The sequence below is a fragment of the Escherichia sp. TW14182 genome (genome assembly GCF_000208525.1).
GTDB lineage: Bacteria > Pseudomonadota > Gammaproteobacteria > Enterobacterales > Enterobacteriaceae > Escherichia > Escherichia ruysiae.
Genome location: NZ_AEJZ01000155.1, coordinates 1 through 50,669, shown reverse-complemented (window position 1 = coordinate 50,669; position 50,669 = coordinate 1). Strand labels below are relative to the sequence as shown.

General features: G+C 52.2%; 48 protein-coding genes and 1 pseudogene. 18 read left to right on the top strand and 31 right to left on the bottom strand.

Features of this window, described 5'->3' with window-relative positions; all coding sequences use genetic code 11:
- Positions 1-41: 41 nt before the first annotated feature.
- Genes hemG through pepQ form a run of 4 tightly spaced genes read right to left on the bottom strand, consistent with a single transcriptional unit; the run spans position 42 to position 4,034 of the window.
- Positions 42-587 carry a menaquinone-dependent protoporphyrinogen IX dehydrogenase gene (gene hemG, locus EQY_RS0113755; RefSeq protein ID WP_000853956.1) on the bottom strand — a complete coding sequence of 182 codons (546 nt, stop codon included), beginning with the start codon at positions 585-587 and terminating at the stop codon, positions 42-44.
- 11 nt (positions 588-598) lie between these two features.
- Positions 599-2,050 (bottom strand): Trk system potassium transporter TrkH, encoded by a 1,452-nt coding sequence (trkH, locus tag EQY_RS0113750; protein ID WP_000545680.1) that lies wholly within the window; start codon positions 2,048-2,050, stop codon positions 599-601.
- A 38-nt stretch (positions 2,051-2,088) separates the two neighbouring features.
- On the bottom strand, positions 2,089-2,703 hold the full coding sequence (locus tag EQY_RS0113745; protein ID WP_001353706.1) for an IMPACT family protein: 615 nt from the start codon (positions 2,701-2,703) through the stop codon (positions 2,089-2,091).
- On the bottom strand, positions 2,703-4,034 hold the full coding sequence (gene pepQ / locus EQY_RS0113740; RefSeq protein ID WP_000444561.1) for a Xaa-Pro dipeptidase: 1,332 nt from the start codon (positions 4,032-4,034) through the stop codon (positions 2,703-2,705). Before pepQ ends, EQY_RS0113745 begins: the two co-directional genes overlap by 1 nt.
- A gap of 189 nt (positions 4,035-4,223) precedes the next feature.
- On the opposite strand from pepQ, the gene fadB reads away from it, so the two are divergent.
- Positions 4,224-6,413, top strand: coding sequence for a fatty acid oxidation complex subunit alpha FadB (gene fadB / locus EQY_RS0113735; RefSeq protein ID WP_000965922.1), 2,190 nt, complete (start codon positions 4,224-4,226; stop codon positions 6,411-6,413).
- Positions 6,414-6,422: 9 nt separating this feature from the next.
- Positions 6,423-7,586, top strand: coding sequence for an acetyl-CoA C-acyltransferase FadA (gene fadA, locus EQY_RS0113730; RefSeq protein WP_000438749.1), 1,164 nt, complete (start codon positions 6,423-6,425; stop codon positions 7,584-7,586).
- Between the two features lie 182 nt (positions 7,587-7,768).
- Here the strand turns inward: fadA and fre are convergent, their stop codons facing one another.
- Both fre and ubiD read right to left on the bottom strand, forming a co-directional pair.
- On the bottom strand, positions 7,769-8,470 hold the full coding sequence (fre, locus tag EQY_RS0113725; protein ID WP_000209826.1) for an NAD(P)H-flavin reductase: 702 nt from the start codon (positions 8,468-8,470) through the stop codon (positions 7,769-7,771).
- Positions 8,471-8,515: 45 nt separating this feature from the next.
- Positions 8,516-10,009, bottom strand: a complete 1,494-nt coding sequence (gene ubiD / locus EQY_RS0113720) for a 4-hydroxy-3-polyprenylbenzoate decarboxylase (protein ID WP_000339815.1) — start codon at positions 10,007-10,009, stop codon at positions 8,516-8,518.
- A gap of 166 nt (positions 10,010-10,175) precedes the next feature.
- Here ubiD and rfaH point away from each other — a divergent pair, with 166 nt between their 5' ends.
- Positions 10,176-10,664, top strand: coding sequence for a transcription/translation regulatory transformer protein RfaH (rfaH, locus tag EQY_RS0113715; protein WP_001192393.1), 489 nt, complete (start codon positions 10,176-10,178; stop codon positions 10,662-10,664).
- Here rfaH and tatD read toward each other — a convergent pair.
- The 9 genes from tatD to udp form a co-directional block, all read right to left on the bottom strand.
- Positions 10,661-11,443, bottom strand: coding sequence for a 3'-5' ssDNA/RNA exonuclease TatD (gene tatD / locus EQY_RS0113710; RefSeq protein WP_024212574.1), 783 nt, complete (start codon positions 11,441-11,443; stop codon positions 10,661-10,663). The two genes, rfaH and tatD, sit on opposite strands and share 4 nt — an antisense overlap.
- A 41-nt stretch (positions 11,444-11,484) precedes the next feature.
- Positions 11,485-12,255, bottom strand: coding sequence for a Sec-independent protein translocase subunit TatC (gene tatC / locus EQY_RS0113705; RefSeq protein WP_000109945.1), 771 nt, complete (start codon positions 12,253-12,255; stop codon positions 11,485-11,487).
- 2 nt (positions 12,256-12,257) lie between these two features.
- On the bottom strand, positions 12,258-12,773 hold the full coding sequence (gene tatB / locus EQY_RS0113700; protein ID WP_000459598.1) for a Sec-independent protein translocase protein TatB: 516 nt from the start codon (positions 12,771-12,773) through the stop codon (positions 12,258-12,260).
- A gap of 3 nt (positions 12,774-12,776) precedes the next feature.
- Entirely contained in the window at positions 12,777-13,046 is a 270-nt protein-coding gene (gene tatA, locus EQY_RS0113695) for a Sec-independent protein translocase subunit TatA (RefSeq protein ID WP_001295260.1), read from the bottom strand.
- A 78-nt stretch (positions 13,047-13,124) separates the two neighbouring features.
- On the bottom strand, positions 13,125-14,765 hold the full coding sequence (gene ubiB / locus EQY_RS0113690; protein ID WP_000187537.1) for a ubiquinone biosynthesis regulatory protein kinase UbiB: 1,641 nt from the start codon (positions 14,763-14,765) through the stop codon (positions 13,125-13,127).
- Positions 14,765-15,370, bottom strand: a complete 606-nt coding sequence (gene ubiJ / locus EQY_RS0113685) for a ubiquinone biosynthesis protein UbiJ (RefSeq protein WP_001116106.1) — start codon at positions 15,368-15,370, stop codon at positions 14,765-14,767. The genes ubiB and ubiJ overlap by 1 nt, the downstream gene beginning before the upstream one ends.
- 13 nt (positions 15,371-15,383) lie before the next feature.
- The gene (gene ubiE, locus EQY_RS0113680) at positions 15,384-16,139 is read right to left on the bottom strand and encodes a bifunctional demethylmenaquinone methyltransferase/2-methoxy-6-polyprenyl-1,4-benzoquinol methylase UbiE (protein ID WP_000227958.1); all 756 of its coding nucleotides are present in this window, start codon (positions 16,137-16,139) and stop codon (positions 15,384-15,386) included.
- Positions 16,140-16,233: 94 nt separating this feature from the next.
- Positions 16,234-17,661, bottom strand: coding sequence for a DNA recombination protein RmuC (gene rmuC / locus EQY_RS0113675; protein WP_000347689.1), 1,428 nt, complete (start codon positions 17,659-17,661; stop codon positions 16,234-16,236).
- Positions 17,662-17,801: 140 nt separating this feature from the next.
- Positions 17,802-18,563 carry a uridine phosphorylase gene (udp, locus tag EQY_RS0113670; protein WP_000045177.1) on the bottom strand — a complete coding sequence of 254 codons (762 nt, stop codon included), beginning with the start codon at positions 18,561-18,563 and terminating at the stop codon, positions 17,802-17,804.
- Positions 18,564-18,824: 261 nt separating this feature from the next.
- Here udp and EQY_RS0113665 point away from each other — a divergent pair, with 261 nt between their 5' ends.
- Complete coding sequence (locus tag EQY_RS0113665; RefSeq protein WP_010353608.1) at positions 18,825-19,640, top strand: dienelactone hydrolase family protein; 816 nt, start codon at positions 18,825-18,827, stop codon at positions 19,638-19,640.
- Between the two features lie 39 nt (positions 19,641-19,679).
- Here EQY_RS0113665 and metE read toward each other — a convergent pair whose 3' ends face one another.
- Positions 19,680-21,941 (bottom strand): 5-methyltetrahydropteroyltriglutamate--homocysteine S-methyltransferase, encoded by a 2,262-nt coding sequence (gene metE, locus EQY_RS0113660; protein WP_000153913.1) that lies wholly within the window; start codon positions 21,939-21,941, stop codon positions 19,680-19,682.
- A gap of 117 nt (positions 21,942-22,058) precedes the next feature.
- Between metE and metR the strand changes: the two genes are divergently transcribed.
- The gene (gene metR, locus EQY_RS0113655; protein WP_000573632.1) at positions 22,059-23,012 is read left to right on the top strand and encodes an HTH-type transcriptional regulator MetR; all 954 of its coding nucleotides are present in this window, start codon (positions 22,059-22,061) and stop codon (positions 23,010-23,012) included.
- Here the strand turns inward: metR and bioP are convergent.
- From bioP to pldB, 3 genes are all read right to left on the bottom strand, one after another.
- The gene (gene bioP / locus EQY_RS0113650) at positions 22,900-23,799 is read right to left on the bottom strand and encodes a biotin transporter (RefSeq protein WP_001196253.1); all 900 of its coding nucleotides are present in this window, start codon (positions 23,797-23,799) and stop codon (positions 22,900-22,902) included. The genes metR and bioP overlap by 113 nt on opposite strands.
- A 75-nt stretch (positions 23,800-23,874) precedes the next feature.
- Positions 23,875-24,675: a sugar/pyridoxal phosphate phosphatase YigL gene (yigL, locus tag EQY_RS0113645; RefSeq protein ID WP_000285344.1), complete on the bottom strand. Its 801-nt coding sequence runs from the start codon at positions 24,673-24,675 to the stop codon at positions 23,875-23,877.
- Positions 24,676-24,682: 7 nt separating this feature from the next.
- Positions 24,683-25,705, bottom strand: a complete 1,023-nt coding sequence (gene pldB, locus EQY_RS0113640) for a lysophospholipase L2 (RefSeq protein ID WP_000487635.1) — start codon at positions 25,703-25,705, stop codon at positions 24,683-24,685.
- A 110-nt stretch (positions 25,706-25,815) separates the two neighbouring features.
- Here pldB and rhtB point away from each other — a divergent pair, with 110 nt between their 5' ends.
- Positions 25,816-26,436: a homoserine/homoserine lactone efflux protein gene (rhtB, locus tag EQY_RS0113635; RefSeq protein WP_000142514.1), complete on the top strand. Its 621-nt coding sequence runs from the start codon at positions 25,816-25,818 to the stop codon at positions 26,434-26,436.
- Between the two features lie 60 nt (positions 26,437-26,496).
- On the opposite strand, the gene rhtC is transcribed toward rhtB, so the two are convergent.
- From rhtC to pldA, 3 genes are all read right to left on the bottom strand, one after another.
- Complete coding sequence (rhtC, locus tag EQY_RS0113630; protein WP_000928829.1) at positions 26,497-27,117, bottom strand: threonine export protein RhtC; 621 nt, start codon at positions 27,115-27,117, stop codon at positions 26,497-26,499.
- 63 nt (positions 27,118-27,180) lie between these two features.
- Entirely contained in the window at positions 27,181-29,010 is a 1,830-nt protein-coding gene (gene recQ / locus EQY_RS0113625; RefSeq protein ID WP_024212573.1) for an ATP-dependent DNA helicase RecQ, read from the bottom strand.
- A gap of 132 nt (positions 29,011-29,142) precedes the next feature.
- The gene (gene pldA, locus EQY_RS0113620) at positions 29,143-30,012 is read right to left on the bottom strand and encodes a phospholipase A (protein WP_001259600.1); all 870 of its coding nucleotides are present in this window, start codon (positions 30,010-30,012) and stop codon (positions 29,143-29,145) included.
- Positions 30,013-30,174: 162 nt separating this feature from the next.
- On the opposite strand from pldA, the gene yigI reads away from it, so the two are divergent.
- The 4 genes from yigI to EQY_RS0113600 all read left to right on the top strand — a co-directional run bounded on the left by yigI (position 30,175) and on the right by EQY_RS0113600 (position 32,600).
- The gene (gene yigI, locus EQY_RS0113615; RefSeq protein ID WP_001277144.1) at positions 30,175-30,642 is read left to right on the top strand and encodes an acyl-CoA thioesterase YigI; all 468 of its coding nucleotides are present in this window, start codon (positions 30,175-30,177) and stop codon (positions 30,640-30,642) included.
- A 198-nt stretch (positions 30,643-30,840) separates the two neighbouring features.
- Positions 30,841-31,731, top strand: coding sequence for an EamA family transporter RarD (rarD, locus tag EQY_RS0113610; protein WP_000379998.1), 891 nt, complete (start codon positions 30,841-30,843; stop codon positions 31,729-31,731).
- Between the two features lie 94 nt (positions 31,732-31,825).
- Positions 31,826-32,206: a protein YigG gene (yigG, locus tag EQY_RS0113605; RefSeq protein WP_021521448.1), complete on the top strand. Its 381-nt coding sequence runs from the start codon at positions 31,826-31,828 to the stop codon at positions 32,204-32,206.
- 13 nt (positions 32,207-32,219) lie between these two features.
- Positions 32,220-32,600, top strand: coding sequence for a DUF2628 domain-containing protein (locus tag EQY_RS0113600; protein ID WP_000032587.1), 381 nt, complete (start codon positions 32,220-32,222; stop codon positions 32,598-32,600).
- A 40-nt stretch (positions 32,601-32,640) separates the two neighbouring features.
- Here the strand turns inward: EQY_RS0113600 and corA are convergent, their stop codons facing one another.
- Both corA and ysgD read right to left on the bottom strand, forming a co-directional pair.
- Positions 32,641-33,591 carry a magnesium/cobalt transporter CorA gene (corA, locus tag EQY_RS0113595; RefSeq protein WP_000947145.1) on the bottom strand — a complete coding sequence of 317 codons (951 nt, stop codon included), beginning with the start codon at positions 33,589-33,591 and terminating at the stop codon, positions 32,641-32,643.
- 151 nt (positions 33,592-33,742) lie between these two features.
- Positions 33,743-33,799, bottom strand: a complete 57-nt coding sequence (gene ysgD / locus EQY_RS26810) for a YsgD/CorL family protein (protein ID WP_212723238.1) — start codon at positions 33,797-33,799, stop codon at positions 33,743-33,745.
- 161 nt (positions 33,800-33,960) lie between these two features.
- Between ysgD and EQY_RS0113585 the strand changes: the two genes are divergently transcribed.
- Positions 33,961-34,725, top strand: coding sequence for a phosphodiester glycosidase family protein (locus EQY_RS0113585; RefSeq protein WP_000951202.1), 765 nt, complete (start codon positions 33,961-33,963; stop codon positions 34,723-34,725).
- Between the two features lie 136 nt (positions 34,726-34,861).
- On the opposite strand, the gene uvrD is transcribed toward EQY_RS0113585, so the two are convergent.
- The 6 genes from uvrD to lptM all read right to left on the bottom strand — a co-directional run bounded on the left by uvrD (position 34,862) and on the right by lptM (position 40,485).
- The gene (uvrD, locus tag EQY_RS0113580; RefSeq protein ID WP_000383446.1) at positions 34,862-37,024 is read right to left on the bottom strand and encodes a DNA helicase II; all 2,163 of its coding nucleotides are present in this window, start codon (positions 37,022-37,024) and stop codon (positions 34,862-34,864) included.
- A gap of 83 nt (positions 37,025-37,107) precedes the next feature.
- A complete protein-coding gene (yigB, locus tag EQY_RS0113575) occupies positions 37,108-37,824 on the bottom strand; it encodes a 5-amino-6-(5-phospho-D-ribitylamino)uracil phosphatase YigB (protein ID WP_001213580.1) in 717 nt (238 codons plus the stop codon).
- Complete coding sequence (xerC, locus tag EQY_RS0113570; RefSeq protein WP_000130674.1) at positions 37,824-38,720, bottom strand: tyrosine recombinase XerC; 897 nt, start codon at positions 38,718-38,720, stop codon at positions 37,824-37,826. The genes yigB and xerC overlap by 1 nt, the downstream gene beginning before the upstream one ends.
- The gene (locus EQY_RS0113565) at positions 38,717-39,424 is read right to left on the bottom strand and encodes a DUF484 domain-containing protein (protein ID WP_000812783.1); all 708 of its coding nucleotides are present in this window, start codon (positions 39,422-39,424) and stop codon (positions 38,717-38,719) included. Before EQY_RS0113565 ends, xerC begins: the two co-directional genes overlap by 4 nt.
- Positions 39,421-40,245: a diaminopimelate epimerase gene (gene dapF, locus EQY_RS0113560; RefSeq protein WP_001160645.1), complete on the bottom strand. Its 825-nt coding sequence runs from the start codon at positions 40,243-40,245 to the stop codon at positions 39,421-39,423. The genes EQY_RS0113565 and dapF overlap by 4 nt, the downstream gene beginning before the upstream one ends.
- Before the next feature lie 36 nt (positions 40,246-40,281).
- Positions 40,282-40,485 (bottom strand): LPS translocon maturation chaperone LptM, encoded by a 204-nt coding sequence (lptM, locus tag EQY_RS0113555; protein WP_000799886.1) that lies wholly within the window; start codon positions 40,483-40,485, stop codon positions 40,282-40,284.
- A gap of 197 nt (positions 40,486-40,682) precedes the next feature.
- Between lptM and EQY_RS26605 the strand changes: the two are divergent.
- Positions 40,683-40,859: pseudogene (locus EQY_RS26605) on the top strand (DKNYY family protein); the annotation flags it as partial.
- A 47-nt stretch (positions 40,860-40,906) separates the two neighbouring features.
- Positions 40,907-41,227, top strand: coding sequence for an iron donor protein CyaY (gene cyaY, locus EQY_RS0113545; RefSeq protein ID WP_000999935.1), 321 nt, complete (start codon positions 40,907-40,909; stop codon positions 41,225-41,227).
- Positions 41,228-41,266: 39 nt separating this feature from the next.
- Here the strand turns inward: cyaY and cyaA are convergent, their stop codons facing one another.
- Positions 41,267-43,813, bottom strand: coding sequence for a class I adenylate cyclase (gene cyaA, locus EQY_RS0113540; protein WP_000281706.1), 2,547 nt, complete (start codon positions 43,811-43,813; stop codon positions 41,267-41,269).
- 385 nt (positions 43,814-44,198) lie between these two features.
- Here cyaA and hemC point away from each other — a divergent pair, with 385 nt between their 5' ends.
- The 5 genes from hemC to aslA all read left to right on the top strand — a co-directional run bounded on the left by hemC (position 44,199) and on the right by aslA (position 50,606).
- The gene (hemC, locus tag EQY_RS0113535) at positions 44,199-45,140 is read left to right on the top strand and encodes a hydroxymethylbilane synthase (protein WP_038809005.1); all 942 of its coding nucleotides are present in this window, start codon (positions 44,199-44,201) and stop codon (positions 45,138-45,140) included.
- The gene (hemD, locus tag EQY_RS0113530; protein WP_000026036.1) at positions 45,137-45,877 is read left to right on the top strand and encodes a uroporphyrinogen-III synthase; all 741 of its coding nucleotides are present in this window, start codon (positions 45,137-45,139) and stop codon (positions 45,875-45,877) included. The genes hemC and hemD overlap by 4 nt, the downstream gene beginning before the upstream one ends.
- 21 nt (positions 45,878-45,898) lie before the next feature.
- Positions 45,899-47,074: a uroporphyrinogen-III C-methyltransferase gene (gene hemX / locus EQY_RS0113525; protein ID WP_000139132.1), complete on the top strand. Its 1,176-nt coding sequence runs from the start codon at positions 45,899-45,901 to the stop codon at positions 47,072-47,074.
- A 2-nt stretch (positions 47,075-47,076) separates the two neighbouring features.
- Positions 47,077-48,273: a protoheme IX biogenesis protein HemY gene (gene hemY / locus EQY_RS0113520; RefSeq protein WP_000921807.1), complete on the top strand. Its 1,197-nt coding sequence runs from the start codon at positions 47,077-47,079 to the stop codon at positions 48,271-48,273.
- A gap of 677 nt (positions 48,274-48,950) precedes the next feature.
- Entirely contained in the window at positions 48,951-50,606 is a 1,656-nt protein-coding gene (gene aslA, locus EQY_RS0113515; RefSeq protein WP_000406040.1) for an arylsulfatase AslA, read from the top strand.
- The last annotated feature ends 63 nt before the right edge of the window (positions 50,607-50,669 follow it).

Sequence of the window (50,669 nt, the reverse complement as noted above, 5' to 3'; positions counted from 1 at the left end):
TTAAAATAATTTTCCGAATGCGCGTTTTTTATTCTTTATGCTTATTTCAGCATCGGTTTGTCGGTTAAATGGGCGATTTCTCGGGCGAAATTCGCCACTTGCTCCCAATCGGTGTAGACAACTTCTTTGCGCGTATCCGTTTCTCCGCCTGACATCTTCATAATCATCTTGATCATAAAGCGGTCATACCAACGATAACGAGGATAACGCAGCGCCCCGGCAATGACTGCACAGCGATCGGGACGCCATTGCGAGTTCATCAGAAACTTCCGCGCGTAGCTATTGGTCTGCACAGTACGCTTCTCCGGTTTGCGCGCCACCAGATTCACGGAGTAAAAGGCGCTCGGCATCGAGTTCAGCTGCGTCGCATGTTTTTTGACAAATTCCTGGAACGCAGAATGGTAGTGACCGTAGCGAATAGAAGCGCCAATAACCACGCGATCGTAGTTTTCCCACTGTGGCTCTTCAATGCGGTGCACATTAGCGACATCCGCCTGTATCCCCAGTTCTTTCAATTCCGAAGCCAGGTAGGAGGCAATCTCGCGCGTTTGTCCGTCCCTTGTTGAGAAAAGAATTAATGTTTTCACGTATTACTCCATCATTCACGCCAGAAAGTCGGGGTAAAGAGCACCAGCAATGTAAAGACCTCCAGACGACCAAACAGCATGTTGGCAATCAGGATCCATTTAGCCACCGGGTTCATACTGGTAAAGTTATCAGCAACCACGCCAAGCCCTGGCCCCAGGTTATTCAATGTCGCAACAACCGAGGCAAAGGCAGAAAAGTCATCCACGCCCGTGGCGATAATCGCCAGCATACTGACAATAAACACCAATGCATAGGCGGAGAAAAATCCCCAAACGGCTTCGAGGATACGTTCCGGCAGTGCGCGATTCCCCAGCTTAATGCTGTAGACGGCGTTCGGATGCACCAGTCGTTTCAGCTCACGGTTCCCCTGCTTGAACAGCAGCAGGATGCGGATCACTTTCAGGCCACCGCCCGTTGACCCGGCGCAACCACCGATAAAAGCAGAGCATAACAGCAGTACTGGCAAGAAGAGCGGCCAACGGGCAATGCTGTCTGTCGTAAATCCGGCAGTCGTCGCCATCGACACCACCTGGAAAAATGCCTGGTTAATCGTCATCAGCGCCGAACTGTAGACATTATGAAACCACAGAACGAGTGTACAAATAACCACCAGCGTAAACTGTACGCCGATAAACATGCGAAATTCCGGATCGCGCCAATAAACCTTCAGACTGCGCCCACTTAACAGCGAAAAGTGCAGACCGTAGTTACAGCCGGAGATTAGCAGGAAGATAGCAATGATGGTGTTAATCGTCGGGCTGTCGAAATAACCGACGCTGGCATCATGTGTCGAGAAGCCACCAATGGCGATTGTCGCGAAGCTATGTCCGATGGCATCAAAAGCATCCATTCCGGCAAACCATAACGCCAGCGCACAGGCGACGGTCAGCAAGACATAAATCAGCCACAAGGTTTTCGCCGTTTCCGCAATACGCGGGCGCATTTTATTATCTTTCAGCGGGCCGGGCATTTCTGCACGATAGAGCTGCATCCCACCAACGCCGAGGATAGGCAGTATCGCTACCGCCAGCACGATGATCCCCATCCCGCCAAACCATTGCAGCATCTGGCGATAAAAGAGGATAGCGTGAGGGAGTGAATCCAGCCCCACCAGCGTAGTGGCCCCGGTGGTGGTCAGGCCGGAGAAAGATTCAAAAAACGCATCGGTAATCGTAAGGTTCGGGCTTTCCGAGAAGATAAAAGGGAGCGCACCGACGCTACCCAGCACCGTCCAGAACAGCACCACAATCAGAAACCCTTCGCGGGATTTCAGTTCGCCCTTCTCTTTACGGTTCGGCCACCACAGCATAGAGCCAATGGCGAGGGCGACAAAAAAGGTCTGGGTAAAAGCGCGGCCTGCCCCATCCCGGTAGATGAGTGCTACCAGCCCAGGGATAATCATGGTCCCTGAAAATAAGATGACCAGTAGTCCAACGATTCGGGTAATGGCGCGAAAATGCATCTCTGCCGCTTCCTTAGTTCTGCAAAACGAAGTGGGGATTATTCTTCAATCGCTAACAATTGCAATGAACCACGGCTAAAATCCGCCAGCTTTGCGGAAAATTCAGCCACTTTCGCCGCCGGAAGCGCCACCCGCAGCAGAACGAATGCCTGATAATCACTGTTGATAATTTTGCCGCCACACTGCCCCAGCAACGCTTCAATGCCGGTTAACTGACTATATTCACATTGCAAAGTATATTCGGTTAATGGCGTCTTGCGTTGGGTCGTTAGCTGGCGCAGCGCCTGATTCACGCCACCGCCATACGCTTTCACTAACCCACCAGTGCCCAGCAAGATGCCGCCGTAGTAGCGCACCACCACAGCGGTAATTTCCCCGACGCCGCTGCCCATTAGTTGGGCGAGCATCGGTTTACCTGCCGTTCCTGCCGGTTCTCCATCATCAGAGAAACCCAGCTGTTGAGAATCATCCGGTGCGCCAGCTACCCACGCCACGCAATGGTGGCGGGCATCGGGGTGCTCTGCCCGCACCGATTCAACAAACGCTTTCGCCGCCTCAACGCCATCGGTATGCGCCAACAGCGTAATGAAGCGGCTCTTTTTGATCTCTTCAACGACCGTGACCGGTGCCGCAGGAATTAACCAGCTTTCCATCACGCCAGTTTCAGATCCCGGGTCATGTTTTCCACGTTGTTTTCGTGGATCACCACGTTGTCTTCGATACGAATGCCGCCGAACGGTTTCAGTGCTTCAATTTTCTGCCAGTTGAAATGTTTGCTGAACTGCCCTTCACGCCACGGCGCCAGCAACGATTCGATGAAGTAGATACCCGGTTCGATGGTTAAAACCATGCCTGGCTGGAGAATACGGGTGCAGCGCAGGTACGGATATTTTGCCGGTGCCGCGAGGTGCGTACCGCTATCATCCTGCATAAAACCGGCTACGTCATGCACCTGCAGACCAAGCGGATGGCCAATACCGTGCGGCATAAACGGTCCGGTGAGATCGTTTTCGACCATCGCTTCTTCACTCATATCGGTGATGATTTGATGTTTACGCAGCAGTTTGGCGATGCGTTGATGGAACTGGATGTGGTAATCCACATAGCTGACGCCCGCTTTCATGGTGGCGATCAGCGCCAGTTGTTCATCATTAACGTCTTTCACCAACTGTGCGTAGTCGTTGTCGCTTTTTGCCGACCAGGTACGGGTCAGGTCAGCCGCATAGCCGTTATATTCTGCCCCGGCATCCAGCAGGAAGCTGCGCATCTCTTCCGGCGCCTGATGATCCAGTTTGGTGTAATGCAGCACCGCAGCATGTTCGTTAAGCGCCACAATGTTGCTGTAAGGCACGTCGGTATCACGATGACCAGTCGCAGTCAGATAGGCAATATTGATATCGAACTCGCTCATGCCAGAACGGAAGGCTTCTTCCGCCGCGCGATGACCGTTGACCGCCATTTTCTGCGCTTCACGCATACAGGCCAGTTCGTACTCGGTTTTAAAGGAGCGGTAATAATGCAGGTAGTCGATAACCCCTTTCGGGTTAATGTTACTGGCCTCAATGCCCAGTTGCAGCGCACGTTCCGGCACAGGGCCGATATAACCGATATTGCCGCGCGCAGCGGGCAGCAGGCTACCAATGCCATCGGCTTTCGGCAGCGCGATCACTTCCACATCCTCTGTCCAGAAAGAGGTCGGCAGCGGTTCGACGTTGTGCCAGTAATCAACCGGCAGATAAAACCACAGTTTCGGCTTGTTCACGCCATCCACCAGCAACCAGCAGTTTGGCACCTGAGTTACCGGCACCCACGCCTTGAATTGCGGGTTCACTTTAAACGGATAGGGATGATCGTCGAGAAAAACGTTGAATAGCTCGCCGGAGTGAATAAGTAATGCATCCAGCTTGAAACGCGCCAGCGCATCGCGAGTCCGTTCCTGTAAGGTAGCTATATGATTTTTATAGAGCGAGGCCAGTGATTCCATTTTTTACCCTTCTGTTTTTTTGACCTTAAGTCTCCGCATCTTAGCACAACGTTAATACAGAGCGTGATTTCTGCCGAGCGTGATCGAATCGGCATTTCTTTAATCTTTTGTTTGCATATTTTTAACACAAAATACACACTTCGTTTCATCTGGTACGACCAGATCACCTTGCGGATTCAGGAGACTGACATGCTTTACAAAGGCGACACCCTGTACCTTGACTGGCTGGAAGATGGCATTGCCGAACTGGTATTTGATGCCCCAGGCTCAGTTAATAAACTCGACACTGCGACCGTCGCCAGCCTTGGCGAGGCCATCGGTGTGCTGGAACAGCAATCAGATTTAAAAGGGCTGCTGCTGCGTTCGAACAAAGCAGCCTTTATCGTCGGTGCTGATATCACCGAATTTTTGTCCCTGTTCCTCGTTCCCGAAGAACAGTTAAGCCAGTGGCTGCACTTTGCCAATAGCGTGTTTAATCGCCTGGAAGATCTGCCGGTGCCGACCATTGCTGCCGTCAACGGCTATGCGCTGGGCGGTGGCTGCGAATGCGTGCTGGCGACCGATTATCGTCTGGCGACGCCGGATCTGCGTATCGGTCTGCCGGAAACCAAACTGGGCATCATGCCGGGCTTTGGCGGCTCCGTGCGTATGCCACGTATGCTGGGCGCTGACAGTGCGCTGGAAATCATTGCCGCCGGTAAAGATGTCGGCGCGGATCAGGCGCTGAAAATCGGTCTGGTGGATGGCGTAGTCAAAGCAGAAAAACTACTTGAAGGCGCAATGGCGATTTTACGCCAGGCCATTAACGGCGACCTCGACTGGAAAGCGAAACGTCAACCGAAGCTGGAACCGCTAAAACTGAGCAAGATTGAAGCCACCATGAGCTTCACCATCGCTAAAGGGATGGTCGCACAAACGGCAGGGAAACATTACCCCGCGCCCATCACCGCAGTAAAAACTATTGAAGCGGCGGCCCGTTTTGGTCGTGAAGAAGCCTTAAACATGGAAAACAAAAGCTTTGTCCCGCTGGCGCACACCAACGAAGCTCGCGCACTGGTCGGCATTTTCCTTAACGATCAATATGTAAAAGGCAAAGCGAAGAAACTCACCAAAGACGTTGAAACCCCGAAACAGGCCGCCGTGCTGGGCGCAGGCATTATGGGCGGCGGTATCGCTTACCAGTCCGCGTGGAAGGGCGTGCCGGTTGTCATGAAAGATATCAACGACAAGTCGTTAACCCTCGGCATGACCGAAGCCGCGAAACTGCTGAACAAGCAGCTTGAGCGCGGCAAGATCGATGGTCTGAAACTGGCTGGCGTGATCTCCACAATTCACCCAACGCTCGACTACGCCGGGTTTGACCGTGTGGATGTTGTGGTAGAAGCGGTTGTTGAAAACCCAAAAGTGAAAAAAGCCGTGCTGGCAGAAACCGAGCAGAAAGTTCGCCCGGATACCGTGCTGGCTTCTAATACTTCAACCATTCCTATCAGCGAACTGGCCAATGCGCTGGAACGCCCGGAAAACTTCTGCGGGATGCACTTCTTTAACCCGGTGCACCGGATGCCGTTGGTGGAAATTATTCGTGGTGAGAAAAGCTCCGACGAAACCATCGCGAAAGTCGTCGCCTGGGCGAGCAAGATGGGCAAGACGCCGATTGTGGTGAACGACTGCCCCGGCTTCTTCGTTAACCGCGTACTGTTCCCCTACTTCGCCGGATTCAGCCAGTTGCTACGCGACGGCGCGGACTTCCGCAAAATCGACAAAGTGATGGAAAAACAGTTCGGCTGGCCAATGGGTCCGGCATACCTGCTGGATGTCGTGGGGGTTGATACCGCGTACCACGCTCAGGCCGTGATGGCAGCAGGCTTCCCGCAGCGGATGCAGAAAGATTATCGCGATGCCATCGACGCGCTGTTTGATGCCAACCGCTTTGGTCAGAAGAACGGCCTCGGTTTCTGGCGTTATAAAGAAGACAGCAAAGGTAAGCCGAAGAAAGAAGAAGACGCCGCCGTTGACGACCTGCTGGCAGAAGTCAGCCAGCCGAAGCGCGATTTCAGTGAGGAAGAGATTATCGCCCGCATGATGATCCCGATGGTCAACGAAGTGGTGCGCTGTCTGGAAGAGGGCATTATCGCCACTCCGGCAGAAGCGGATATGGCGCTGGTCTACGGCCTGGGCTTCCCTCCGTTCCACGGCGGCGCGTTCCGCTGGCTGGACACCCTCGGCAGCGCGAAATACCTCGATATGGCACAGCAATATCAGCACCTCGGCCCGCTGTATGAAGTGCCGGAAGGTCTGCGTAATAAAGCACGTCATAACGAACCGTACTATCCCCCGGTTGAGCCAGCCCGTCCGGTTGGCGACCTGAAAACGGCTTAAGGAGTCACAATGGAACAGGTTGTCATTGTCGATGCAATTCGCACCCCGATGGGCCGTTCGAAGGGCGGTGCTTTTCGTAACGTGCGTGCGGAAGATCTCTCCGCTCATTTAATGCGTAGCCTGCTGGCGCGTAATCCGGCGCTGGAAGCGGCTGCTCTCGATGATATTTACTGGGGCTGTGTGCAGCAAACGCTGGAGCAGGGTTTTAATATCGCCCGTAACGCGGCGCTGTTGGCAGAAGTGCCGCACTCTGTCCCGGCAGTTACCGTCAATCGCTTGTGTGGTTCATCCATGCAGGCACTGCATGACGCAGCACGAATGATCATGACCGGCGATGCGCAGGCATGTCTGGTTGGCGGCGTGGAGCATATGGGCCATGTGCCGATGAGTCACGGCGTCGATTTTCACCCCGGCCTGAGCCGCAATGTCGCCAAAGCGGCGGGCATGATGGGCTTAACGGCAGAAATGCTGGCGCGTATGCACGGTATCAGCCGTGAAATGCAGGATGCCTTTGCCGCGCGATCACACGCTCGCGCCTGGGCCGCCACGCAGTCGGGGGCATTTAAAAATGAAATCATCCCGACCGGTGGTCACGATGCCGACGGCGTCCTGAAGCAGTTTAATTATGACGAAGTGATTCGACCGGAAACTACCGTGGAAGCCCTCGCCACGCTGCGTCCGGCGTTTGATCCAGTCAGCGGTACGGTAACGGCGGGTACATCTTCTGCGCTCTCCGATGGCGCAGCTGCCATGCTGGTAATGAGTGAAAGCCGCGCCCGTGAATTAGGTCTTAAGCCGCGCGCCCGTGTGCGTTCGATGGCGGTTGTTGGTTGTGATCCGTCGATTATGGGTTACGGCCCGGTTCCGGCCTCTAAGCTGGCGTTGAAAAAAGCGGGGCTTTCTGCCAGCGACATCGGCGTGTTTGAAATGAACGAAGCCTTTGCCGCGCAGATCCTGCCGTGTATTAAAGATCTGGGACTGATGGAACAGATTGACGAGAAGATCAACCTCAACGGTGGCGCGATCGCGCTGGGTCATCCGCTGGGTTGTTCCGGTGCGCGTATCAGTACCACGCTGCTGAATCTGATGGAACGCAAAGACGTCCAGTTTGGTCTGGCGACGATGTGTATCGGTCTGGGTCAGGGTATTGCGACGGTGTTTGAGCGGGTTTAAACACTTGCCGGATGCGGCGTGACGCCTTATCCGGTCTACCGTTCCAGCACCAATTGTAGGTCTGATAAGACGCGACAGCGTCGCATCAGGCACTGTTTGCCGGATGCGACATAGATCTAAATGCCACTGATAAAGTTTTAGTTGCCGTTCTTCCCGCCTGTCAGGGGCGGGTTTTTTATGGCTTAGATAAACGCAAACGCATCGCCAAACAGGCGATCTTCCCGCGCATTACGCTCACTGCAAAACAGGTCACGGGCTATTTTCGCCATCTCAAAACGTCCGGCAATGTAGATATCATGCTCTGCCAGCGTACCGTGATCCTGCAATACCGCCGTTAACACTGTGCCAGTACGCCCACGCCAGCCCGCTTCCGGTTGTTCAACCACCGGCACCACTTGCAAACCTGGATGCTTAAGCGAAAGCGCCTCAAGCTCGCAGAGATCATAAAGATGCTGCTCTTCACGCCCGCCCCAGTAAATGGTGATATCACGATTGGGATTACGCGCCAGCGCCGTCAGCAAAATCGAGCGCGCATAAGAGAAACCGGTGCCGCCCGCAATCAGAATCATTGGTCGTTCTTCATCATCGCGCAGCCATGCCTCACCGTGCGGAATATCGACCACGATTTGATGATCTTTAAGAATGCGATCCATGACTGCTTTCGCGTAAAGGTTGATTTCAGAAGCGCCAATATGCAGCTCAATGAAACCTTTTTCATCCGGCGTCGAGGCCATTGAGAACGGACGTTTGTCGCGCTCATCCATCACTACCATCAAATACTGACCAGCACGAAAAGAAAAGGCCGCGTCTGGCACGATTCGGACACGATATACAGTATCCGTGATAGCTTCTACCGAGGTCACTTTACAGCTTAAGGTTGTCATGCGCTTTCTCTGTCGGATCGATAAATAGGGCAATACAAACGCGCCTCAGGCGCTTTTACCGTTGTTAAAAATAGCCAGCTCATCCCAGATTGCGTCAATACGCGCGACAACGTCCGGATCTTTTTTGATAGGACGCCCCCACTCGCGCTGGGTTTCCCCTGGCCATTTATTCGTGGCATCCAGCCCCATTTTTGAACCCAGCCCGGAAACAGGCGAGGCAAAATCCAGATAATCAATGGGCGTGTTTTCAACCAGCACCGTATCCCGCGCTGGGTCCATACGGGTAGTAATCGCCCAAATCACATCGTTCCAGTCGCGTGCGTTGACATCATCATCGCAAACGATCACAAATTTGGTGTACATAAACTGGCGTAAAAACGACCAGACGCCCATCATGACGCGCTTCGCGTGCCCGGCGTATTGCTTTTTGATCGTCACGACCGCCAGACGATAAGAGCAACCTTCCGGCGGAAGGTAGAAATCGACAATTTCCGGGAATTGTTTTTGCAGAATCGGCACGAACACTTCGTTCAACGCCACGCCCAGTACCGCAGGTTCATCCGGCGGGCGACCAGTATAGGTGGAGTGGTAAATCGCATCTTCACGCTGAGTAATATGCGTCACGGTAAATACCGGGAAACTATCGACTTCGTTATAGTAACCGGTGTGGTCGCCATACGGCCCTTCTGGCGCCGTTTCGCCTTGTTCGATATACCCTTCCAGCACAATTTCCGCACTGGCGGGCACTTCAAGGTCATTGGAGATACACTTCACCACTTCGGTCTTGGTGCCGCGCAGCAATCCGGCAAACGCATACTCTGAAAGTGTATCCGGAACGGGGGTGACTGCACCGAGAATAGTAGCGGGATCAGCACCCAGCGCCACAGAAACCGGGAAACGTTCACCCGGATGCGCCGCACACCACTCCTGGAAATCCAGCGCACCGCCGCGATGCGACAACCAGCGCATAATCAGTTTATTTTTACCAATCAACTGTTGACGATAAATACCCAGATTCTGCCGCTCTTTGTGCGGGCCACGCGTTACGGTCAACCCCCAGGTAATCAGCGGAGCGGCATCTTCCGGCCAGCAGGTCATAATGGGAATACGGTTAAGATCGACATCCTCGCCGGAGACGATTTTTTGCTGACAAGGCGCACCACGTAACCGTTTCGTTGGCATGTTCAACACCTGCTTAAACTGCGGCAGCTTATCAAACAGGTCGCGGAAACCTTTTGGCGGCTCCGGCTCTTTCAGAAACGCCAATAATTTACCGACTTCACGCAGCGCCGAAACATCTTCCTGCCCCATGCCCATCGCTACACGCTTAGGCGTACCGAACAGGTTACACAGCACCGGCATTGAGTACCCTTTAGGGTTTTCGAACAACAGCGCAGGCCCACCGGCGCGCAAAGTGCGGTCAGCAATTTCAGTGATTTCCAGATGCGGATCCACCGGGAGCGTGATACGTTTTAGCTCACCCTGCTGTTCAAGCAGCGTCAAGAAGTCGCGTAAATCGTTATATTTCATGGCGTCCATTGTAGCCTCTTAATCTGCGCCCATTATACGGCGTTCATCTTCGCGATGCTGTAAATTTGTTAAATTAGCGTGAACTCAGGCGCTATAACGCAAACCGGGGAATATAATTAACTTAACGCATCGCTTTTGCTATTCTTGCGCCCCGATTAAACGGATAAGAGTCATTATGCAATCCTGGTATTTACTGTACTGCAAGCGCGGGCAACTTCAACGTGCCCAGGAACACCTCGAAAGACAGGCCGTTAATTGCCTGGCGCCGATGATCACCCTGGAAAAAATCGTGCGTGGCAAACGTACCGCAGTCAGTGAGCCGTTGTTCCCCAACTACCTGTTTGTGGAATTTGATCCAGAAGTGATTCATACCACTACCATCAACGCTACACGTGGCGTCAGCCACTTCGTGCGCTTTGGTGCATCGCCAGCGATAGTCCCATCGGCAGTGATTCATCAGCTGTCGGTGTATAAACCGGAAAACATTGTCGATCCGGCAACACCATACCCAGGTGATAAGGTGATTATTACCGAAGGCGCATTCGAAGGTTTTCAGGCCATTTTCACCGAGCCTGACGGCGAGGCACGCTCCATGCTATTGCTTAATCTTATCAATAAAGAAATTAAGCACAGCGTGAAGAACACCGAGTTCCGCAAACTCTAGAACGCAATCCCAAACAGTGTTTTGACATTCGCATCTGTGGTAGCCGCCAGCCACGCAGCATCCTCCCCTCGCCAGTATGCAATACGTTGCAGAATATGGGGCAGATACGCAGGCTCGTTACGCCGTGACGATGGCTTTGGCGTGAGATCGCGCGGGAGCAAATACGGCGCATCGGTTTCGATCAGCAATTTCTCCGCAGGAATAAGTGGCAACAGATCACGCAATTCCTGCCCTCGTCGTTCATCGCAAACCCAACCTGTAATGCCGATATAAATTCCACGCGCCACGCACGCCTGCATCTCTTCGCGTGTGCCGGTAAAGCAATGAAGAACCGCACCAGGAAGTTTATCCAGCCACGGCTCCAGCAATGTCATAAACCGCTCGTGGGCATCGCGACAGTGCATAAATACCGGCATGTTTAATTCTGCGGCAATACGTAGCTGGGCAACAAAAGCACGTTCCTGCTCTTCCGGCGTAGAAAAGTTGCGGTTAAAGTCGAGCCCACACTCACCAATTGCCACCACTTCTGGCAGCGCGGCCAGCTCAATAATCGCTTCTTCGGTCGCAGCTTGCCACTGGCTGCTGTCATGAGGATGCACGCCCGCCGTTGACCAACAGTGCGGATACTGACGCGCCAGTTTTTGCGCCTGCTGGCTTTCTCGCAGGTTAGTACCGGTGATAAGTAGCCCATCAACTCCCGCGCCAAAAGCGCGCTCTACAACATCATCACGATCTTTCGCAAATTGTGAACTGGTCAAATTAACGCCGATATCAAACATCCTGCACTCCATATGACAACCGCCCTGACGGGCGGTTGAATTTATTCTTCAGTTTTTTCGCTTTCAGCGTCGTTTTCTTCTTCCCGGTTTCGGCCTTTACCAACATAAAAGCGTGAGAAGAAGACACCGATTTCAAACAGGCAGTACATCGGAATCGCCAACAGCGTTTGCGAGAAGACATCCGGCGGCGTCAGCAGCATCCCGACGACGAATGCGCCAACCAGCACATACGGGCGTTTTTTGCGTAAGTCTTCTGGCGAGGTGATCCCCATCCAGCACAGCAGCACAATGGCAACCGGCACTTCAAACGAAACACCAAATGCCATAAACAACGCCATAACGAAGCTTAAGTAGCTGGCGATGTCGGTGGATACCTGTACCCCTTCCGGCGCAGTATTGGCGAGGAAGCCAAATGCCAGCGGAAAGACCACGAAGTAAGCGAACGCCATGCCGATATAAAACAGCAGAGAGCTGGAAACCAGCAGGGGCACCACCAGGCGACGTTCGTGCTTATACAACGCCGGGGCGATAAACGCCCACACCTGATAGAGAATCACCGGCGCTGACAGAATCAGCGACACCATAAAAGTCAGCTTGATCGGCGTAAAGAACGGCGAGGCCACATCGGTGGCGATCATCGTTGAACCTTGCGGCAATTGCTTGATCAACGGCGCGGATACCAGGTGATAGATATCATTGGCGAAATAGACCAGGCACAGAAATATCACGATCACCGCGATAATGCAGTTCAGCAGACGCTTACGCAGCTCAATCAGATGCGTGATAAGCGGTTGAGTATCTTCTACAGACATGTTTACGGTTTATCACTCGACGAAGGGGAAGGTGCAGCGGTTTTTGGTTCAGCGTCCGCAGCAGGTTTTACCACCGGCTCTGGCGTGGTTTCTGGCTTCTGTTCCGGCGAACTGGCCTGCGTTTGTGCAGAGGCAGGGGTTACTCCCTCATGCGCAGCTTCATTATCTTTCACCACCGGGTTATGGATGGTGTGCGCTTCATCGCTCGCCTTTTCAGGATCGTTTGCAACATAGGAACGCTTCATCGATTCCGCAGCCTGGCGCAGTTCATCCATTGACGCTTTCAGTTCAGGCGTCAGGTTGGTCAGGCTTGCCTTTTCAACCTTTTTCAGGCTGTCCTGAAACTCCTGGAGTTTTAACTCCTGAGTCAGTTCGTTCTGCACCGTTGTCGCCAGTGAACGCAACGCGCGAATCCAGCCCGCTACCGTTTTTACCGCCACAGGCAGTCGTTGCGGCCCCAGAACGACGAGGCCGATGATGAACACCAATAGCAGTTCGCTAAAACCGATATCAAACACGGATTACACCTGCTCTTTATCGTGGCGCTTTGCGTCTTCTGTTTTAGCCTGTTCCTGATTCGTATCCGCCTGCTTATCGGCGATAGTTTTCGCAGTAAAATCAGCATCCTGACTGGTTTTATCCTGCTTTGGTTCATCATCGCTCATTGCTTTTTTAAAGCCTTTGATCGACGCACCAAGATCGGAACCGATGGAGCCGAGCTTTTTGGTGCCAAAAAGCAGTACAACGATGACGGCAATAATCAATAACTGCCAAATACTGATACCACCCATACATGTTCCTCTGTGGTAGATGATGATTAAACAAGGCCGCATTATACGTTACACGGCCCGCCTTGAGCGATGAAAAAATCAGCGTGTTTTGCGCCAACCGACAAACCAGGCGATCAAACCACCTGCCATTAACCAGCCGGGCATCAGCCCCCATTCAGGTCGGTTGACCAACAAGAATGTGCCGCTTAATACTAACGTCGCGCCAATTCCAAGAAAATAACGCGATTGTCCCTGACGTACATGATTTGACTGAAGCTCGCGGGCAATCTTATCAACACTGTGCTGTAAATACTTGCCCTGGCGCAAACTGTCGTAAACCAGTTCAGGCAGTTCTGGCATTTTTTCGACCCAGAACGGCGCTTTTTCTTTAAATGCTCTCACCAGCGCAGGAATACCGACCTGATCTTTAATCCACGACTCCAGGAAAGGCTTCGCCGTTTTCCATAAATCGAGCTGCGGATAAAGCTGGCGTCCTACCCCTTCGATGTAGAGCAAGGTTTTCTGGAGTAACACCAGTTGCGGCTGTACTTCCATATTGAAGCGACGCGCCGTATTAAACAGATTTAACAGCACATGTCCAAACGAAATTTCGGCCAGGGGTTTCTCAAAGATTGGTTCACAGACAGTACGAATAGCAAATTCGAACTCTTCAACGTTGGTATCTGGCGGCACCCAGCCAGAATCAACGTGCAGCTCTGCCACTTTGCGATAATCGCGGTTAAAGAAGGCGATAAAGTTTTCTGCCAGATAGCGTTTATCTTCTTTGTTTAGCGAGCCAACAATCCCGCAATCAATGCCGATATATTTCGGGTTTTCCGGGTGTTCATAGCTTACGAAGATATTGCCAGGGTGCATATCGGCATGGAAAAAGCTGTCGCGAAAGACCTGAGTGAAGAACACCTGCACGCCGCGTTCAGCCAGCAATTTCATGTTGGTGCCGTTTTTCTCCAGCGCCGCAACATCAGACACCGGAATGCCGTAAATGCGCTCCATCACCATCATCCCTTCACTGCAATAGTCAGGGTAAACCTCCGGGATGTAGAGCATCGGGCTATTTTCGAAATTACGCCGAAGCTGAATGGCGTTGGCAGATTCCCGCAGCAAATTCAGTTCATCAATCAACGTCTTTTCGTACTCGCGCACCACTTCGGTTGGACGCAGACGGCGACCATCCGGCAGTAAACGCGGCACCCAACGCGCCAGACGATAGATGAGTTTCAGATCCGCTTTTATGACCGGCAAAATATCCGGGCGAATGACTTTAATCACCACCTCTTTGCCATTCGATTTCAGCCGCGCAGTATGTACCTGTGCAACGGAAGCCGATGCCAGCGGCTTAATGTCAAAATCATCAAACCACGCTTCCACCGGCAGACCGCCCATCGCCGCTTCAATTTGTGCTTTCGCCAGTTCGCCGTCAAAAGGCGCGACTTTATCCTGCAAGAGCGCCAGTTGGTCAGCAATATGCGGCGGAAAAAGGTCACGGCGGGTCGATAGCATCTGTCCAAACTTGATCCATACCGGACCCAGTTCTTGCAGCGCCAGTCGCAGTCGTTCACCTAATGGTTTGTCTTTATGCCGATTCGGCATCCAGAATAACGAGTATCGCCATAACCGCAACGGCAAAGTGATACGCATTTTAGGGATCAGTTCATCAAGTCCGTAACTTAAAAAAGTGCGAATGATGAAATACAGGCGCCGTACTTCACCTGGCGTCATTAAACTGCCTCCAGTTTTTCCAGCCGTTTGGTTAGCGCATCGACAGCACGTTCAACGGCGGATGTCTCTTCCGCAAACCAGGCCACTTCAAGCGGACCAGGTGCCATACGCCACTCTTCAGTAATGGCTTCAGCCACGTAGCGTTGCTGGCGTTTAATACCGTGATGCAGGAACTTCGCGCCACCACGCAGGGCTTTGCTGATGCCTTCGGCGGCGATATCACCCGTATAAGGTGCCAGCAGTTCAGCAGGGTCGAACTCCGCCAGATCTGCCAGCGCAACAAAGTTTTGCACCACCTGAATATCGCCCTGCACTTCCAGCTCACCACTGCGAATCAGTGCAGCAAGCTGCTGGCGATCGCGAAGTTTCGGCAACACGCTGGCATAAGCGATAACAGTGCAGTCAGCATCGCCTGCCCATTCTCCCAGTACATCGACCTGACGTTCGCTGAACACCAGAATCAACGATGTCGAAAAGCCTTTTACCTCCACGCGCAATACTTTACCCAGCAGACGCGAGCGGGCGGTTTTCAGCGCGGGTGAGCGATACAGGAAGGTGTTGAGCAGACTTTCGATTCCTGCCGTCACTAAAGGTTTAAAAGGCATTTCCGGTCTCCTGTCAGAACTTATAACCACGATGCAGCGCCACAACGCCAGCCGTCAGGTTGTAATAATCGACACTTTCGAATCCGGCATCTTGCATCATGGCTTTCAGAGTATCCTGATCGGGATGCATACGGATGGATTCAGCCAGATAACGGTAGCTGTCGGCGTCATTCGCGACTAGCGAGCCAATACGCGGCAGAACATGGAAGGAGTAAGCGTCATAAGCTTTGCTTAATGGTTCGATAATCGGTTTCGAGAACTCAAGCACCAGCAGGCGGCCGCCGGGTTTCAGCACGCGATACATTGAACGCAGTGCTTTATCTTTATCGGTGACGTTACGCAGACCAAACGAAATGGTGATGCAATCAAAGGTGTTATCCGGGAACGGCAGCGCCTCGGCGTTCGCCTGAACATACTCAACGTTGCCAATCACGCCGATATTACGCAGTTTCTCGCGCCCCATTTTGAGCATGGATTCATTGATATCGGCGAGGACTACCTTGCCAGTTTCACCGACCAGGCGGGAGAATTTCGCTGTCAGGTCGCCGGTGCCGCCAGCCAGATCCAGCACAGTTTGCCCACGGCGTACGCCGCTGCAATCGATCGTGAATCGCTTCCACAAACGATGAATACCAAATGACATCAAATCATTCATAACATCGTATTTCGATGCCACGGAATGGAAAACGTGGGCGACCATATCCGCTTTTTGCTCTTTCGCGACGGTCTGAAAACCAAAGTGCGTCGTTTCTTGTGACTTATCCACCATCTCAATGCCTGCTCATCAAAAAATTGTTCCAGAAGTGTAACAGATTGGGCGTCGATGCCCTAGATTTCTACCCGGCGTAACTACCCCCAATGGGCTAGCGCGACTGCTGATTATATTCATCATCGCGTTGATAAGCTTCATCATTCGGCTGCCCCGGAACCGACCGCAGTCGATACTCTTCATCCTGACTCACCGCCTGTTCAGCCAAATCCGGATTAATCTCGCGTTTAATTTCTACCCCTAAACCGCGAAACGCTTCTGCCTGCGCCAGCACATTTCCGCGACCTGAAGAGAGTTTTTTCATTGCCTGACGATAGTTATCCTGCGCTTTGTCCAGACTTTGACCGATCGCTGACATATCATCGACAAACAAACGCATCTTGTCGTACAGCTTGCTGGCGCGATCGGCGATTTGCTGGGCGTTGCGACTTTGATGCTCATAACGCCACAGGTTGGCGATAGTACGCAACGCCACCAGCAGCGTGGTCGGGCTAACCAGCATGATATTGTTTTTCAACGCTTCTGTTATCAGCTCCGGCTGGCGATCAAGCGCCAGTAAAAACGCAGGTTCGACGGGGATAAACATCAGCACGTAATCCAGCGTTCTTAGCCCTGGTAGCTGTTGATAATCTTTACGCCCCAGCAAGCGGATATGGTTACGCACCGACGCGATATGCTCCTGCAATGCGCTTTCGCGAGTGTAGTCGTCTTCTGCATTGAAGTAGCGTTCATAGGCGACCAGCGTCATTTTGGCGTCGATCACCACATCTTTCCCCTGCGGTAGCCGCACGATGACATCCGGCTGCATCCGCGAGCGGGCGTCATTTTCGATGCTGACCTGGGTTTCATATTCATACCCTTCGCGCAGACCGGAAGCCTCCAGCACGCGCGTCAATACCACTTCGCCCCAGTTGCCCTGGGTTTTATTGTCACCTTTCAGCGCACGCGTCAGGTTGATTGCCTCCTGGGCCATTTGCGCGTTGAGCTGCTGGAGATTGCGAATTTCGTGGGTCAGGGTATGGCGTTCTTGTGCTTCTTTACCGAAGCTGTCCTGAACCTGACGGCGAAAACCGTCCAGTTGTTCACGCAGCGGCGACAACAGGCTGTTCAGACTCTGACGGTTTTGCTCATCAACCCGGCGATTGCTGTGCTCAAAAATACGGTTGGCGAGGTTTTCAAACTGCTCGCTCAAACGCTGCTCGCTGTTAATCATCTGGCGAATTTTATCGTCAGCGTGTTGCTGTGCGGCCTCCATCCGCGTGGTCACTTCACGCAGATCAGCCTCCAGAGAGGTGTTAATACTTTGCAGGCTGCGCACTTCGTTATTGAGCAATTCACACTCTGCGCGCCAGTGCTCGCTTTGGGTAATTTGTTGTTTTGCCGCGCTTAACTCCGCGACCATCTCTTCACGTTCAGCTAATTGCTCGGCTTTTTGCTGCGCGTGCTGATAACTGGCAAACAGCCAGCCGATGGCCACACTGACCAGCGCAATAATGGCATAAACAATGATTGAGAAATCCACAAAGCCTCCTGACGCAACAACTTACCCGCACAAAATAGAATTGTGCTGTACAAACGTCCAGTTGGAAAGGCATTTCCTGCGAGGCGCTACGCAAAAATACAAAAGGCCGAACGCGTCGGCCTTCAGACAGGAGAAGAGAATTACAACAGACGGCGCGCCGCTTCCACCACGATTTTCACCGCATGGCTTTCAGTTTGTTTCATCGTCTCAGCATTCGGGATCTCTTGCTGGGTACGGTTAACGATAACGCCCGCCACCATACCAGCACGCAGGCCCTGGCTTGCACACATGGTCAGCAGAGTCGCAGATTCCATTTCATAGTTCATCACGCCCATCGCCTGCCACTCTTCCATAGAACCTTTAAAGTGACGGACTACGCGACCAGAGTAAGTATCGTAACGTTCCTGACCTGGATAGAAGGTATCAGAAGAAGCAGTCACGCCAACGTGAGTCGTCGCGCCAATGGATTTCGCTGCTTCAACCAGCGCAGTCGTACATTCGAAATCAGCGACAGCCGGGAACTCCAGCGGTGCGAAGTGCAGGCTCGCGCCATCCAGACGAACAGACGCCGTGGTAACCAGTACATCACCAACATTAATATGCGGCTGAATAGCGCCAGTTGTACCGATACGCAGGAAGGTGCGAATGCCCAGCTGTGCCAGTTCTTCAACGGCAATAGAAGTAGACGGGCCGCCGATACCGGTAGAGCAGACAATAACAGGTTTACCATCCAGCTCTGCACGCCAGGTGGTGAATTCGCGGTGAGATGCCAGCTTAACCGGCTTATCCATCAGCGCGGCGATCTTTTCCACACGATCCGGGTCGCCAGGGACGATGGCAAGCGTAGCCCCTTGTAAATCGTTTTTAGTGAGGCCGAGATGAAAAACATCAGACTTGGACATATACAACTCCTCTGTGAATCGGTTTAGTCAGAAGAAGCAAAAAGGTACTTTACCGAAGGGATTAAGATTTTTTCGTGATAGTCATCACTATGATGCAAATGTGTTGCATACATTTACTCATCAAAAGTGACTTAAATCACATAATTTACTCTTAAGTCAGTAAGGCCGCTTAAAAGATGAGCCATTTGAGGCAATGTGAATTGTTGCACGCTGACTATAGTTAACATTGCGCAAAATTTTTATAAGGGTACGGAGAATACCATGACAACAACACAACACTCTGGATTTGCACCTGCTGCATCCCCCCTCGCCTCGACCATCGTTCAGACTCCGGATGATGCGATTGTGGCAGGGTTCACCTCTATCCCTTCACAAGGGGATAACATGCCTGCTTATCATGCCCGTCCAAAACAGAGCGATGGCCCACTACCAGTGGTCATTGTAGTGCAGGAAATTTTTGGCGTGCATGAACATATCCGTGACATTTGTCGCCGTCTGGCGCTGGAGGGATATCTGGCTATCGCACCAGAACTCTACTTCCGCGAAGGTGATCCGAATGATTTCGCCGATATTCCCACGTTGCTAAGCGGTCTGGTAGCAAAAGTGCCTGACTCACAGGTGCTGGCCGATCTCGATCATGTCGCCAGTTGGGCGTCCCGCAACGGCGGCGATGTCCATCGTTTAATGATTACCGGATTTTGCTGGGGCGGACGTATCACCTGGTTGTATGCCGCGCACAACCCGCAGCTGAAAGCGGCAGTGGCGTGGTACGGCAAGCTGACAGGCGATAAGTCGCTGAATTCACCGAAACAACCTGTTGATATCGCAACCGATCTTAACGCGCCGGTTCTCGGCTTATATGGCGGTCAGGATAACAGCATTCCGCAGGAGAGCGTCGAAACCATGCGTCAGGCGCTGCGGGCAGCAAACGCGAAAGCGGAGATTATCGTGTACCCGGATGCCGGTCATGCATTTAACGCCGATTATCGCCCGAGCTATCATGCCGAGTCTGCGAAAGACGGTTGGCAGCGTATGCTGGAATGGTTTAAGCAGTATGGTGGGAAGAAGTCGCTGTAATGAGAAAAGACCGGGTGGTATTACCACCCGGTTTGGAGTTTATCCCCGACGCAAATTCTGTGCCGCCTGCACCATGTTCGCCAGTGCCGCGCGGGTTTCTGGCCAGCCGCGCGTTTTCAGGCCGCAGTCCGGGTTGACCCACAGGCGCTCTGCCGGAATGCGTTTTGCCGCTTTCTTCAGCAGGGCTTCAATCCATTCCACGCTCGGTACGTTTGGCGAGTGAATGTCATAGACGCCTGGACCGATTTCATTCGGATAATCAAACTCTTCGAATGACTCCAGCAACTCCATGTCGGAACGCGAGGTTTCGATAGTGATGACGTCAGCATCCAGCGCCGCAATCGAATCCATGATGTCGTTGAACTCGCAATAACACATGTGAGTGTGGATCTGCGTTTCATCCTTCGCCACGGCGGCGTTGATACGGAAAGCTTCCACGCCCCACTGGAGATATGCATCCCAGTCGCTGCGACGCAGCGGTAAACCTTCGCGCAGCGCCGGTTCATCAATCTGGATGATGCCAATTCCAGCGGCTTCCAGATCGGCCACTTCATCACGCAGCGCCAGCGCAATTTGTTTGGCAATGGTTTCACGGCTGACGTCTTCGCGCGGGAATGACCAGCAAAGAATGGTCACCGGGCCGGTCAGCATCCCTTTTACCGGTTTGTCGGTCAGCGATTGCGCATACTTCGCCCACTCCACGGTGATCGGTGCCGGGCGGCTAACGTCACCAATAACAATCGGTGGCTTCACGCAGCGGGAACCGTAGCTCTGTACCCAACCGTTTTGCGTAAAGACAAAACCGTCGAGGTGCTCACCAAAGTATTCCACCATGTCATTACGCTCAGCCTCACCATGCACCAGCACATCCAGTCCTAAACGTTCCTGCTCAACAATGGCCTGTTTGATATGTTCCGCAATACCCGTGCGGTAGTTGTTGGCGTCGAGATTGCCCTTTTTGAAATCCAGACGCAGGGTACGAATTTCTGTAGTTTGCGGGAAAGAGCCAATCGTGGTGGTCGGCCAGGCTGGCAGTTTAAAACGCGCACGCTGGGCTTCAGCACGCACTTCATAAACGTTCGCACGCTGGCTGTCCTGGGCGGTAATCGCCGCCAGACGCTTTTCTACCGCCGGATTATGTACGCGGGTAGAGTGACGACGCGCCTGAATCGGGGCGCTCCACTCTGCCAGAGCTGCCGTATCACCACTGTTCAGCGCATCGCGCAGTAGAGCCAGTTCATGACATTTTTGCAGGGCGAAGGCAAACCAGCTTTTCACTTCTGCATCAAGACGCGTTTCCACGCTCAGGTCGATAGGGCTATGCAGCAGCGAGCAGGAAGATGCCACCCACAAATCACGTTTGCCGACAATGTCTTTAATTTGTGCATATTTCTCGGTGAGATCGGCGCGCCAGACGTTACGACCATTGACCAGTCCGGCAGACAGCAGCCAGTCAGAAGGCAGGCGCTTGTGCAGTTCTGCTACATCATCTTTGCCATGAATGAGGTCGACATGCAGACCCTGAACAGGCAGCGCCGTAATCGTGTCGAGGTTTGGCGTTACACCTTCAAAATAGGTGGTCAGCAGCAGTTTCACCTGGCCCTGGAGCGCATCGTAAGCAGGTTTATATGCGTCCAGCCACGCCTGCGGCAGTTCCAGCACCAGCGCCGGTTCGTCAATCTGTACCCACTCAATACCGCGTTTTGCCAGTTCTGCCAGAACCTGCTGATAAACCGGCAGAATATCGTTCAGCAGGCTCAGGCGGTCAAACTGTTCACCTTTCACTTTCCCCAGCCACAGATAGGTAACCGGCCCCAGAAGCACAGGTTTCACCTTGTGACCCAACGCCAGCGCCTCGTCTACTTCATCCAGCAGCTGCGTCCAGGTCAGTTTGAACTGTTGGCCTTTAACGAATTCCGGCACCATGTAGTGATAGTTGGTGTTAAACCATTTGGTCATTTCTGCCGCCGCCGCAGGTTCACCTGTTGGCGCACGACCGCGACCAATACGGAACAGGGTGTCGATATCCACCGAACCGTCTTTATTCTGATGACGCGCCGGAACGTTACCCAGCAGCAGGCTGGTGGTCAGAACATGATCGTACCAGGCAAAATCGCCCACCGGCAGCAGGTCGATACCCGCCTGCTTTTGTTGATCCCAGTGACGAGCACGCAATTCACGCCCTACTGCCAGTAATTCTTCACGCGTGGAGTTCCCCGCCCAATAACTTTCTTGCGCTTTTTTCAGCTCGCGACGCAGGCCAACGCGAGGGAAACCGAGGGTGTGATTAAGAATTGTCATTATATGCCCCTTATGGAATTTTTAGTATTTAGCCGTCCAGATGTTTACACATCCATAATTGGCGGTTACTGTATATTCCTCAAGCGCAAATTATTCATGCCGAAGTGAAGGACTTTCATGATCGAAGTAAAACACCTGAAAACGCTACAAGCGTTGCGGAATTGCGGCTCGCTCGCAGCCGCTGCGGCGACGTTGCATCAGACGCAATCCGCCCTGTCTCACCAGTTTAGCGATCTGGAACAACGCCTTGGCTTCCGGCTATTTGTGCGTAAAAGCCAGCCGCTACGTTTTACGCCGCAGGGAGAAATCCTGTTGCAACTGGCAAACCAGGTACTGCCGCAAATCAGTCAGGCACTGCAAGCCTGCAATGAACCGCAGCAGACGCGCCTGCGCATTGCCATTGAGTGCCATAGCTGTATTCAGTGGCTGACGCCCGCGTTAGAAAATTTCCATAAGAGCTGGCCGCAGGTCGAGATGGACTTTAAATCGGGCGTGACGTTTGACCCGCAGCCCGCGTTGCAGCAGGGCGAGCTGGATCTGGTGATGACCTCCGATATTCTGCCGCGCAGTGGCCTGCATTATTCGCCGATGTTCGATTATGAAGTACGTCTGGTATTAGCACCTGACCACCCACTGGCGGCGAAAACGCGAATCACGCCGGAAGATCTCGCCAGCGAAACGCTGCTGATTTATCCGGTACAGCGCAGCCGACTGGACGTCTGGCGGCATTTTCTGCAGCCCGCAGGCGTTAGCCCGTCGCTGAAAAGCGTCGATAACACCTTATTGTTGATTCAGATGGTTGCCGCGCGGATGGGTATTGCCGCTCTGCCGCATTGGGTCGTGGAGAGTTTTGAGCGCCAGGGTCTGGTTGTGACCAAAACCCTGGGCGAGGGATTATGGAGCCGACTGTACGCCGCCGTGCGCGATGGCGAGCAGCGTCAGCCAGTGACAGAAGCGTTTATTCGCTCGGCACGCAATCACGCCTGCGATCATCTGCCGTTTGTAAAGAGCGCGGAGCGACCCACTTCCGATGCACCCACAGTGAGGCCAGGATCACCAGCGCGCCTGTGATAAATGTTGGCCAGTGCGGCTGTTGGTGCCAGATAGCCAGGTTAACCAGCAGCCCTGCCGGAACGTGCATATTATTCATAATGCCCAGCGTTCCGGCGTCCACCTGCGTCGCGCCGTAGTTCCACATAAAGTAGCCAATCCCGGAAGCCACCACGCCAAGAAACACCAGAATGCCCCATTGCAACGTGGTTTGCGGCATTTTCTGCGCATTTCCCAGCAAGAACCATGCAACCACCGCCACCAGGAACGCGCCAAGATAGAACCACGCAAAGGCGTTATGCTGCGGCATCGGGCGAGTTTCCATCAGGCGTTTGTAACCCACCATGCCAATCGCGAAAGTGATATTGGAGAGTTGCACCAGCAGCAGGCCAGTCCAGAAATGGTCAGTGACCTGATCGTAACGAATAATTCCGGCACCAATCACCGCCAGTAACGCGCTGAACGCATAACCCCAGCGCAGACGACGTCTGCTCATAATGTCATAAATCAGCGTGATGTAGAGCGGCGTCAGCACGGTAAACAGCAGCAGTTCAGAGACCGTCAGGTAGAGATAGGCACGAAAACTGAGCATATACATAATGCCAAGCTGCATCGCGCCCACCAGCATATACAGGCCAATGGTTTTCAGGCTATTGCCACGGGTACGCAGGAACGGCAGGAAAACGAGCGCCGCCAGCCCAACGCGTACCAGCACCGAAAAATAGCTGTCGACGTGCCCCGCAAGGTACTCGCCATAAAAGCTAAAGGAGAAGGCCCACAGAATCGTGGTGATGATAAGTAGCGCCACAATGGAAAACTCTTTGATTAACGAGTATCCATTGTAGCGAAGTATCAGGTTGACAACTGACCAAATAAAGAACGATTACGATAAATAGAGCTTACGCAGATAATGCGGCACCGCGTCTTCGGCGTTAGTGCCAATCACTTCCAGCTCCGGATGCAGATCTTTCAGGCGCTGGTGCGCACTGCCCATAATGCAGCCTTTCCCCGCCATCGACAGCATTTCGGCGTCGTTCATCCCGTCACCAAACGCAATGCAATCCTTCAGACTGTAGCCCAATTTCTTCGCCACCGCTTCCAGCGCATGACCTTTAGAAACGCCGCCAGCCATCACTTCCAGACAAGTCAAAGTAGAGAAACTGACGTTGACGCGATCGCCCCAGCGAGCATTGATTGCTTGCTCCAGCGGTAACAATTTTTCATGGGAGTCGCAGGTGAAGAACACTTTGCTGACGCCTTCCGGCTCCAGCAAACCCGGCTCATACAGCGCATATTTAAATACTGCTTCTTTAAAAAAGCGCATCTCCTCCGGACGGTGGCGATTCATAAACCATTCATCATCACGATAAACATTAGTAATGATGTCCGGGTTGTCGTTGACCACGCCAAACAGGTCGCTGGCAATGTCATGATCCAGGTTATGCGCGAAAATCAGATTACCATCCAGATCGTGCACGCGCGCGCCATTGGAGGTAATCATGTAAGACTTAATCTCCAGATTATCGCGAATCTGACCCACGTCGACGTGGTGGCGACCCGTCGCAAACACAAAGTTGATGCCACGCGCGGTGAGCAGTTTCAGGGTTTCTTTGGCGTAAGGGGATAACGTATGGTCGGGAGAAAGTAACGTACCATCTAAATCAGACGCAACAACCTGATACATAAGAAATTTAAACCTCTATAGAGCGATTTCCGCTGGGTGAGTTATGCCGGTTGAAAAATTCAACGATGGCGTGGAGCGCGACTGAGCGCATTGCGTCCTTTTCAAAAAGGATCTCATGGTACGCACCTTTAATTACCAGCGGTCGCTCCCCTTCTACAGGATGACCCGCTGCGGCGCGGAGTTCACAAAAACGGTCGTGCATACGGTTATCCACCACGCGTTCCTCTTCAGCCTGCAAGAGAAGCGTTGGCGTGGCGTCATCACCCGCACCGGCTAACACCTGTTCGCCGGCCAGAATACTTTCGCGTACCCAATGGTAGGTCGGCCCACCGACGCGAATCGTTGGGTCATCAGCATAGAAACGTAAATTACGTCGATATCGTTGCCTGCTGTGGGTCAGTACATTGATGGTAAACGGCAGCGCGCGCCAGCGCCCGGTGCCAATCGCATAGCCATCACGAAAACGTGGATGCGCTTCTGCCCAGTTAAGGATCTGCCGCGCCATAAATGATGGCATACGAATCACAATCCCAAACATTGGCGCAGTTAGCGCAATGGCATCGCACACACCAGGGTGACGTTGCAGAAACAGCGTGGAAATCGCACCGCCCATCGAGTGCGCCAGTATATAGCGTTTACGCCACGGACCTGGCTGAACTTCTTGTTGCCAGAACGCCGCCAGATCATCAACATAATCATTAAAGCGATTAACATGACCAAGATGCGGATCGGCTAACAGTCGACCGGAACGCCCCTGACCGCGATGGTCGATGATTAAGACATCAAACCCCAGATGGAACAGGTCGTAGGCCAGCTCCGCATACTTTACATAGCTCTCAATACGCCCCGGACAAATGACGACCACCCGATCATGTTGTTGAGCGCGAAAGCGGACAAAACGCACCGGAATGTCATCCACGCCGATAAACTCTGCTTCGTCCCGCTGACGCCAGAAGTCAGTCAGTGGCCCCATCGTAAAAGCAGCAAACGCTTTTTCTCTTGTTTCCCAGTCTTTTTGCTGCTGAAACATCGGGTAATCTGCCTCTTAAACCACGTAAAATCGTTTTTTTAAGCGTGCCTGACACAACGCTGCGACAGTAGCGTATTGTGGCACAAAAATAGACTATCCGGGAGATTCCCATGACCTTTGAATGGTGGTTCGCCTACTTACTGACATCGATCATTTTAAGCCTCTCGCCAGGCTCTGGCGCAATCAACACCATGACCACTTCGCTCAACCACGGTTATCGCGGCGCGGTGGCGTCTATTGCAGGGCTTCAGACCGGACTGGCGATTCATATTGTGCTGGTTGGCGTGGGTTTGGGGACACTATTTTCCCGCTCGGTTATTGCTTTTGAAGTGTTGAAGTGGGCAGGCGCGGCTTACCTGATTTGGCTGGGAATACAGCAGTGGCGCGCCGCTGGTGCAATTGATCTTAAATCGCTGACGCCTACCCAATCGCGCCGCCACCTGTTCCAGCGGTCAGTGTTTGTGAATCTTACTAATCCCAAAAGTATTGTGTTTCTGGCGGCGCTATTTCCGCAATTCATCATGCCGCAGCAACCGCAACTGATGCAGTATATTGTGCTCGGCGTCACCACTATTGTGGTCGATATTATTGTGATGATCGGTTACGCCACCCTCGCCCAACGAATCGCTCTCTGGATTAAAGGGCCGAAGCAGATGAAGGCGCTGAATAAGATATTCGGCTCGCTATTTATGCTGGTGGGGGCGCTGTTGGCATCGGCAAGACATGCCTGAAAATAATGTCGGATGCGGCGTAAACGCCTTATCCGACCAACTCTGATGATGCGTCTGGCATCAACGCGAAATAATCAAATGAATGCCAAATCCGGCAAATAACGCTCCGGCAAAACCGTCGATCCACTTCGCCAGACGTTGATAACCCCTGCGCATTTGCGGTAGAGCAAACAGGCTGGCAACAACGGTAAACCACGCCAGCGTTTCGACAATAATCAGCGCGAAAATGCCCCAGCGTTCGGTGGTGCCGACGTTATCGCCGACAAACAGCGAGAACACCGAGCCAAAGTAGATAATCGCTTTCGGATTGGCGAGATTGGTCAGCAAGCCTTTCAGGAAACTGCGTCCGCTTTTCGCCAGTTCCACCTGTGGCGCAGGCGCAGAAACAGCCTCTTTTTTCAGCGCACCGCGCAGCATCTGGTAACCCATCCAGCAAAGATACAGACCACCGCCAACCATAATTAGCGTATGCAGCCAGGCCATTTTTTCGATAATCAGATGCAGGCCAAGCAGCGCGATTCCTGCCCAGACCATTACGCCGCAGGTAATGCCCAGCACGCCCATCATCGCTTCTTTACGGGAACGACTAACGGCGGTCTGAGAGACAAAAAAGAAATCGGGGCCGGGGCTCATAAGCGCCACAATGTGCACCATGGCAACGGTGAGAAATAACATCAACATACATTTGACTCGCGGGGAAAACGTTTACGGAGTGTTCATCCTGGCACTTTTTTATGCCGTTGACTACTCTTCGTCATCGCCGTCGACATGAGCGCGGATCAGCGTCATAAACGGTTTACCAAAGCGTTCCAGCTTGCGCATCCCGACACCGTTTACACTCAACATTTCGCTGGCGGTGATCGGCATTTGCTCTGCCATCTCAATCAGTGTCGCATCGTTAAACACCACATACGGCGGAACATTGCTTTCATCGGCAATCGATTTACGTAGTTTGCGTAATTTGGCGAACAGTTTGCGATCATAATTGCCGCCGAAGGATTTCTGCATCGCTTTCGGTTTGAGTGCCACAATACGCGGCACGGCGAGTTGCAAAGAGGATTCGCCACGCAGCACCGGACGCGCGGCCTCTGTCAGTTGTAGCGCAGAATGCTGGGCGATATTTTGCGTCACCAGACCGAGGTGAATCAGTTGACGGATCACGCTCACCCAGTGTTCATGACTTTTATCACGCCCCATGCCGTAAACTTTCAGTTTGTCATGGCCATAGTCGCGGATACGCTGATTATTAGCACCACGGATCACTTCCACCACATAGCCCATACCAAACCGCTGATTCACACGACCAATGGTAGAAAGCGCAATCTGCGCATCGGTTGAACCATCGTATTGTTTCGGCGGATCGAGGCAGATATCGCAGTTCCCACACGGTTCCTGACGCCCTTCGCCAAAGTAGTTCAGCAGTACCAGACGACGACAGGTTTGCGCTTCGGCAAACGCGCCCATCGCATTCAGTTTATGGCGCTCGATATCCTGTAGTTGCCCCTGCGGCTTTTCTTCCAGACAGCGGCGCAACCACGCCATATCTGCTGGATCGTAAAACAGCATCGCTTCTGCGGGCAGGCCGTCACGCCCGGCGCGACCTGTTTCCTGATAATAGGATTCAATATTGCGCGGAATATCAAAGTGCACCACGAAGCGGACGTTAGGTTTGTTGATGCCCATACCGAAGGCCACGGTAGCCACCACGATTTGCAGGTCATCACGCTGGAATTTTTCCTGCACGTCGGCACGGACATCGTTTTCCAGCCCTGCGTGATACGCCGCTGCGCTAATACCCCGACTTTGCAGGCGCGCAGCGGTGTCTTCTACTTTCGCACGGCTATTGCAGTAAATAATCCCCGACTTACCGCGTTGTTCCTGAACGTAACGCATCAGTTGATCGAGTGGTTTAAATTTCTCCATCAACATGTAGCGAATATTCGGGCGGTCAAAACTACTGATTTGGATCAGCGGATCCTTAAGCCCCAGCAGGCGCACGATATCTTGCCGCGTGGTGTCATCGGCAGTAGCGGTTAACGCCATAAACGGCAACGTCGGGAAACGCTGGCGCAACTGGCCGAGCGCGGCATATTCCGGGCGGAAATCGTGACCCCATTGGGAAATACAATGCGCTTCATCAACGGCTAATAAGACAGGATCCCAGTGCGCCAGATGCTCAAGGAAGTTATCCAGCATCAGGCGTTCCGGCGCGATATATAGCAGGCGAATTTGCCCGGTACGGCAGCCTGTCATCACTTCAAGCTGCTGCTCGCGGTTCTGCGTCGAGTTAAGGCACGCCGCCGCCACACCGTTGGCTTGCAGTTGATCCACCTGATCTTTCATCAACGAAATTAGCGGTGAAACAACGACAGTAAGACCGTTCAATAACAACGCAGGGATTTGATAGCACAGGGATTTTCCGCCGCCAGTTGGCATGACGACGAGGCAATCGCGACCGGAAAGTACGGTGTCGATAATTTCTTCCTGACCGGGGCGAAACTGTTGGTAGCCAAAGGTTTCTTGTAAAACCTGTTTAGCTCCGAACTCCAGATTCAACACTTCCGCCTGCGCCACATTCACCCCAATTGCCTGAAATAAAAACAGGCGCTATTTTCAGCGCCTGCGCAAGAAACTGCAATGCTTTTAGTTTCTGAGAGGGTAATACTGGATGCTGGATTCCAGATTTGCCAACCACTCAACCGTTCATCAAAACAAGTCGTTTAGCATAACCCCCACACCGACGCGGGTCTGGTTAAAGTTATAGTCGATGAGCGATTCGCCGTAACCGCTGTAGACTTGGGTATAAAGTCGCACATGTTTGGTGATCGGGTAACTTAAGCCTAACTCCGCACCACCGTAACCGGTGTTCCAGTTGTACTGTCCTTTCGCGCTCAATACGGCATCACCCAAGTGGTAGCCGATTTTAAGCTGGTAGTACCCCATATATTTGGTGATATCCGGGTTATCGTCTGTATTACCCACTACATACCACGGTTTGACTTCCACCAGCCAGTTGCCGTTTTCTGCCATCAGGCGGGTATAGATACGGTTCCAGCTACGGGACGTCGGGTCAGATCGCCCGTTTGAATCGTGGTTGTAGCCCATTTCCACATCGCGCAGTGTCCAGCCAGCAAAGCGGTAATCGGTAGCAAAACCGAGGAATAATTGCGGTTCGTAATTAGTTTCACGAAACGGCGATGACTCTTCGCTATTAGAAAGCTGCCACCAGGATTTCTGGGTGTAAGACGCACCCAGTACAGAGTTTGCTCCCAAAATCCCACGCCAAAGCGGAAACGCCAGACTTAACTGGAACTTTACTTCATCCTTACGCGCGTTTTCTGCCCAGTCGTAACTGGCAATCGCTTCTTTATTCAGATCGCTGGTCTGGGTATAGATGATGTAGTTGGTGTCATAAGGATAAAGGGTGAAAGGATTATCATGTTCCTGCAACATATTGGCGATAATACTACCGCGCACAACAGGCGCATCATGCACCTCTTTCACCGTTGCCTCTTGTGCATGTACCGCCAGCGGCAGCATATATACAGGCAACAACCAGCCCAGAAGAGTCCGCATCGGTCATGTTCTCCGTGACGAATTATTGATTAGATGAATATTTCTGCAGGCTATTCTACATACTTAACTCAATTGCCGTTAGTTATCCCTTCCTAAAGTAGAAACCAACAACAAAGAAGCATAAAATCAACATTTCATTAACTATTGAAGTGTAAGGATGATATGTCTGCCGTACTGACTGCTGAACAAGCCCTGAAATTAGTGGGTGAAATGTTTGTCTATCACATGCCGTTTAACCGGGCATTGGGGATGGAACTGGAGCGTTACGAAAAAGAATTTGCGCAGCTGGCCTTTAATAATCAGCCAATGATGGTCGGTAACTGGGCGCAAAGTATTTTGCACGGCGGGGTGATTGCGTCGGCGCTGGATGTCGCCGCTGGCCTGGTATGTGTAGGCAGCACTTTAACGCGTCACGAAACCATTAATGAAGATGAACTGCGCCAGCGGCTATCGCGGATGGGAACCATAGATCTTCGCGTCGATTATCTGCGTCCAGGCAGGGGTGAGCGTTTTACAGCCACTAGTAGCCTGTTACGTGCGGGTAATAAAGTCGCCGTCGCCCGTGTCGAACTGCACAATGAAGAACAGCTTTATATTGCCAGTGCTACCGCCACCTATATGGTAGGTTGAAAATCTAAAAGCAGGTAAACTGCTTAAACTGATGACAAACGCAAATTGCCTGATGCGCTACGCTTATCTGGTCTACCAGAGAAATGCAATGTATTGAATTTGCATCCTTTTGTAGGTTGGGTAAGGCATGAACAAAGCGCACTTTGTCAGCCATCTGAGCAGGTAAACTGCAATTAACAACAAAAAATGAGTTTTCCAATGGATACAAAACAAACGCGGCAGGGCGTATTACTCGCTCTTGCCGCTTATTTTATTTGGGGTATTGCACCTGCGTACTTCAAACTGATTTATTACGTACCTGCTGATGAGATCCTGACGCATCGTGTAATCTGGTCGTTTTTCTTTATGGTGGTGTTGATGAGCATCAGCCGCCAGTGGTCCTATTTAAAAACCCTGATTCAGACGCCGAAGAAAATATTTATGCTGGCAGTCTCTGCTGTGCTAATTGGTGGCAACTGGTTACTGTTTATCTGGGCAGTGAACAATCACCATATGCTGGAGGCCAGCCTTGGATACTTTATTAATCCACTGGTGAATATATTGCTGGGGATGATTTTCCTCGGCGAGCGATTCCGCCGGATGCAATGGCTGGCAGTGATTCTGGCGATTTGTGGTGTGCTGGTCCAGCTCTGGACTTTTGGTTCGCTGCCAATCATCGCGCTGGGACTGGCATTTAGTTTTGCCTTCTACGGCCTGGTGCGCAAGAAGATTGCGGTAGAAGCACAAACCGGCATGTTAATTGAAACCATGTGGTTGCTGCCCGTGGCGGCGATTTACCTGTTTGCTATTGCCGACAGCTCAACCAGCCATATGGGGCAAAACCCGATGTCGCTAAATTTACTGCTGATCGCCGCCGGTATTGTCACTACCGTACCGCTGTTGTGTTTTACCGCCGCCGCCACGCGCCTGCGTCTCTCAACGTTAGGCTTTTTCCAGTATATTGGCCCGACGCTGATGTTCCTGCTGGCTGTGACGTTTTATGGTGAAAAACCGGGTGCCGATAAGATGGTGACTTTCGCCTTTATTTGGGTGGCGCTGGCAATTTTTGTGATGGATGCAATTTATACGCAGCGTAGAACGTCCAAATAAAAAATAAATATATTCTGAAAAAATATGCCGACTCTTGCATGAGAGTGGGCATATTGCCATGCTGACAGGAGACTCACACAAGGATGTAAAATTTATGTTGCGTATATTTATCCCAACATCTAACGGTAAGATTTCCAGACGTCGTTATATATTTTCATTTATTTTAATAAATTTCATTTTTGCCTTTCTTATTATCTTTTTTAACGATGGGGACGCAGGTTTTCTTGTTATTGTCTCTACCATCGCACTCCATTATCTCGTCATCAACATGAATTGCCAACGACTCCGTGATAGTGGTTTCATATATATAAAAACTTATGTTTTTGGTACATTAGCAGTATATATCATCTCTATCATCACAATGATAGCCGAACATTTTGATTGTTCAGGCAATGGTTCGATGATTTTTTTGATTTGTTATTTTTCCACTTTCAGTATGCTAATGCTTGCACCTACTGATTCATCAAAACAATAGTTATGGAGTATTTATGAGTAAGGAATATATGAACGATGGTTCATTAAGTGAAAAATGGAAATACCGATTTAACTTTTATGATCAACATGGCTTTCCTGGATTCTGGGGGGCAACACCAGAATATAAAGCAGCATTTAAAACATTAAAAGTAAGACAACGATTAACTATTCAAATGAATTTCATTGCTTTCTTCTGTTCCTGGATCTATTTATTTGTTCTGGGATTATGGAAAAAAGCAATTATAGTTCTATTACTTGGCATTCTATCTCTATTTGTTGGTGCACTAATTGGCGTTAACATTCTGGGAATTGCCGTAGCAGCCTATGTTGCTGTTAACACGAACAAATGGTTTTATGAGAAAGAGGTAAAAGGGTTAAATACCTGGAGCCTTTGAATAACAGGTGGCTTAGCCAGACTAAGCCACCGCCTTCTTTTTACAGCCAGTTCTTGCGCTTAAAGTACAGATACGGTGCCAGGCCCGCGAGGATCATAAAGATAATCGCGCCAGGGTAGCCGAAACTCCACTTCAGTTCCGGCATAAACTCAAAGTTCATCCCGTAGCTGGAAGCGACCAGCGTCGGCGGCAGGAACACGACGGATACCACCGAGAAGATTTTGATGATGCGGTTCTGCTCGATGTTGATAAAGCCCATCGCCGCCTGCATCAGGAAGTTCACCTTCTGGAACAGGGATTCGTTATGCGGCAGCAGGGATTCGATATCTCGCAGAATTTCACGCGCCTGCTCCAGTTGCCCGCCAGGTAAACGCGCCTTGCGCACCAGGAAGTTGAGCGCGCGCTGGGTATCCATCAGACACAGGCGAACTTTCCAGCCGATATCTTCCAGTTCCGCCAGCGTGGAGAGCGCCTCGTCGTACTCATCGCCCTGATGCCCTTCCATAATCACCCGGCTCAACTGCTCCAGGTCGCTATAGATATTTTCAATTTCATCTGCCAACTGTTCGATTTTGGTTTCGAACAGATCCAGCAGCAGCTCGTAGGCGTTACCGTCAACCATTGACTGGCTACGGGCGCGCATACGATACAGACGGAATGCAGGCAGCTCACGCTCACGCAGGGTAAACAGGCGACCATCGCGGATAGTAAATGCCACAGTGGAGTTACCGGCGTGATCTTCCGCATCTTCAAAGAAGAAGAAGGAGTGAATATGCAGGCCATCATCGTCTTCAAAGAAACGCGCCGATGCTTCGATGTCTTCCAGTTCCGGGCGAGTTGCCAGGCTCTGACCAAGTTCAGATTGTACGCGCAGTCGCTCGTCGTCATCCGGTTCGACAAGATCAATCCATACTGCATCTACAAGGGGTTGTGACTCTTCGACTTCCAGCCGGGTCAGTCGGTTATTTTCCAGTTGAAATGCGCTCAGCATGACCGGGACTCCCAATGCTTAAAATATCGGACAGTTCGGTGGGCACACAGAAACAAATTGGGTTTCAGACCATTAAACAGCCTGACTCAGCGCGACGGGAAAAATTGAGGTCGCTGACAACCGCTAAGGCTATCAGCAAAAAGGGATAGCCTTAGGAGTTGATCCTGGATGACAGGATAATGAGCCAGTATCTACTGGGTGTGTCCAAGGCGAATGTCCTCTTAGAGTGATCGTGCGCGCATGTTACGCCAGCAAAATTTTGCCGTCAACACGCAACGGAACACCACAGAACAATAGTTGAACTTCGCGCTTTTTGGTACTCGTCAAGGTCGTTAACAGGATAAAAAAATCACACATCCAGGACCTATAATGGCGCATCGGCTACTCATTGGTAAAGGAATGATCACCTTGAATCTCAGACGGATTTTACCCGCCCTCGTCTTACTCCCCTTATTTGCTGTTGCCGCTGATGACTGCGTACTCTCTGATCCGACGCTGACCGTGCAGGCGTATACCGTTAATCCTCAAACCGAACGGGTGAAAATGTACTGGCAAAAAGCCAATGGCGAAGCGTGGGGAACGTTACATTCGCTGCTGGCTGATGTTAATAGTCAGGATCAGGTTCAGATGGTGATGAACGGCGGCATCTATGATGAAAGCTATGCGCCGCTTGGTTTGTACATCGAAAACGGTCAGCAGAAGGTGGCGCTAAATCTCGCCTCAGGGGAAGGGAACTTCTTTATCCATCCTGGCGGCGTGTTTTATGTCGCGGGAGATAAATTCGGCATCGTTCTTCGGGATGAATTTAAAGCAAGTAAAGAAATTCAGTTTGCGGTGCAGTCAGGGCCAATGTTGTTAGAAAACGGGGTCATAAATACACGTATTCATCCGAATGTTGCCTCGCGCAAAATTCGTAATGGAGTAGGGATTAATAAACAAGGGAACGCCGTGTTTTTACTTAGCCAGCAGGCGACAAATTTTTATGATTTTGCCTGCTATGCCAAAGCGAAACTGGACGTAGAGCAGCTGCTTTATCTTGATGGCACGATTTCACATATGTATATGAAAGGCGGGGCAATCCCGTGGCAACGCTATCCTTTTGTCACCATGATTTCCGTCGAGCGGAAAGGTTAGAATGATAGTTTTGTGTCAGATACTTAATATGGTGCTGATGCCGGATGCGGCGTAAACGCCTTATCCGGCCTACCGGGTGCAATTCTCGTAGGCCGGATAAGGTGCGCAGCACCGCATCCGGCAACGTGATCGTAAATTACACCGTCTCCAGCCGGGCGTAAGCTGCCACCAGCCATTTGATTCCCTGGCCCTGGAATGCCACCTGCAAACGGCTATGTTCGCCGCTGCCTTCCATATTGACGATAGTGCCTTCACCAAACTTAGCGTGGCGCACGCGCTGGCCGAGTTTGTAGCCGCTGTCGTTCTCGACCATCGGCGTACCCATACGCTGATGGCTGACCGGGCGGCTTACCGTGGCGCGCAGGCGCACCTCTTCCACACACTCTTCCGGTAGCTCGCCGATAAAGCGCGACGGGCGATGGTAAACCTCTTTGCCATACAGACGGCGGGTTTCCGCGTAGGTCAGCGTCAGTTTCTGCATCGCGCGGGTTACCCCAACGTAGGCCAGACGGCGTTCTTCTTCCAGACGCCCGCCTTCATCCAGCGACATCTGGCTTGGGAACATGCCCTCTTCCATACCGACAATAAACACCTGCGGGAACTCCAGGCCTTTCGCCGAGTGTAGCGTCATCAACTGCACCGCATCCTGCCAGGTATCCGCCTGCCCTTCGCCCGCTTCCAGCGCCGCATGGGAGAGGAATGCCTGCAGCGGCATTAAATCTTCGTCTTCTTCGTTGTAGCTGAACTGGCGCGTTGCCGTCACCAGTTCCTCTAAGTTTTCGATACGCGTCTGGCCTTTTTCGCCTTTCTCCTGCTCGTACATGGTGCGCAGGCCGGAGTCTTTAATTACCCGGTCAGTCTGTACATGCAGCGGCATATCGGCGGTTTCTTGCGCTAAGGCGTCGATCAGTTCCATAAACCGCTGTAAGGCGCTGGCAGCACGTCCGGCGAGGGCTTTTTCCTGCAACAGTTCACGACATGCCTGCCAGAGTGTTAACTGGCGATCGCGCGATGTCTGACGTACCACGTCCAGCGTCCGGTCACCAATACCCCGCGTTGGCGTATTCACCACACGCTCAAAGGCCGCGTCGTCGTTACGGTTGGCAATCAGGCGCAGATACGAGAGCGCATCTTTGATTTCCTGGCGTTCGAAGAAGCGCATCCCGCCGTAAATACGGTACGGCATACTCGCCTGTAATAAGGCCTCTTCCAGCACGCGCGACTGGGCGTTGCTGCGGTAGAGAATGGCGCACTCGGCAAGCGCCCCGCCGTTATCCTGCCAGGTTTTGATGCGGTTAACCACGAAACGCGCTTCGTCGAGTTCGTTAAAGGCGCAATAGAGGGAAATCGGCTCACCGTCCGCGCCATCGGTCCACAGTTTTTTACCCAGACGCCCGTTATTGTTTTCAATCAGGGCGTTGGCGGCGCTCAAAATGTTGCTGGTAGAGCGATAATTCTGCTCCAGACGGATAGTTTCGGCACCGGGGAAATCGTTGAGGAAACGCTGAATATTCTCGACCTGCGCCCCGCGCCAGCCATAGATTGACTGGTCGTCATCACCAACAATCATCACTTTGCCGGTATCGCCCGCCAGCAGGCGAATCCACGCGTACTGAATGTTGTTGGTATCCTGGAATTCGTCCACCAGAATGTTGGTGAAACGTTCGCGATAGTGCTGAAGGATATGTGGCTTGTTAAGCCACAACTCATGCGCGCGTAGCAATAGTTCGGCGAAGTCCACCAGGCCTGCGCGGTCACACGCTTCCTGATACGCCTGATAAACCTTCTGCCAGGTCTGCTCCACCGGATTACCGTAGCTTTGAATATGATGCGGGCGCAGCCCTTCATCTTTCTGGCTGTTGATGTACCACATTGCCTGACGCGGCGGCCACTGCTTCTCATCGAGGTTCATCGCCTTGATCAAACGCTTAAGCAGACGCAATTGGTCTTCGCTATCGAGGATCTGAAAATCCTGCGGCAGATTAGCGTCCATATGATGCGCACGTAGCAGTCGGTGCGCCAGCCCGTGGAAAGTACCGACCCACATGCCGCCCTGGCTGGTGCCCATCAGTTGCCCGATACGATGACGCATTTCCGCCGCCGCTTTGTTAGTAAACGTCACAGCCATAATCGAGTATGGCGAGCAGTTTTCCACGCTCATCAGCCAGGCGATACGATGCACCAGTACGCGCGTCTTACCACTGCCCGCGCCCGCCAGCACCAGAAGATTGCTGCGTGGCGCGGCCACCGCTTCGCGCTGTTTGTCATTAAGGCTTTCGAGCAGGTAAGAAACGTCCATTGGCACCGCCGCGTAAAAATAGGTTGGGCGGAGAAGCGCAACGCCCTCCGCCAAAAAGCTGGGTATATATACAGATTTGCTGATTATATCAGCGAGGTCAGAGATGCCAACCGGGAAATTTCCAGATGCGGGAGTAAACGGCTGTCCCAGGTTTGCATCAGGCAGCCATTTTCCGGCCTGATCCAACAGGCCTGCATTCCGCTGCGGATCGCCCCACCCACGTCGGTGGTAAGATCGTCACCTACATGTAAGATCTCGCCGATCGGCACATTGAGCTTTTCTGCCGCCAGAAAGTACATATCGCTGAACGGTTTCGAGCGCCCGTGCGGGCCAGCGCGCAGCACAAACTCAAAGTAGTCGCCCAGACCAAACAGTTCCGGCTGCGCGTTACCGTTGGTGATCGCCACCAGCGGCCATTTCTTCGCCAGCTGTTTTAAGGTGTCGTGGGTTTGCTGCGGGACGTCGATTCGGCTGCGCCATTTGGCAAAGTTGATCATCGCTGCGTGTGCGCCTGCGCTGGCTTCTTCCGCGCTCAGCCCGGCGTCAAGCATCGCTTGTTCAATCGAGCGAAAACGCCAGCGCGTCACGTCGTGATAAATCTCGGGTTCCGCTTCCCGTACCGCCTGGCGCAGACGTTGCAGATCTTCATTCTGGAAGCTGCGCAGCGCCGGATGATAATTTTGCACAAAAGTCAGCGCCTCCCGCTCGGTGCGCAAAATCACCGGACGGTTGTCGTAAAGGGTATCATCCAGGTCAAAGGTGAGCGCCGAGATGCGCCCCAAAGGCCGGTAAAAACGCATTATTTCCCCCGTTTGGCGCGTGGATGCGCCGCATCATACACCGAGGCAAGGTGTTGAAAATCAAGATGAGTATAGATTTGTGTGGTTGAGAGATTGGCATGACCCAACAGCTCTTGCACACCACGCAGATCACCACTCGACTCCAGCATATGCGTGGCGAATGAGTGACGTAATTTATGCGGGTGAACGTGATTATTCAGCCCCTGTTTTATGCCCCATTCGGCAAAGCGTTTCTGCACATTACGCGCGGAGATACGCTTGCCCAGTTTCGACAGGAAAAGCGCGTCGTCTTCGCTACCAAACAGGTCACGCAAATCAAGCCAGTGCTCAATCCACGCTACGGCGTTGCGACCAATCGGCAGGCGGCGCTCTTTGCTGCCTTTCCCCATCACCCACACTTCGCCGGACTCCAGGTCGAGGTGTTTTATATCCAGCCCCACCAGCTCGGAAAGACGCAGCCCCGCGCCGTACATCACTTCCAGCATTGCACGGTCGCGTACAGCAAGGGGATCGTTAATATCAATATCCAGCAGCCGATTCATATCATCGACATCGATATTTTTCGGCAGATGACGCGGCGCTTTCGGTGCCGAAACACCTTTCGCCGGGTTAGCTTTGAGTTCGTTCTGGCTGACCAGCCAGTCAAAAAAGCTACGTAGCGCGGAAAGCCGTAATGCGAGGCTTGCCGCGCCCAGCCCCTTACGGCGACTGCGTACAGCAAAATTGCGCACCATCGTCACATCACATTGCTGCCAGCTTTGCAGGCCGTTTTCACTGGCAAAATCAATGATCGCCTCAAGCTGGCGCTGGTAGTTAAGCAGGGTTATCGGGCTAAGCTGGCGCTCCACGCTCAGATAACGTAGGTAGCGTTCTACATCGGTGTGTAAATCGGTCATACGCGTTCAATCCAACGCTCCAGAAGCTCCGGCAACATCAGCGCAATTTCATGAAGTAACTGCGTTCCCTGCCCTTGTTGATAGTGACTGGCATCGCGACTGGTAAACAGCACGACACCCAAATCAGCATCGCTTCCCAGCATCGACATCGCCACCGACCCCACCGCTTTCGCTTCCGGCAGCACCACCAGCAGTTCCGGCCCGTTAAGCGGCCCCAGATAATGCTGTTCCTGCCCCAGACGCTGAATACGCAGCGGTTCGAAAGCCTGACGGCTTAATGCCAGATGGGTATGGTTCGACGGCGCACCTAAACGCCAGCGATCCGGAAACAGGCGCACACTCGCGCCAGCCAGGCCGAGATCGCGAGCCCAGCGGTGAAAGCGCATTAGCATATCGTCGAGGCTGCTGGCGGCAGTAAGAGTGCGCTGCAAATAGAGTAAGCGATAAAACAGGCCTTCGTTAGCGATAGCCTGTTCCATCAACAGCGCCATGTTCTCTTCCAGAACATGAATATGGTTACGCGCGCGAGCCATATGCCATTCGACGAGTGAAACGGTGCCACGTACCGGATGCGGCACACGAATTGACTCTACTGCGTGCGCATTGCGGATAAAAAACTCAGGATTTTTAATCAGATAATCGACAACCGCCCGGTCATCAAGCTCCGTGAGTGTTTCCTGTAGTTCTTCCCCTGGTTGCTTCATAGATGAATAAATCCGTCGTAAACATGTACTGCCGGACCCGTCATATATAACGGATGACCCGGACCTTTCCAGGCAATATCAAGGCGACCGCCAGGGAGTTCCACACGAACTTCTTCGGCCAGCAAACCTTGCTGAATCCCTACCGCTACCGCCGCACACGCGCCGCTGCCGCAGGCCTGGGTTTCTCCTGCACCACGTTCATAGACACGTAAACGAATATGCTCGCGCTTAACCACTTGCATAAAACCGATGTTGGCACGTTCCGGGAAACGTTCGTGGCTTTCCAGAACAGGCCCCAGTGTTTCTACCGCCGCAGTATCGACATCATCGACCTGAATCACGCAGTGCGGATTTCCCATCGACACCACGCCGCACAAGATTGTCTGCTCGGCGGCGCGCATGATATAGGTCTTTTCCGCTTTGTTGGCGCGAAATGGCACGGCGGAAGGTTCGAAATTTGGTTCCCCCATATTTACCCGTACCAGATCGTCATCAGTGACGGTCAGTACCATCCGACCATTGGCAGTGCTGACGCGAATATCGCGCTTATTGGTCAGCCCTTTCAGGCGTACAAAGCGGGCAAAGCAGCGTGCACCGTTGCCACACTGCGCCACTTCACTACCGTCAGCATTGAAAATGCGATAGTGGAAATCCAGTTCTGGATCGTACGGCGGCTCGACCACCAGTAGCTGATCAAAACCCACACCCAGGTGCCGATCCGCCAGGCGACGAATCAGATCCGGTGAAAAAAAGACATTCTGCGTTACCGCGTCGACGACCATAAAATCGTTGCCAAGGCCATGCATTTTCGAGAACTGCATCATTTACTCCAATCACGCGGGTACAGAAACTGACTTTTAGTAATTCACCTGAGATGGGCCATCGCCAGTGGCGCGGTCGTTTTTATCCGGCAACGTGGATTGTGTTTGCGTATCTACCGGTTTAGTCGGCGGTGGCGCATTTTTATCTGCGGGCGGGAAATAGAGCGGACCTTTCAAACCGCAGCCCGTCAGGCTGAAAAGAGTAAGTAATACAGTGAGTGCTTTAAACACGTTTTTCATTATGGATTGCCTGTAAAGTTCATCGCTTTCTGCTTTCTATCATCGCAGGAGAAGACGTAAAAGCAAGCGTTTAGCGACTCTTTATGAAGTCTGAAAAGTGAGGAATTGCTGCGAGTATAACGCTTACAAGAGAGGATTTATGTTTTGCTGGTAGTTTCGTGATCGGCACCTCGCGCCAGGATGGCTTTATGCACTATCGCAATGTTTATACCTGGACCGATACAGAGGTAAGGGTTACACCCTCCCCCTGCCCGGCGAAAACACACGTCAGAGAGGAAGATGTGCGTGAAATTCAAAACAGAGACATTATTATTCCGATGACGGAGGAATCATGCCGGAACGCAGCAGCAGACGGGCAAACTTTGATGCCCTGACGCCAGGCCGCTATACTGCCGCCATCACGTAAAAACAGGATACAACAATGAACGACAGTGAATTTCATCGCCTGGCTGACCAACTGTGGCTAACCATTGAAGAACACCTGGACGACTGGGATGGCGACAGCGATATCGACTGCGAAATCAACGGCGGCGTACTGACCATTACCTTTGAAAACGGCAGCAAAATCATTATCAACCGCCAGGAACCGCTGCACCAGGTATGGCTGGCAACCAAACAGGGCGGCTACCACTTTGATCTGAAAGGCGACGAATGGATTTGCGATCGCAGTGGCGAAACCTTCTGGGATTTGCTGGAACAGGCGGCGACGCAGCAGGCGGGAGAGAGGGTGAGCTTCCGTTAAGGTTTCATGCCGGATAAGCCTCGCTTTCCGGCATACCCATCACGAAAAATACTGCTGTAACAGCGGCGTGTCATTATCCTGATTGGCTGGCGGCATGTTGCCGATAGATTTGGTACGGAACGGAATGACCTGTTCGCGACCATCGACCTTCACAATCTGATAGAACTGCGGCAGGTTGAAGTTGATGAAACTGGAGCCGTAAGTGAAACGGTCGTGCGATGACGAGTAGAAACGGCTGACGTCACGCACCAGCTCCTCTTTGCTACCTTCGCAGTGGTGATACACCTCAACCCGATTGCTTTCATCGAGAATATAGATATTAAAGCCGTTCTCATCGTGCGTTTCTTCGAAGAAGAACTGGATGATCCCTTCGCTGGCAAAGCCATCCACTACTGCCGGTAATTTGACGTGATTGGTCTCAACCTGCACTGACAAACCATGCAGTTTGTTATGCGAGATCGCGCCATAAAACTCGATAGCATTTTCCAGTTTCTGCACAGACACATTCAGGCGTTCGAAGAACAAGCCCCAGGTTTGACCAGAAACGCGCAGCGCCTTGAAGCGCCCGGTTTCCTGGCGAGTGCTGGAAAGACGCAGTTCGATACACTCAGAAACCAGTTGTTGCACGCGAGTACGGATTAATCCGCGCAGATGCTGACTGTAGCAGAAGACTTCTACGCTATCAGGCGGCGCGGCGTCCTGATGCATTTTGCCAAGAATCGTTTTCAGGGCTTCAATCATCGACTGCTCGCCGTTGAAATGTAGCGTACGCACTTCATTCCACGAGTTGCGATACAACAGATCAACACTACCCACCAGGCATTTTTGTTCTTCGCCAAAGCTGAAGACATCCAGCTTACGGAAATCGAAATGTACTACCTGATTACGAAACGCTGTCGTCGGGTCATATTCCAGGTTGACGATAATCGCCAGATGGCGGATCTCACAAGGACTGTAGAGCGCCTTCGGCGTCGGCGCAGGTAAGCGCAACGGGAAATGGTGCGACACATCAGCCACCATCTCTTGCAACTTAGGCAGATCGACAATGCCGTTGCCTTTAATAAACAAATGCGTTCGTGATGTCAGCAAGCCATTAAACCACGCCCAGGCCACCAGCTTATTCAGATAGCGGTTATATTCCAGCGGCTGATGGCTGATGATCGACTCGATTGTCGGCGCACGATTATACAGATACCAGCCAGAACGATTAGCGCGGCCCGGCGGTACATAAATAAAGGTCAGGTTTGGCTCGGAAAGATCCGGTGAAATCTGCGGGTTTACCAGCGTCACTTTCCCCGGTAATGCTTCAAACGCAGCGTACAGTTTACGCGTCAGCACGCCGATATCCTGCGGGCTGGCGGAAACGCTAAGATTATTGCGACGGGCAAAGCGGATCAGATTACGGTAGCTCTGCATCATTGCATCAAGCAACTCGTTGTGTGCTTCACGCACCTGATCAATCTTCCAGTTGGCGCGATTATCGAGCATCGCCAGACGGGCTTCGTCCCATCCCCACTCTTTTACCAGTTGGCTTAAGACTTCCCGACGCCAGCCTACGCAAGCGCGCTCGCGGCTGAGTTTTTCGCACACTTTTAAATAGAAGCAGCGGCGCACTAAATCCAGACGGGTGAAATCTTCAATTGCCGTCAAATATTCAGTAACGCGTTCCAGCATCATGCAGTACGGATCGAGACCAAATGACACTATCTCGCCGTCGTGCAAACGCTGTTTGATATCTTTCGCCAGCAGGCGTGGGTCTGGATATTCCCAGGAATAAGCTTCCAGCAACAGTGTTTTCAGCACCGCTTTGTACGGAGAATCGATACTTTTGTAGAGTTGCCAAAGGCTGGCACCAAAGTACTCTTCAGCGGAAAGCGAGCTTAAGCCACCGAGATCCAGCCATTCATTTGGCGTTAATACACCCTGCGCGTAGAGCGTCATTACGTAGTCATCGTAATGCTCCTCTTCGTCGCACGGCACCATATTCCACAGAATACGCTTACCGGCGAGACGCACGGCGGTACGATAAAATTCGTCAAGCAGCAGTATATGCTGGGTAGAGCCACAATCTTCCCCCCCCAGACTGCCACTTTCATTATGGCGGAAACGGTTTTCATCAATCAGGAAGAAGCTGACTTCCACGCCCAGCGAGGCGGCCCAGCTTTCCAGCAGACTGCATTTACGTTGTAGTAACTGGCGCTCTTCGCTATCGAGCCAGGATTGATGGCAGACCCAGATATCCAGATCGGAGGAACAGCTTTGCCCTATAGACGAGGTGCTGCCCATGGTGTATACGCCAGTAATCGGAAGCTCGCCTTTTGGCGGGTCCTGTACTGACATTCCACGATACAGTTCCAGTTCGTTCAGGTAGTGGCGTTGGGTTTCATCAGGCGTGTAAAGGCAAATGCCCCTGGGAACATTACCATCAAGGTAACCCGGCATTAGCGGATGGTGATAGTGCAACAATGTCGGCAGCAGACTGTAGACCTGTTGGAATGCAGGCCCCATAGCAGCAAGCGCGCGATCCACGCGCAATTGATTTATGGCATCCAGTCTCTGTTTCAGAGTCTCAATATAGAGGTACAAGACGTATCGCCTGATTTGCTACCCGTCATGTCTGTGATTCCGCCAACATCAACGGAAACACGCGGCATTCGGGATATTTCGTATGTCAAAGGTAACCGTACCACTTTCCGCGCCTGGTTTTTTTAGTTTCACGACGAAAAAATGGTCTAAAACGTGATCAATTTAACACCTTGCCGGTTGACCGTAAAGAAAGATGCGCTACATACAAGTGTAGCACCGTTTATTCTCTGTAAATTCCTTATTACGACGGCTTGAAGCGCCTGTCAGGAACCACCGCCTGGCTATATTTTACGTTTTACACAGGCATCGACGTTTCACCACAACACTGACATCGCTCCGGCAAGGATGTTAGGATGGACCATGGATGATAATGACGGTAACAAGCATGTTAGACAATGTTTTAAGAATTGCCACACGCCAAAGCCCACTTGCACTCTGGCAGGCACATTATGTCAAAGACAAGTTGATGGCGAGCCATCCAGGGCTGGTGGTTGAACTGGTGCCGATGGTGACGCGCGGCGATGTGATTCTTGATACGCCGCTGGCGAAGGTTGGCGGAAAAGGCTTATTTGTGAAAGAGCTGGAGGTCGCGCTCCTGGAAAACCGTGCCGATATCGCCGTGCATTCAATGAAAGATGTGCCGGTTGAATTTCCGCAAGGTCTGGGGCTGGTCACCATTTGCGAGCGCGAAGATCCTCGCGATGCCTTTGTTTCCAATAACTATGACAGTCTGGATGCGTTACCCGCAGGCAGCATCGTCGGTACTTCCAGCTTACGCCGCCAGTGCCAACTGGCTGAACGCCGTCCGGATCTCATTATCCGTTCTCTGCGCGGCAATGTCGGTACTCGTCTGAGTAAACTGGATAATGGCGAATACGATGCCATTATTCTTGCTGTGGCTGGCTTAAAACGTTTAGGGCTGGAGTCTCGCATTCGTGCTGCGCTGCCGCCTGAAGTTTCTCTTCCAGCAGTAGGACAAGGTGCAGTAGGCATTGAATGCCGCCTGGATGATTCGCGCACCCGCGAGGTACTCACCGCGCTGAATCACCACGAAACGGCGCTGCGCGTCACCGCCGAACGTGCCATGAATACCCGCCTCGAAGGCGGTTGTCAGGTGCCGATTGGTAGCTATGCCGAACTTATCAATGGCGAAATCTGGCTGCGTGCGCTGGTTGGCGCACCGGACGGTTCGCAGATTATTCGCGGTGAGCGCCGTGGCTCGCCGCAGGCTGCCGAGCAAATGGGCATTTCGCTGGCGGAAGAGCTACTGAATAACGGCGCGCGCGAGATCCTCGCCGAAGTTTACAGCGGAGATGCGCCAGCATGAGTATCCTGGTCACCCGCCCATCTCCCGCAGGAGAAGAGTTAGTGAGCCGTCTGCGCGCACTGGGACAGGTGGCCTGGCATTTTCCGCTGATTGAGTTTTCTCCGGGTCGGCAACTGCCACAACTTGCCGACCAGCTGGCGGCACTGAGCGAAGGAGATCTACTATTTGCCCTTTCGCAACATGCCGTTGCTTTTGCACAGTCGCAACTGCATCAGCAAGGTCTCCAGTGGCCCGCCCTACCCGCTTATTTCGCCATTGGTCGCACTACCGCACTGGCGCTGCATACCGTGAGCGGACACGAAGTTCGTTATCCGCAGGATCGGGAAATCAGCGAAGTCTTGCTACAATTACCTGAATTACAAAATATTGCAGGCAAACGTGCGCTAATTTTACGTGGCAACGGCGGTCGTGAGCTGATCGGGGACACCCTGACGGCACGCGGTGCTGAAGTCATTTTTTGCGAATGTTATCAACGATGCGCCATTCATTACGATGGTGCAGAAGAAGCGATGCGCTGGCAAACTCGCGAAGTGACAACGATCGTTGTTACCAGCGGTGAAATGCTGCAACAGCTCTGGTCGCTGATTCCACGATGGTATCGTGAGCACTGGTTACTACGCTGTCGACTACTGGTCGTCAGCGAGCGTCTGGCGAAACTCGCCCGGGAACTGGGCTGGCAAGATATTAAGGTCGCCGATAACGCAGACAACGATGCGCTTTTACGGGCATTACAATAACTCTCATAACAGGAAGCCATAATGACGGAACAAGAAAAAACCTCCGCCGTGGTTGAAGAGACCAGGGAGGTCGTGGACACCACGCCACAATCTGTCACAGTAGAAAAAAAGAGTAATAACAGTACTGCTCTGATTTTAAGTGCGGTGGCTATCGCTATTGCTCTGGCTGCAGGTGTCGGTTTGTATGGCTGGGGTAAACAACAGGCCGTCAATCAGACGACCACCAGTGATGTTCTGGCTAACCAACTCGCGGCTCTGCAAAAAGCCCAGGAGAGCCAAAAAGCCGAGCTGGAAAGCATCATCAAGCAACAGGCTACACAGCTAGAGCAGGCAAATCGTCAGCAGGAAACGCTGGCCAAACAGCTGGATGAAGTTCAACAAAAGGTCGCCACTATCTCAGGTAGTGATGCCAAGACCTGGCTGCTGGCGCAGGCTGATTTCCTTGTGAAGCTCGCCGGACGTAAGTTGTGGAGCGATCAGGACGTCACTACCGCTGCGGCATTGCTGAAAAGCGCAGACGCCAGCCTGGCGGATATGAATGACCCAAGTCTTATTACCGTTCGCCGGGCAATTACCGATGATATCGCCAGCCTTTCTGCGGTCTCGCAGGTAGATTATGACGGCATCATCCTCAAGCTGAATCAGCTTTCTAATCAGGTTGATAACCTGCGTCTGGCCGATAATGATAGCGACGGTTCGCCGATGGATTCCGATGGTGAAGAGCTTTCCAGCTCCATCAGCGAATGGCGCATCAATCTGCAAAAAAGCTGGCAGAACTTTATGGACAACTTCATTACGATTCGCCGTCGTGATGACACCGCCGTACCGCTGTTAGCACCGAATCAGGATATCTATCTGCGCGAAAATATTCGCTCTCGCCTGCTGGTCGCGGCACAAGCTGTACCACGTCATCAGCAAGAGACTTACCGCCAGGCGCTGGAGAACGTCTCCACCTGGGTACGTGCTTACTACGATACTGACGATGCCACCACCAAAGCGTTCCTCGACGAGGTGGATCAGTTAAGTCAGCAAAATATCTCGATGGATCTCCCGGAAACCCTGCAAAGCCAGGCAATGCTGGAAAAACTGATGCAGACTCGCGTGCGCAATCTGCTGGCGCAACCAGTAACACCAGTAGCGGAGGCTGCACCTGCACCGCAAGCTGATACACCGGCAGCCGCGCCGCAAGGAGAATAACCATGCTAAAAGTGTTATTGCTCTTTGTGTTGCTGATTGCAGGCATCGTCGTTGGCCCAATGATTGCCGGACATCAGGGTTACGTACTGATCCAGACGGATAACTACAATATCGAAACCAGCGTCACGGGACTGGCAATCATTTTGATTCTGGCTATGGTGGTGCTGTTTGCTATCGAATGGTTACTGCGACGGATTTTCCGCACAGGCGCGCACACTCGCGGTTGGTTTGTCGGGCGTAAACGTCGCCGCGCGCGTAAACAGACCGAACAGGCGCTGCTGAAACTGGCGGAAGGTGATTATCAGCAAGTCGAAAAGCTGATGGCGAAAAATGCCGATCATGCTGAGCAACCCGTAGTGAACTATTTGCTGGCTGCCGAAGCCGCGCAACAGCGTGGTGATGAATCGCGCGCCAATCAGCATCTGGAACGCGCGGCGGAACTGGCGGGCAATGATACCATTCCGGTAGAAATCGCCCGCGTTCGCCTGCAACTGGCGCGTAATGAAAACCATGCAGCACGCCACGGCGTGGATAAGTTGTTGGAAGTAACGCCACGCCATCCAGAAGTATTACGTCTGGCTGAACAGGCTTATATCCGCACGGGCGCATGGAGTTCGCTACTGGACATCATCCCATCAATGGCGAAAGCCCACGTTAGCGATGAAGAACACCGCGCCGCACTGGAACAACAGGCATGGATTGGTCTGATGGATCAGGCGCGGGCTGATGACGGTAGTGAAGGCTTGCGTAACTGGTGGAAAAATCAAAGCCGGAAAACGCGTCATCAGGTGGCGTTGCAGGTGGCAATGGCGGAACATCTTATTGAGTGTGATGACCATGACACCGCCCAGCAAATTATCATCGACGGCCTGAAACACCAGTATGACGATCGTTTGCTGCTGCCGATCCCACGCCTGAAAACCAACAATCCAGAACAATTGGAAAAAGTGCTGCGCCAACAGATCAAAAACGTGGGCGATCGCCCGCTGTTATGGAGCACATTGGGTCAGTCGCTGATGAAACATGGCGAATGGCAGGAAGCATCCCTCGCCTTCCGTGCGGCGCTGAAACAACGCCCGGACGCCTATGATTATGCATGGCTTGCCGACGTGCTGGACAGACTGCACAAGCCGGAAGAAGCCGCAGCGATGCGCCGCGACGGTTTAATGCTGACCTTACAGAACAACCCGCCGCAATAGTTCTCTCTCACCCGGAGGCAAGCACCTCCGGGGGCTTTCTGATACATAAAAAAACGCCTGCTCTTATTACGGAGCAGGCGTTAAAACAGGTCTGTATGACAACAAGTGGGTGCTTCACTCAACGTTGTGTCCATGGTGTCTGATGAGGCAAAAGCGACATCTGTCAGTGGACGATAAGCACCGTAAACGGCTCTGCGTCATTCCTAAGTTTATGAGGCACTAAGGCGAACATAAGAGATGGAATGAGCATCTACCCAATTATTATGCCACACTGACCCTGGAAATAACATCCTTTAATACTTGTTATGAGACAATTCTGTACCCTGTTTTCATGCACTTGCAATAATTACATTGGTGAATGTTATCTCAAATCTGGCAGCCGCGATTATATATTTCATGAATAATTAAAGTCGTTAAATAGGCAATATAAATATTAATTGAATTCAAAATAAAAACAGCATAAATAATCAATAATATATAATAAACCAGCCTTACATATCCGCCACGCTGGAGGTAGGATTGAAAATGCTCTCCTGATATTCATATACATTCCCACAGTATATAAATAATATATTTCCATAAATTATTTATATAACTATTTTATCAGGGAGAAGGATCTCAATTATCAATGCTTAATTACGTCGTCGTTTTGATGACAGGAAACCGGAGCATTTCACATGGAAATTTCGTTTTCACCCAAACGTCTTGTTATTGCTGTTGCCACTGCTATTCCCTTTATGGTCAGTGCAGCAGATACCCCGTCAACTGCCACCGCGCGCGAGGGTTTTTCTGGTTACGATCACCCAAATCAATATCTGGTTAAACCAGCAACCCAAATTGCCGATAATATGATGCCGGTAATGCAGCACCCGGCGCAGGATAAAGAAACCCAGCAGAAACTGGCGGAACTTGAGAAAAAAACCGGCAAGAAACCGAACGTGGTTGTTTTCTTGCTGGACGATGTAGGCTGGATGGACGTTGGCTTTAACGGCGGCGGCGTGGCAGTAGGTAACCCAACGCCAGATATTGACGCCGTTGCCAGCCAGGGGCTGATTTTAACGTCTGCTTATTCACAACCCAGTTCTTCACCAACCCGCGCAACGATTCTCACTGGACAGTATTCCATCCACCACGGCATTTTGATGCCGCCGATGTACGGACAACCTGGCGGTCTGCAAGGGTTAACGACACTACCGCAACTGCTGCATGATCAAGGCTATGTCACCCAGGCCATCGGGAAATGGCACATGGGGGAAAACAAAGAGTCGCAGCCACAGAACGTCGGCTTTGATGATTTCCGTGGCTTCAACTCAGTGTCCGATATGTATACCGAATGGCGTGATGTTCACGTAAACCCGGAAGTCGCCCTGAGCCCGGATCGTTCTGAATACATCAAAAAACTGCCGTTCAGTAAAGATGACGTTCATGCGGTGCGCGGCGGTGAACAGGAAGCCATTGCCGACATTACGCCGAAATATATGGAAGATCTGGATCAGCGTTGGATGGAATATGGCGTTAAGTTCCTCGACAAAATGGCGAAAAGCGACAAACCTTTCTTCCTCTATTACGGTACTCGCGGCTGTCACTTTGATAACTACCCGAACGCAAAATATGCGGGAAGTTCTCCGGCGCGCACCTCTTACGGCGACTGTATGGTTGAGATGAACGATGTGTTCGCCAACCTGTATAAAGCACTGGAGAAAAACGGTCAGCTCGATAACACGCTGATTGTCTTTACCTCCGATAACGGCCCGGAAGCCGAAGTGCCGCCGCACGGTCGCACACCGTTTCGTGGCTCTAAAGGTTCGACCTGGGAAGGCGGCGTTCGCGTACCGACTTTCGTTTACTGGAAAGGGATGATCCAACCGCGTAAATCTGACGGTATTGTCGATCTGGCAGATCTCTTCCCTACCGCGCTGGATCTGGCTGGTCATCCTGGGGCGAAAGTGGCAAATTTAGTGCCGAAAACCACCTTTATCGATGGCGTGGATCAGACATCCTTCTTCCTGGGAACAAATGGTCAGTCTAACCGTAAGGCCGAGCACTACTTCCTCAACGGTAAACTCGCTGCTGTGCGTATGGATGAGTTCAAATATCATGTTCTTATTCAGCAGCCATATGCCTATACCCAGAGCGGATATCAGGGAGGATTCACCGGTACAGTAATGCAAACGGCGGGCTCTGCGGTATTTAATCTCTATACCGATCCGCAGGAAAGCGACTCCATCGGCGTGCGCCATATTCCGATGGGAGTACCGCTACAGACCGAAATGCATGCGTATATGGAGATCCTGAAAAAATATCCGCCGCGCGCGCAGATTAAATCTGATTAAGCCGGCGCTATCGCTACATCGGGCCACACTGACCTTGCCGGATGCGGCGTGAACGCCTTATCC

Excerpts from the sequence above, each read along its gene's own strand:
- trkH (WP_000545680.1), bottom strand. The coding sequence starts at position 2,050 with ATGCATTTTCGCGCCATTACCCGAATCGTTGGACTACTGGTCATCTTA.
- EQY_RS0113745 (WP_001353706.1), bottom strand. The coding sequence starts at position 2,703 with ATGGAAAGCTGGTTAATTCCTGCGGCACCGGTCACGGTCGTTGAAGAG.
- pepQ (WP_000444561.1), bottom strand. The coding sequence starts at position 4,034 with ATGGAATCACTGGCCTCGCTCTATAAAAATCATATAGCTACCTTACAG.
- fadB (WP_000965922.1), top strand. The coding sequence starts at position 4,224 with ATGCTTTACAAAGGCGACACCCTGTACCTTGACTGGCTGGAAGATGGC.
- fadA (WP_000438749.1), top strand. The coding sequence starts at position 6,423 with ATGGAACAGGTTGTCATTGTCGATGCAATTCGCACCCCGATGGGCCGT.
- fre (WP_000209826.1), bottom strand. The coding sequence starts at position 8,470 with ATGACAACCTTAAGCTGTAAAGTGACCTCGGTAGAAGCTATCACGGAT.
- ubiD (WP_000339815.1), bottom strand. The coding sequence starts at position 10,009 with ATGGACGCCATGAAATATAACGATTTACGCGACTTCTTGACGCTGCTT.
- rfaH (WP_001192393.1), top strand. The coding sequence starts at position 10,176 with ATGCAATCCTGGTATTTACTGTACTGCAAGCGCGGGCAACTTCAACGT.
- tatD (WP_024212574.1), bottom strand. The coding sequence starts at position 11,443 with ATGTTTGATATCGGCGTTAATTTGACCAGTTCACAATTTGCGAAAGAT.
- tatC (WP_000109945.1), bottom strand. The coding sequence starts at position 12,255 with ATGTCTGTAGAAGATACTCAACCGCTTATCACGCATCTGATTGAGCTG.
- tatA (WP_001295260.1), bottom strand. The coding sequence starts at position 13,046 with ATGGGTGGTATCAGTATTTGGCAGTTATTGATTATTGCCGTCATCGTT.
- ubiB (WP_000187537.1), bottom strand. The coding sequence starts at position 14,765 with ATGACGCCAGGTGAAGTACGGCGCCTGTATTTCATCATTCGCACTTTT.
- ubiJ (WP_001116106.1), bottom strand. The coding sequence starts at position 15,370 with ATGCCTTTTAAACCTTTAGTGACGGCAGGAATCGAAAGTCTGCTCAAC.
- ubiE (WP_000227958.1), bottom strand. The coding sequence starts at position 16,139 with ATGGTGGATAAGTCACAAGAAACGACGCACTTTGGTTTTCAGACCGTC.
- udp (WP_000045177.1), bottom strand. The coding sequence starts at position 18,563 with ATGTCCAAGTCTGATGTTTTTCATCTCGGCCTCACTAAAAACGATTTA.
- EQY_RS0113665 (WP_010353608.1), top strand. The coding sequence starts at position 18,825 with ATGACAACAACACAACACTCTGGATTTGCACCTGCTGCATCCCCCCTC.
- metE (WP_000153913.1), bottom strand. The coding sequence starts at position 21,941 with ATGACAATTCTTAATCACACCCTCGGTTTCCCTCGCGTTGGCCTGCGT.
- metR (WP_000573632.1), top strand. The coding sequence starts at position 22,059 with ATGATCGAAGTAAAACACCTGAAAACGCTACAAGCGTTGCGGAATTGC.
- yigL (WP_000285344.1), bottom strand. The coding sequence starts at position 24,675 with ATGTATCAGGTTGTTGCGTCTGATTTAGATGGTACGTTACTTTCTCCC.
- pldB (WP_000487635.1), bottom strand. The coding sequence starts at position 25,705 with ATGTTTCAGCAGCAAAAAGACTGGGAAACAAGAGAAAAAGCGTTTGCT.
- rhtB (WP_000142514.1), top strand. The coding sequence starts at position 25,816 with ATGACCTTTGAATGGTGGTTCGCCTACTTACTGACATCGATCATTTTA.
- rhtC (WP_000928829.1), bottom strand. The coding sequence starts at position 27,117 with ATGTTGATGTTATTTCTCACCGTTGCCATGGTGCACATTGTGGCGCTT.
- pldA (WP_001259600.1), bottom strand. The coding sequence starts at position 30,012 with ATGCGGACTCTTCTGGGCTGGTTGTTGCCTGTATATATGCTGCCGCTG.
- yigI (WP_001277144.1), top strand. The coding sequence starts at position 30,175 with ATGTCTGCCGTACTGACTGCTGAACAAGCCCTGAAATTAGTGGGTGAA.
- rarD (WP_000379998.1), top strand. The coding sequence starts at position 30,841 with ATGGATACAAAACAAACGCGGCAGGGCGTATTACTCGCTCTTGCCGCT.
- yigG (WP_021521448.1), top strand. The coding sequence starts at position 31,826 with ATGTTGCGTATATTTATCCCAACATCTAACGGTAAGATTTCCAGACGT.
- EQY_RS0113600 (WP_000032587.1), top strand. The coding sequence starts at position 32,220 with ATGAGTAAGGAATATATGAACGATGGTTCATTAAGTGAAAAATGGAAA.
- corA (WP_000947145.1), bottom strand. The coding sequence starts at position 33,591 with ATGCTGAGCGCATTTCAACTGGAAAATAACCGACTGACCCGGCTGGAA.
- EQY_RS0113585 (WP_000951202.1), top strand. The coding sequence starts at position 33,961 with ATGGCGCATCGGCTACTCATTGGTAAAGGAATGATCACCTTGAATCTC.
- uvrD (WP_000383446.1), bottom strand. The coding sequence starts at position 37,024 with ATGGACGTTTCTTACCTGCTCGAAAGCCTTAATGACAAACAGCGCGAA.
- yigB (WP_001213580.1), bottom strand. The coding sequence starts at position 37,824 with ATGCGTTTTTACCGGCCTTTGGGGCGCATCTCGGCGCTCACCTTTGAC.
- xerC (WP_000130674.1), bottom strand. The coding sequence starts at position 38,720 with ATGACCGATTTACACACCGATGTAGAACGCTACCTACGTTATCTGAGC.
- EQY_RS0113565 (WP_000812783.1), bottom strand. The coding sequence starts at position 39,424 with ATGAAGCAACCAGGGGAAGAACTACAGGAAACACTCACGGAGCTTGAT.
- dapF (WP_001160645.1), bottom strand. The coding sequence starts at position 40,245 with ATGCAGTTCTCGAAAATGCATGGCCTTGGCAACGATTTTATGGTCGTC.
- lptM (WP_000799886.1), bottom strand. The coding sequence starts at position 40,485 with ATGAAAAACGTGTTTAAAGCACTCACTGTATTACTTACTCTTTTCAGC.
- cyaY (WP_000999935.1), top strand. The coding sequence starts at position 40,907 with ATGAACGACAGTGAATTTCATCGCCTGGCTGACCAACTGTGGCTAACC.
- hemC (WP_038809005.1), top strand. The coding sequence starts at position 44,199 with ATGTTAGACAATGTTTTAAGAATTGCCACACGCCAAAGCCCACTTGCA.
- hemD (WP_000026036.1), top strand. The coding sequence starts at position 45,137 with ATGAGTATCCTGGTCACCCGCCCATCTCCCGCAGGAGAAGAGTTAGTG.
- hemX (WP_000139132.1), top strand. The coding sequence starts at position 45,899 with ATGACGGAACAAGAAAAAACCTCCGCCGTGGTTGAAGAGACCAGGGAG.
- hemY (WP_000921807.1), top strand. The coding sequence starts at position 47,077 with ATGCTAAAAGTGTTATTGCTCTTTGTGTTGCTGATTGCAGGCATCGTC.
- aslA (WP_000406040.1), top strand. The coding sequence starts at position 48,951 with ATGGAAATTTCGTTTTCACCCAAACGTCTTGTTATTGCTGTTGCCACT.